This window comes from Mesorhizobium sp. WSM4906 (assembly GCF_029674625.1).
GTDB lineage: Bacteria > Pseudomonadota > Alphaproteobacteria > Rhizobiales > Rhizobiaceae > Mesorhizobium.
On the sequence record NZ_CP121355.1, the window covers coordinates 1,976,050 to 2,031,588 of the forward strand.

Sequence of the window (55,539 nt, forward strand, 5' to 3'; positions counted from 1 at the left end):
CCGCGATCGGGAACATCATCTCTCCGACGCGCTTCGGCGCGAGCGAATCGGCGGCGATGCCCTCGGCCGGCGCGTCGACCGGCTTGCCGGCCTCGAAGGCGCGATAGAGCGTCGGCGCGCCCTCGGGCTCGATGGCGATGATGCGGATGCGGCCTGCGAACCAGGCGGCGATGCCGCCGATCAGGCCGCCGCCGCCGACGGCGACCAGAAGCGTGTCGAGCCCGGGCAGGTCGGCCTCGATCTCGAGGCCGAGCGTGCCCTGGCCGATAAGCGTCTCTTCCTGGTTGAAAGCATGAATCTGCAAGGCGCCTGTCCTGGCGGCGAAATCCTCGCTGGCGGCGAGCGCCTCGGCGTAGCGCGCACCGCCGACGACCAGCTCGGCGCCGTAGCCGCGGATGCGCTCGAGCTTCGCCGGTGGGCTGACTTCCGGCACGAAGATGGTGGCCCTATGGCCGAGCTTCATGGCGGCGTAGGCGACGGCGGCGCCATGATTGCCGCCTGAGGCGGCAACGACGCCGGCTTCCGGCACCTGCCGCTCGAGCAGGTTGGTGAAAGCGCCGCGCGCCTTGAACGAGCCGGAATGCTGCAGGCATTCGAGCTTGAGATCGACCGGAAAGGCAGGTCGGCCGAAATCGGCCATGTCGACGCGCATCACCGGCGTGTGGCGCACATATGGGCGGATGCGCGGCTCCACGGCGGCAATGCGTTCGCGCGTGATCGTCGCCTTGGGGAACGTGCCGGTGTCCGCTGCGCTAGTGTTCAACATGGTTTGCTCCTCGGGATTGACTTCAATTAGTAACTTAGCAAAATGGCTAAATGCAAGAGGTCGACATCCTAAAGGCAATCGCCAACGAACGCAGGCTGCAGATCCTCGATTGGCTGAAGGATCCGCGCCTGCATTTCCCGCCCCAGGCCGATGGCGATCTGGTCGAGGATGGCGTCTGCGCGCTGCTGATCGCCGAAAAGCTCGGCATCACCCAGGCGACGCTCAGCGAACATATGCGCGTCTTGACCCAGGCCGGCCTGCTCAGCGCCAAGCGCACCAAGCAATGGATATTCTATCGCCGCGACGAGGAGAGGATCGCTGAAGCCAAGACGCTGATCCAGCAGAGGATCTAGCGCCTCGCTACGCTAGCCAATCGGGCAACGAATCCAGCCCAATCAGTTCCTCATAGGTCTGGCGCGGCCGCACGACATGGAAACGATCGCCGTCGACCAACACTTCCGGAACCAGCAGCCTTGTGTTGTAGGTGCCGGCCTGCACCGCGCCATAGGCGCCGGCGGTAGCGACGGCGATAAGGTCGCCCGACTTCAGCCTGGGCAGATCGCGGTCGAGGCCGAGGAAGTCGCCGGTCTCGCAGACCGGCCCGACAATATCGACCTTCATGCGCGGCGTGGCGGCCGGCGGCTGCACCACCGGCTTGATGTCGTGGAAGGCGTCGTAGAGCGTCGGCCGGATCAGATCGTTCATGGCGGCGTCGACGACCAGGAAGTTCCTGGCGTCGCCTTCCTTCACATAGATCACTTCGCAGACGAGGATGCCGGCATTGCCGACGATCAGCCGGCCGGGCTCGAACATCATCTTCAGGCCGAGCCGGGTGACATGCTTCCTGACGATCTCGGCATAGGCGTCGGGCAGGGGCGGCGGGCTGTTGTCGAGGCGGTATGGGATGCCGAGGCCGCCGCCGAGATCGACGTGCTCGATTGAATGGCCATCGGCGCGCAGCACGCCGACCAGCTCCACCAGCAGCGCGAAGGCGTCGTCGAAAGGCTGCAGCTCGGTGATCTGACTGCCGATATGGGTGTCGATGCCGGTCACCCGGATGCCGGGCAGCTCCGCCGCGCGGGCATAGACCTGGCGCGCCCGCTGCCACGGGATGCCGAACTTGTTCTCGGCCTTGCCGGTCGAGATCTTCTTGTGGGTCTTGGCATCGACGTCCGGATTGATGCGCAGCGAAATCGGCGCCACCTTGCCGAGCGCCACCGCGCGCGCCGAGAGCAGTTCGAGCTCCGGCTCGGATTCGACGTTGAAGCAGAGGATGCCGGCGGAAAGCGCGAAATCCATTTCCCGCGCGGTCTTGCCGACGCCGGAAAACAGGATCTTGTCGGCCGGGATGCCGGCGGCCAAGGCGCGGCGCAATTCGCCTTCCGACACCACGTCGGCGCCGGCGCCTTGCCTGGCCAGCGTCTTCAGCACGGCCTGGTTGGAATTGGCCTTCATGGCGTAGCAGACCAGCGCGTCGAGCCCGGCAAAGGCTTCCTTGAAGACGCGCAAATGCCTGGTCAGCGTCGCCGTCGAATAGCAATAGAAGGGCGTGCCGACGCTGGCGGCGATATCGGGGATTGCCACATCTTCGGCGTAGAGCACGCCGTCGCGGTAGTCGAAGTGGTTCACGGGAAAAGGTCCGAAAATTGGAGCATAATGAGATCGGACGATCTCATCGGCTCTAGAGCAAGGGGTCGAGGATGAACTTCTTGTCCTTGACCGGTTTCTCCGGCTCGGGCGGCAGCGGCTGCTTGGCTCGCTCCGCATCCTTGCGCGCCTGCACTGCCGCTTCGTAGGGGGTATCGAGGCCGCCCCTCCTGCCGCAGGCCGTCACGGTGACAACCGCCGCCAGCAGCGCGAGCGTCACCAAAATCCTGCCTCGGGTCATCGATCCATCCGTTCGAAACTGTTTTGTCCAGCCGCCGCTTTTAGCCGAGTTTGCAGCGCATTGCATCCCGGCATTACGCCTTGGCCAGGCGCTTTTTCCAGTAGCGGATTTGTTTCTTCACTTCCGACGGCGCGGTGCCGCCGAAGCTCACACGGCTCTTCACCGAATTCTGCACGGCAAGCACCGAGAAGATGCCGTCGGTGATGCCGGGATGGATCGAACGCAGGTCCTCCAGCGAGAGCTTTTCCAGGCCGACCTTCTTCTCCTCGGCAAGGGCGACGGCGCGGCCGGTGACGTGATGGGCCTCACGGAAGGGGAGGCCGAGATTGCGCACCAGCCAGTCGGCGAGGTCGGTCGCGGTGGCGTGACCGGCGCCGGCGGCCTTCTTCATGGCGGTGGCGTTCACGGTCATGTCGCGCACCATGCCGGTGGTCGCCGCCAGCATCAGGTCGAGCGTCTCGGCGGCGTCGAAGACCGATTCCTTGTCCTCCTGCATGTCCTTGCCATAGGTCAGCGGCATGCCCTTCATCACCGTCAGCAGCCCGACGAGGTGGCCATTGACGCGGCCGGTCTTGCCGCGCACCAGCTCGGCGGCGTCGGGGTTCTTCTTCTGCGGCATGATCGAGGAGCCGGTGGAGAAGGAGTCCGAGAGCCGGACGAAGCCGAACTGCGGCGTCGACCAGATGATGATCTCCTCGGCGAGCCGCGACAGATGCGTGCCGCAGATGGCGGCGATTGACAGGAACTCAAGGGCGAAGTCGCGATCCGACACGCTGTCGAGGGAGTTGCGCATCGGCTCGCGGAAGCCCAGTGCCTTCGCCGTCATATGGCGGTCGATGGAAAAGCTGGTGCCGGCGAGCGCGGCGGCGCCCAGCGGGCTTTCGTCCATGCGCACGATGGCGTCGTTGACGCGCGACAGATCGCGGCCGAACATCTCGACATAGGCCATGCAATGGTGGCCGAAGGTCACCGGCTGCGCCGCCTGCATATGGGTGAAGCCGGGCATCACCGTTGCCGCGTACTCCTCGGCGCGTTCGAGGAAGGCGGCGATGAGGTCCTTCAGCGCCCGGGCGACACGCTGACATTCCTCCTTGACCCAGAGCCTCAGGTCGAGCGCCACCTGGTCGTTGCGCGAGCGGGCGGTGTGCAGTCGGCCGGCGGCCGGACCGATCAGCTCGGCAAGGCGCGCCTCGACATTCATGTGGATGTCTTCGAGCTTGGTCGAGAATTCGAACCTGCCAGCCTCGATCTCTTTCAGGATCGTGTTCAGGCCGTGAGCGATTTTTTCTTGATCGGCCGCCGAAATAATGCCCGTCTGCGCCAGCATCTCGCTGTGGGCGATCGATCCGCGGATATCCTGCGCATAGAGTTTGCGGTCGAAGGAGATCGACGCGTTGATCGCTTCCATGATCGCGGCCGGACCCGAGGCAAAACGTCCGCCCCACATCTGGTTGCTGGCCTTCTTGTCGCTCATCGCTATAACCCGTGCTCCGGAGCAGTTCTAAGAAAAATGGCAGACGGCAATAAATTCTTCCCGGCCCCGCGCCTCATCCTCGCCGCTTTGGTGGCGGGCGTGCTGGCCGGCGCGGTCGCGGTATATGTCAGCGGGAGCGGTTCTGGCAACAACGCCCAGCCGCCGCAGGCTGCGGCAGACAACAGCAAGGATGATGTCGCCTGCAAGGCCAAGGCCGGGCGGGCCAAGCAAGTCGCCGCAAAGGCCGTCGGCCAGGTCGCGGCGTTGCAGCCGGCGGACCCGCCGCAGTCGCTGAGGAGCCTTGCCTTCAACGGACCGGACGGCAAGCCGATGACGATCGCCGACCATGCCGGCAAGACGGTGCTGCTCAATCTATGGGCGACATGGTGCGCGCCCTGCCGCGCCGAAATGCCGGCGCTCGACGCGCTGCAGAAGGAGAAGGGCGGCAATGCCTTCGAGGTCGTCGCGGTGAATGTCGACACTGGCGACGACGTCAAACCGAAGAAATTCCTCAAGGAGATCGGCGTCGAGACGCTCGGCTATTATCGGGATCCGACGATAGCTTTGTTCAACGAGGTCAAGACCCGCGGGCTGGCGCTGGGCTTGCCGGTCACCATGCTGATCGATGGCGAGGGTTGCCTGATCGCGCATATGAACGGCCCGGCGGAATGGTCGAGCCCCGACGCCAAGCGGCTGGTGGAAGCCGCACTTGCACCGTGATCCTCAAGCTCGGATGCGATTCGTTGCGCCTCACTCCACGCGGACGGTGACGATAAGCGCGTCGTGATCGGCGCTCGGGCCGCCATCCGGCAACAGTGCCGGCAAAGTGGCCGCCGCGCCTGCCGCAAGGCCGCGAGTGAAGAACCAGTCGATGCGGCCGATCGGCGTCGGATCGCCGGCGGCGCGCCGCTGCGTCGGCCGGTCGAGCGTGTTGGCGTCGCGCCAGCGGTAGCCGTGGTCGGCAAGCACCTGAAACAGCGGTTCGTGGCGCTCGACGTCGATCAGCCGGCCGGGTTCGGCGGCAATCCGCGCGCGCCAGGCGGCAGGGTCGTCGTGACGCTCTTCATGGCCGGCGGTCAGCGTGTTGAAGTCGCCACCGATCAGCACTGGCGCGTGCGCGTCATATTTGTCGATCGCCTCGAGGAGATGGCGTGTCTGGTCCGCGCGGCCGGCGGGATCGGTACGGTTTTCGAGATGCACCGAAACAACAGTCACGCGGCGGCCGCCGAGCAGCACCTGGCCGCCGATCGCCATGCGCCCGCCGATGCGCGGCTGGCCGCGCTCCGGGCGGAACCAGCCGCCGGCGGCATCCAGGCGAATGAGGAATGGGCGCTCGAGCGGCACGGCGCTGGTCACGGCGTTGCCGTGGAAGCCTTCCTTATTCTCGGCCCCGCCCGTCGCCGTCTGTTCCGAATCGTTGCCAATGCCCAGTTCGACGAACTCGACGCCATAGGCGAAAGCGTGGCCGAGCCGGTCGGCAAGCCGGCTCAGCGGATGACCGTTGCCCGAACGAGCCATGCCCTTGTCGACCTCCGTCAGCAGAACCACGTCCGGCGCCTGGCCGGCGATCGTCGCGGCGATCGCATCGACATGGCGAAGCCGCTCGACGTTCCATGCCATCACCGTCAGGCTTGCGCCTGCGCCGTCGCGGGGCGTCCTGCCGCCGATCTCGATCTCGCCCAATGCCGGAATGGCGGCAGCGTGGCGCATATGGGTTGCGCTGTCGCGTGGGCCTTCCCGCATTGCCTGGCGGTCAGCCATCGGCACATGGGTCAATTGCGCGACAAGCATGTCATTCGTCCAATTTGGCCGGCGCTCAATTTAGCCGGTTAAGCATGAGTGGTCTTTACGCCGCTTCGCCGCGCCCTAGCTTCCTAGACCGCCGATATGACGGTTTCATGCCGGCGCGACCGCCGAGGGGGAGGAGAGACGGTTGTGTGCGTCAAGTTCTGCAAAAAGGGGCGGCCATGAGGCTGGTCATGCGGCTTGGCGCAGAGCGAGCTTCTTGTGCTCGCGCAGGTCGTCCATGTTGATGTAGCGGTTGGCCTCCATCCAGTTTTCGTTGGTTTCGACGGCCAGCGCCCTGACCAGGCGCAGGCAGCTTTCGGCGTTGGGAAAGATGCGCACGACATAGGTGCGGCGCCTGATCTCTTCGTTGAGGCGTTCCAGCATGTTGGTCGACTTCAGGTGCTTGTGGTGCTGGCGCGGCAGGCGGAAGAAGGTCAGCGTGCGCTCGATGCTCTCCTCCACCCACGTCGTCAGCCGCGGATAGCGGCCCGACCATTTGGCCAGCCACGCGGCGAGATCGGCCTTGGCCTCGGCGAGATCGCGCCGGTCGTAGAGCCATCTGAGCTCCTGCAGGCAGTCGTCGCCGTGCTTGCGCGGCAGGTGATCGAGCGCGTTCCTGAGGAAGTGCACGTAGCAGCGTTGCCAGGCCGCTTCCGGAATCACCTCGCCGATCGCCGCGACCAGGCCGGCATGGTCGTCGGACACGACCAGTTCGACGCCCCTAAGACCGCGCGCCTTGAGCGCCACGAGGAAGTCCTTCCAGGCCGAGCGGCTCTCGCGATTGGCCATCTCCACGGCCAGGATCTGGCGCCGCCCGTCCCAGTCGATGCCGACCGCGATCAGCACCGCCTGGCTCATGACGATGCCGGCCTCGCGCACCTTCTCGTAGCGGGCATCGAGCACGAGGTAAGCAAAGGGCTCTTGAAGCGGGCGCTCGGCAAAGGCCTTCAGGCTTTCGTCCAGCCGTTTGTTGATGGCCGAGATCGACGAGGCCGAGAAGGCATGCCCGCACAGCTCCTCGGTGATCGCCTTGACCTTGCGGGTCGACACGCCTTGCACGTACATCTCGGCAAGCGTCGCCACCAAGGCCCGCTCGGAGCGCTGGTAGCGCTCGAACAGCTCGGTGGAGAAGCGCCCCTGCCGGTCCTGCGGAACCCGCAGCTCCAGCTTGCCGACACGGGTGACAAGCGTGCGGCCGTAATACCCAGAGCGATAGCCGAGCCGCTCCGGTGTCCGTTCGCTCTTCGAAGCGCCCAGCGCCTCGTCCATCTCGGCCTCGAGGACCTCCTGCATCACTGCGCGGATCACTTCGTGCAGCCCATCCGGGTTCGAAAGCAGAATGTCTTTGACGGCAGCTATGGCGGATTTATCTTCGATCTTGGTCATGGTGGCGTTCCTTCGCGGGAATCAGGTGACGTGAACAATCACCAGCCTGCCATGACCGCCCTCTCTCAGCGAATTTGCAGAACTCTCAGCACACTACCGGAGAGACTGGCTGTCCACAGGGCCTTACCTGCCGGTCCAGGGGCCACAACAGAACTGTCACATACCTTCTCTAAGAGAGCGGGCAAGGACTGCGCAAAACCTTGTCGAACTGCCACTCAAGAGGGAAAAACCATGACCATCATCAAGCGGGGCCTCGCTGCCCTTGCCGCCGGCGCGCTCAGCACCGCGCTCGCGGTTCCTGCCTTTGCAGAGCCGGTGAAATTCGATTTCTGGTTCGGCCTGTCGGGCGATCTCGCCCGCGTGGTCGACACGCTGTGCAAGAACTTCAACGCTTCGCAGTCCGATTATGAAGTGGTCTGCACCAGCCAGGGCAACTATGACGCCACGCTGCAGAACACCATCGCCGCCTTCCGCGCCGGCAAACAGCCCACCGTCGTCCAGGTCTATGACGTCGGCACCGCCACCATGATGCTGTCGGGCGCCTACAAGCCCGCCGACAAGCTGATGGAAGAGAACGGCTACAAGATCGACTACAGCGACTATTTCCCGGGCATCGCCCGCTACTACGCGACCTCGAAGGGCGAGATGCTGTCCTTCCCGTTCAACTCGTCGACGGCGCTGATGTACTGGAACAAGGACGCCTTCGCCAAGATCGGCAAGACCGAGGCGCCAAAGACCTGGGAAGACGTCGGCGCCGACCTCAAGGCGCTGAAGGACGCCGGCTATGATTGCCCGATGGCGATCAACATCTCCGGCAACGAAAGCTGGCAGCTGATGGAGCAGTTCTCGGCCATCCACAACCAGCCGATCGCAACCAAGAACAACGGCTATGACGGCCTCGACGCCCGCCTGGAGATGAACAAGACAAAGTTCGTCCAATACGTCACCGATCTGAAGAAGTGGTATGACGACGGTCTGATCAAGATCAAGTCGAAGGACCTCGGCCAGGACATGGTGCAGGCCTTCGCCACCGGCACCTGCCAGGTCATCATGACCTCGGTCGGCGACCACGGCACGGTCGGCAAGACCCAGAAGGAAGGCATGAGCTGGGATGTCGCCGAGCTGCCGGTCTATGCCGGCACCGAGCGCAAGAACTCGCTGGTCGGCGGCGCTTCGCTGTGGGTGCTGTCCGGCAAGTCGGACGCCGAATACAAGGGCGCGGCCGCCTTCCTCAACTTCATCCACGACCCCAAGACGGCTTTGTTCTGGTCGACCAACACCGGCTACATTCCGGTGACCAAGTCGGGCTTCGAATACATGAAATCCAGCGGCTTCTACGACAAGGCCCCCTACAAGGGCCGTGAAGTGGCGATCGCCAGCCTGACCGCCTCGGAGCCGACCGAGATCACGCGCGGCATCCGCCTCGGCAACTTCACCCAGATCCGCGCCGAGTTCGGCACGCAGATGCAGGCGATCTTCGCCAACAAGGAGAGCGTGCAGGACGGCATCGACGCGCTGGTCAAGAACGGCGACGCCATCCTCGACCGCTTCCAGCAGACCTATCCGAACAAGACGCTGCCCTAAGCAGTAGACATTTTGAGGCCGCCCGTCGAAACTCGACGGGCGGCCGTTTCATATCCGAACCAGGCATCGTCGGCGGATCGATGGAAAAACGCGTCACTTTCGGCAGATGGACGATCGGCATCCTGTTCGCGGTGCCGCAGCTCCTCCTGATCTTCACCTTCTTCTATTGGCCTGCCGGCCAGGCGGTCTACTGGTCGCTGACGTTGCAGCAGCCCTGGGGCGGCGGCAACATCTGGGTCGGCCTCGACAATTTCCGCTCGATCCTCGCCAATGCCGACTATTGGAATTCGATCACCGCCAGCATGATCTTCGCCGGCATCAGCACGGGCCTTGCGATGGTCATCGCGCTGGTCCTCGCCGCCTTGACCGACCGGCAACTCGCTGGCTCATGGCTGTATCGCGTCGTGCTGATCTGGCCCTACGGCATCGCGGCGCCGGCTCTGGCGCTGGCGTTTCGTTTCATCCTGGCGCCGGAAGCCGGTTTCATGGCCGCCGTCAACAAGTTCTGGCCCGGCTTCTGGGATCCCGGCCTCAACGGCGCCGACGCCATGGCCTCCGTCATCATCGCCTTCTCGTGGAAATATGTCGGCTACAATTTCATCTTCTTCCTGGCCGCCCTGCAGGCCATCCCGCGCTCGCTGATCGAGGCGGCGGCCATGGACGGGTCAGGCGTCGTCCGCCGCTTCTGGGACATCCAGTTCCCGCTGATCACGCCGACCATCTTCTTCCTGCTTGTCATCAACATCACCGAAAGCTTCCAGGATTCCTTCGGCATCGTCGACATCATGACCGCCGGCGGCCCGGCCAACGCCACCAATTTGATGGTCTACAAGATCTATTCCGACGGCTTCAAAGGGCTCGATTACTCGGGCGCGGCTGCGCAGAGCATCATCCTGATGCTGCTCATCGTCCTGCTGACCATCGTCCAGTTCCGCTTCATCGAGCGGCGCGTGCACTATCGTTGAGGCGGCCATGGTCGAGCGCACCCCGATCCTCAACTTCTTCACGCATCTCATCCTGTTCGCCGGCTTCGTATTCTGCGTGGCGCCGTTCGTCATCGTGGCGATCGCGGCCTCGCACAATCTGAAGGACGTCAACGACGTGCCGATGTCGCTGCTGCCGGGCAGCGATTTCTGGGTCAACATCAAGACGGCGTGGACGACGGCCGATCTCGGCCCGAAGCTCTTCAACTCCTTCGTCATGGCGTTCGGCGTCGCCGCCGGCAAAGTGATCGTGTCTGCGCTGACGGCCTTCTCGATCGTCTACTTCCGCTATCCCGGCCGCATGCTGATCTTCTGGCTGATCTTCATCACGCTGATGCTGCCGCTCGAAGTGCGCATCGTTCCGACCTACGCGGTGGTCGCCAACGTGCTCGATCCCTATCAGGCGATCATGGATCTGACGGGGCTTTCCTGGCTGATCCAGAAGATATCGGGGGTTCAGGTCCAGCTCAGCCTGGGACTGCTCAATTCCTATTCCGGCCTGATCCTGCCGCTGGTCGCCACCGCCACCGGCACATTCCTTTATCGCCAGTTCTTCCTTACCGTGCCGGACGAATTGACCGAGGCCGCGCGCATGGACGGCGCCGGCGCGTTGCGCTTCTTCGTCGATATCCTTCTGCCGCTGTCGCGTAACAACATGGCGGCGCTCGGCACCATCATGTTCCTGTGGGCCTGGAACCAGTATCTGTGGCCGTTGCTCATCACCACCGACCAGTCGCATGCGATGGCGGTGACAGAGCTGAAGCAGCTCATCCCCAACGTCGGCGGCGCGCCGGAATGGCATATCGCCATGGCCGGCACGCTGATCATCATGGTGCCGCCGATGATCGTGGTGGTGCTGATGCAGCGCTGGTTCGTGCGCGGCCTGATCGCCACCGAAAAATAGGGAGACGATAAAAATGGCCTCCATTGTCATCCGCGACGTCCGGAAGAGCTATGCCAAGATGCAGGTCGTGCACGGCGTCAACCTCGATATCAGATCCGGCGAGTTCGTCGTCATCCTCGGCCCGTCGGGCTGCGGCAAGTCCACGCTGCTTCGCATGATCGCGGGGCTCGAGGAGATCTCCGACGGCGCGATCGCCATCGACGGCACCGTGGTCAACAAGCTCGAGCCGCGCGAGCGCGGCTGCGCCATGGTGTTCCAAAACTACGCGCTCTATCCGCATATGAGCGTTGCCCAGAACATCGGCTATTCGCTGAAGGTGGCCGGCGTTCCTGCCGCCGAACGCAACCAGCGCATCCAGGCCGTCGCCCGCATCCTGGAGCTCGAGCATCTGCTCGACCGCAAGCCGATGGCGCTCTCCGGCGGCCAGCGCCAGCGCGTCGCCATGGGCCGCGCCATGATTCGCGAGCCCAAGGTCTTCCTGTTCGACGAGCCGCTCTCCAACCTCGACGCCAAATTGCGTGTTCAGATGCGCTCGGAGATCCGCAAACTGCATCGACGGCTCAATGCCACCTCCGTCTTCGTCACGCACGACCAGGTCGAAGCGATGACGCTGGCCGACCGGCTGGTGGTGATGAATGGCGGCCGCGTCGAGCAGGTAGGCACTCCGGCGCAAGTCTACAGTAGGCCGGCGAGCCGGTTCGTGGCGACCTTCGTCGGCGCGCCGGCGATGAACATGCTCGAAGGCACGGTCACGCTCGACGGCGTGGCGCTGCTCGGCGACAGCCGCAAGCTCAACGTTTCACGCGCCGGCCTCCCGGTCGGCTCGAAGGTCGCGGTCGGCATCCGGCCGGAGGCCGTGCGCATGGTGGCGCCGGGAACGCCCGGCGCGCTGGCCGCAACGGTGGACCTGGTGGAAGAGCTCGGCGCCGGCCGGGTCGTCTATGTCGATCTCGACGGCGCGCCGTTCTCGGTGGTGACCTCCGAGACCGTCCATCCCGAGCCCGGTAGTGCCGTCGGGCTGCAGTTCGCGGAGAGCGACCTGCATTTCTTCTCTTCGGAGACCGGAAGCCGGCTCGACGTGTTCAAGGCTTCGGTGCCGGAGCCGGCTCTGTAATCGCCGAGGCAGTCTGCCCAAATTCGCAAGAGGGTCCGGAATGAAGATCATCCAGGTTGCCGACGTCCATCTCGGCGGTCGGGGCGAGGTCCGCTACGGCGTGAACCTGCATGAGCGGCTCGACCGCTGCATCGATCACATCAATGCCCGCCATGGCGACGCGGCGCTCTGCATCTTCACCGGCGACCTGACCGAGTCGGGCGAGACCGAAAGCTATGCCGACCTGAAATCGGCGCTCGGCCGGCTCTCCGTGCCGTACCGGCTGCTGCCCGGAAACCACGACCGCCGCATCAACCTCGTCGCCGCCTTCCCGGAAAACGGAACCGACGGCAACGGTTTCGTGCAATCGGTCTTCGATACGCCCGAGGGCCGGCTGGTGTTCCTCGACAGCCTGGCCGAGGGCCGCGTGACCGGGGAATTGTGCGACGATCGGCTCAGCTGGCTGGACGCCAGGCTTGCCGAGGCCGGGGGCAGGCCGGTCTATCTGTTCCTGCATCATCCGCCGGTCGAGCTCGGCTTGACCATTCTCGATCCGCTCGGCCTCGAACAGCCGCAGAGGCTGCTCGATGTGCTCGTCCGCCACGGCAATGTCCGCTACATCTTCTTCGGCCATGTCCATCGCGACATTGCCGGCACGGTCGCAGGCATTCCGTATTCGGCGCAACGTGGCCTGCATGCCCGTTTCATGCTCGACTTTGTCGGCGACGAGGTGGTCGAGCAGGCGCCGCCCGCCTATTCGATCATACTGATCGATGGCGCACGCGTCGTCATTCACAGCCACGATTTCCTGGAGAACTGGCCGCTCTGGTCGCCGGGGACAGGCGAGCGCGTACGGTAGATCACCCGAGCAACAGTGTGGGCATTCCCCGTCCTTCGACCAGCTTTACCGCTCTCCTATCGAAGGAGACGAAGGTTCCGCCACCGAGCCACTGACCGTCGAATGCGATCACGCCATCCGCGAAATCGCCCCCGGCGTCGAGTATAGCCAGGCCCGCTTCGATCGTCGGTCGGTTGATCACGACGTTGCGCATGTCAAGGATGCGGTGGATCGAGGCGGATATGTCAGCCCGCGCAACCCGGTAACTTCTATCCAGCACCCAAACAAACTCGCAGAGCGCTTGAACGCTGATCGCGACCAACTCGGCCCCTTCCAAGGTCTCGGCTGCTGTCCGTTGTTGCGCTACGTCATCGCCGACGACAAGGCGCAATAGCACGTTCGTGTCGAGGCTGATCTTCACTCGCGCTCGACCCCGCGCATCCCGCCCGAAGCGCCGGCGTCGGCGATAGCATCGTTGATCTCCTCGATCGAAAGCCGTGCGCCGTTCGTCTTGCCCTTGAGCATCCCGCTCAGCTCTTGCCAAGAGCCCTTGCCCTGGTCGGCTTTCAACTCCGCCCGCCCGCCAGGCAGAAGATCAAGCCTGATCTTGTCTCCGGGCTGGATGCCGAGGTGCTTGAGCACGTCCTTCCGGAACGTGACCTGGCCCCGTGCCGTAACCGTCAATGTCGTCATGATGAGGCCTCCAAAAGCTAAAAATAATGCAGAAACGCATTATTTCAAGGTGGAGTTCAAGCAAACACGTGCGCCTTGCCGATGACGGTGAGGCGCACGATCTCGCCGATCGCCGGCGCGTCCATGCCCGTCTTGCGCAGGATGAGCGGCGTGTTGCCGATGGCCGCCGCATCCGGCGGGTCGGGGCTGTTGAGCAGCCGCACCGCGATTGTGCAGACAGAGCCGGCGAATTCGGACCCCGTCACTTCGCCGAACAGCATGTCCGGCGTTCCCGACATGCCCTCGCGCGAAGTTCGTTTGAGCAGCACCTGCTCGGGCCTGAGCATGATGCGGGCGACGTCGCGCCGCTCGGCCGTGTCGACCGCGATGCGGCCGAGCGGCGAGATGGCAAAGCCGTCTGCGATCTTGGCCGGCACGATTATGGCATCGCCGAGGAACTCGGCAACCATCCTGTCCTTGGGCTGGAAATAGAGCTCGCGCGGCGTGCCGACCTGCGAGAACAGGCCGTCGCGCATGACGGCCACCTGGCTGGCGAATGACAGTGCCTCGGCCTGGTCATGGGTGACCAGGATGGTGGTGATGCCTGCCTCTTCCAGAAGCTCGGCAACTGCCTTGCGCATGGATGCGCGCAAGCCGGTGTCCAGCGCCGAGAACGGCTCGTCGAGCAGCATCAGCCGCGGCTTCATGGCCATGGCGCGGGCAAGTGCGACGCGCTGCTGCTGGCCGCCGGAGAGCTCGTGCGGCCGGCGCTTGACGACCGCCTTGTCGAGGCCAACGATATAGGCGAGCTCGACGATGCGCTCCATGCGCTTGTCCTCGCCGCGCGCCATGCCGAAACCGATATTGTCGGCGATGGTGAGATGCGGGAACAGCGCGCCGTCCTGTGCCACCACGCCGATGCCGCGGCGATGCGCCGGCACGGCTGCGCCGCCATTGGCGAGCACCTTGCCGTCGAGCGCGATGCGGCCGCGATCCGGCGCTTCGAAGCCGGCGATCAGCCTGAGCAAGGTGGTCTTGCCGCAGCCGGACGGCCCGACGATCGCGGTGCGGCTGCCGCTCTCGACGGTAAGGTCGACGCCGGCGAGCGCGGCCACCTTGCCGTAATATTTCGCCACGTCGTTGAGTTCGAGGAAGCTCATCGTCCGGCCATCCGCTTCGACTGGACGTAGAGCATCAAGGTCATCGGCAGCGACATCGCGACCATGATCAAGGCGTAAGGCGCGGCGGAGGCGTAGTCGATCTCGCCGCTGTAGGACCAGAAAGCCATCGCCAGCGTGCGGGTGCCGTTCGGCGCCAGCATCTGGGTGGCGGTCAATTCGTTGGTGATGCCGAGCGCCACCATCGCCATGCCGGCCGCCGCGCCCGGCGCAGACAGCCGGATCGTCGTCGCCCACAGCGCCCTGAGCGGCGGCCGGCCGAGACTGGAGGCGGCGCGCTCGAGCTCCACCGGCGCCTGCGCGATCGAGGCGCGCAGGCTGACCAGCGCGCGCGGCAGGAACATCAGGGCATAGCCGAAAAGGATGGTGAAGAGCGTCTGGTAAAGCGGCAGCGCGATGCGCACGGTGATGGTCACCAGCGCCAGCGCTATGACGACGCCGGGCAACGATCCGACGATGTAGTTGCAGCTCTCGAGCAGGCGCTGCAACGGGCCAGGCGCGCGGATCGAGATCCAGGCCATAGGCATCGCGGCAATGGTGGCAAGCAGCGCGCCGGCGACGGCGAGGAACAGCGTCTGGCCGAGCGCCAGGCCGATTTCGTCCCAGCGCCAGATGTCGGCGCCGCCGGCGAGCAGCCAGCGGCCGACGGTGACGAAGGGCACGCCGAGCGTGAGCAGCGCGGTGATGGCGGGCAGCAGCAGGCAAGGCAGTGTGGCGTGGCCGAGCCGGACACGCTGCTGCTGGCGCGCCGCGCCGGAGCCGACGCGCGCATAGCGCTCCTCGCCGCGCACGATCACCTCCACGGCCAGCAGCACGAAACAGCAGGCGACCAGCACGGCGGCCAGCATGTTGGCCGCCGGGCCGTTGAAGGTCGACTGGAACTGGTCGACGATCGCCGTGGTGAAGGTGTCGAAGCGGATGAAGACATAGAGGCCGTATTCGGCAAGCAGATGCAGGCCGACCAGCAGCGAGCCGCCGCAGATGGCCAGCCTCAATTGCGGCAGCACGACACGCGCGAAAACGCGCCACGGGCCGAGGCCAAGGGCGGCCGCCGCATCCTCCAGCGCCGGGTCGAGGCGGCGCAGCGCCGCGGCTATCGGCAGGTAGAGGAATGGAAAATAGGCGATGACGGAGACCAGCACGCCGGCCCAGAGCCCGTGCAGGCCGGGCACGAGACTGATCCAGGCGTAGCTATGGACGAAAGCAGGTATGGCGAGCGGCGCCACCGACAGCCACGACCACAGCCGGTTGCCGGGCAGGTCGCTGCGCTCGGTCAGCCAGGCGAGCGCCACCGACAGCACGATGGCGACCGGCACCGACACGACGACGAGCAGGATGGTATTGACCAGGAGCTCGCCGACACGCGGCCGGAAGATCAGTGCCAGCACCGTTCCCCAGCCGGTCTGGATCGCTGTCCAGACGATGAAGGCGAGCGGCAGCAGCGCGATCAGCGAAACGAGGGCGGCGGCAAGCGTGATCCATGACGCGGACCGCCGGCTCTGCCTTGCGGCAGCCGGCAGGCCTGGACGCGTGAGGTGGATCGCGGACGCCATCAGAAGGAATGTGCCGCCTTGAAGCTATGTGATGGACCGCCGATGCGGCCGGGAACGCAGATGATCGTCATCGACGAGGCCATCTCCAAAACAAAAGCGCCCCCGCGGAATGCGAATTCCCGCAGGAGCACGGTCGGTTGTCCTTTTAGGACGAACGCGAACTAAAGCAAGCCGGCTTGCGTCATCAGATCGACGACCTTCTTGGAGTTCAACTTCACCGGGTCGACTTTCGGCGCCTGCAGGTCGGTGAGCGGTACCAGCTTCGGGTTGGACTCCTCGCCCTTGCCGACCGCGTATTCATAGGATGTGCCGGTCTTCAAGACCTCCTGGCCGCCCTTGCCGGTGACCCATTTCAAGAAGGCCTGTGCTTCCTTCGGATGCTTGCTCGAGGCCAGAACGCCGCCGCCGGAGATCGAGACGAACGCGCCCGGATCCTGGTTCTTGAAATAGTGCAGGCCGACGCTCTTGCTGTTCTCGCCGGTCTTTGCCTGGTCACCGAAATAGTAATAGTGGTAGATCACGCCGCCATCGATCTCGCCGGCATTGACCGCCTTCATCACCGTGCTGTTGCCCTTGTAGGCGGTGGAGTTCTCCTTCATCGCCTTCAGCCAGTCGGCGGTCGCGGCCTCGCCCTTGAGCTCAAGCAGGGCGCTGACGATGGCCTGGAAGTCGGCACCGGACGGCGAAGCGGCCCAACGGCCCTTCCAGCTCGGATCGGCGAGGTCGAGCAGGGACTTGGGCAACTGGTCTTCCTTGAGCTTGTCCTTGTTGTAGGCAAAGACGGTGCTGCGGGCGGCGACGCCCACCCACTTGCCGCTCGAGGGCTGGTATTCCTGCGGAACCTGGGCCAGCGTGTCGGCGTCGACCGGCGCGAACAGGCCGGCCGCCTCGACCAGCGCCATGGCGGGCGAATTCTCGGTCAGGAACACATCGGCCGGCGATGCAGCACCCTCGGCGACGATCTGGTTGGAAAAATCGCTGTCGCCGCCATTGCGCAGCGTAACCTTGATGCCGGTTTCCTTGGTGAAGCCCTTCGCCCATTCCTTGGCGAGGCTCTCATGCTGGGCGTTGTAGACGATGATGCCTGCATTCTCGGCCAGGGCCGGCGCGACGACCAGGCTGGCTGTCAATGCAACAGCACCGGCAAGGGTGGAAAGAGCATATTTCATGGCATGGTCCTTGATCTTCGTGATCCGCCCCGGGAGGCGACTGCACCTATCAATACCTGATAGCGGTAGTCAACATTGTGAAGGTGGCTCATTCCGTCGCGGGGGCGTGAAAGCCGGCGCCACTGGACAATGCCATGTGATTGGGGTGTCACGGAACCTGCGGAGCGCTGGCGGTCCCCGATGGCCATTCGTTGTTTCAAGCCGAACAACCTCCGGCCGCACGGGGCCCGCAATATCGGGTCCCGCGCGACGCGGTCGCCGGGCGAATGTGTCAGAGCCGTTCGGCTCGTACCTTCAGGATCTGGTACAGCAGCTCTCGAATGCGCCGCCAGATCGTCAATGGCCTGGGCATGGCTCCGCCTCTCGTTCGTGCGATCCTTGAGCCGCCGGTTCAGGTGAGCTGCGCGGCCAGCGCCACTCCGACCAGCGAGGTGCCGATCCCTGCCGCGCGGATGGCCGCCGGCCGGCTCCGCAACGTCAGAGCGGCCAGCACTCCGGTCGCGTGCAAAGCCGAGGTGCTGGCGAGGAAGCCGATCGCATAGGCCATGCCACCGACCGTCTCCGGAATCTCAAGACCATGGGCGTTGCCGTGGAAGAGGCCGAAGAGCGCCATCAGCGTTGCGGCGAAGGCAAGCGGAAACGGCCGGGCGAGCGCGACCATGGCGCCGAAAAACATCAGCGACAGCGCGATCCCAGTCTCCAGCGACGGCAAGCCGATACCGGCGATCCCAAGCGTGGCCCCCGCGACCATCGCCGCCACGAAACACGCCGGCACGAGGATGGCGGCCCTGCCGCCGGTTCGCGCCGCAATGATGCCGACCGACAGCATCGCAAGCAGATGGTCGATGCCGGCCAGCGGGTGTTGAAGGCCGCTCAGAAGGCCGTGGACATGAAAGCCCCCGCTGTGAGCGAAGGCCAGTGACGGTGTGAGAGCGGCCGCGGCCGCCGGAGCAAGCCTGGTGAGAATCGAAAGCATTCTGTTCATCGGTCTGAACCTGTCTGAGAGGGGAGGATCCGGGTCAAAACCGGTGTTCACTGTCCGGGCATAGCGATTTCGGCCGCCGCGGACCTGTCGATCAGAAGTCGTGCCTCGCTGAAATCGAGAGGCCGCTGGCCATTGCCGTCATGGTAGACGAATGCCAGGCGGCGCCGGTGTGACGTCAGCTTCGCGGGCAGCGGGTTGTAGGTCACGCCGGCGCCACCGATCAGCGGCATCACGGCGCCGACATCGACGATATCCTGCGTCTCGACCCGCAGCAGGTGCAGCCGCCGGCCGTCGGTGGTTTCGCCGAGGAACGGAATGCCAGCGAGCCGCAGAAAACTGGATGGATCGGGTGCCCGCGCGAACCCGTCGAGAAAGGCTGTCTCAACGAGATCGAGATCGGTCGCGCGCGGGTCGGCCGGCTCGGGCGCATGCTCGCGCGGCAAATGCGGCGTCTGCCACTGCAACGGCTTGCCGGCCGGCCCGTTGTGGCCGACGGCGTGCGGATGGTGATGGTGGCCGGTCGGGCCGTGATGGTGGTGGCCTTCGCCATGATCGTGGCCGTGGTGATGTTGATCATCGTGCATCGTCAAAAGCTCGCCGGCTTGTCGATGATGGATTTGTGCTTGCCCAGCGTGCCATGGGCGACCATCGAGCCGAGCGCCTCGACGACGACCCGCACACCGAACAGCGCGGTGATGTCCGAGGTGTCGTATGGCGGCGAAACCTCGACCACTTCCAGCCCGCAAATGCCGGGCGCCGAGACCAGCCCGAGCAGCTTCAGCGCCTCGCGCGGCAGGAAGCCGCCGGGCTCGGGCCAGCCCGTGCCTGGCACGAAACCACAGTCGACGCTGTCGACGTCGAAGGAAATATAGACGGCGTCTGCGTCCTTCCACGCCAGTTCGAGCGCGATCTCCGCCGTCTTCTCCAGGCCCATCTGCTCGATGTCCGAAATCGTCAGCACGTTGGTGCCGCGCTTCCTGGCCTCTGCCACGCCATAGCGGGGCACCTGCCAGCCGCCGATGCCAAGCTGCACCAGATTGGTGGCCGAGACGTTCGGCAGGTTGGTCGCCCAATACCAGGGCGTGGTGTGCATGCGCTCGTCGAGATCCTTTTCTTGGATATCGATATGGCGGTCAAAATGGATGATGCCGATACGTTTCGAGGTGACGTCGGCGATGCCGCGCACGCAAGGAAACCCGATCGAATGATCGCCGCCCAGCATGATCGGCAGCGCGCCCGAGGAAGCGACATGGCTGACGCCCTTGGTGATCTGGTCGAAGCTCTTTTCGAGATTGGCCGGAATGGTGAAGACGTCGCCAGCGTCGCACAGCGTCATCTGCTCGCGCAGGTCGACGCCCAGCTCGTAGTTGTAAGGCGTGTAGAGTGCCGAGATGCGACGGATGCCCTGCGGCCCGAAACGGGTTCCCGGACGGTAGGTGGTGCCGCTGTCGAAGGGAATGCCCATGACGGCAGCGTCGTATCGGCCGACATCGCGGACATTCTCGACATAGGGCGCCTTGAGGAAGGTGTTGATGCCGGCGAAATGCGGCAGCTCGCCGCGCGCGAAGGTCGGGATTGACTTGTCGGTGATCGAATCCGATCCGGGCAGGCCCATGTCCAGCGCCCATTGCTGTTCCTTGCGCCAGCCGTCCTCGGGCAGCTTTCCTTCCGCCTCGATCGACTTCCAGCCCTGTGTGTCGCGGATCTCGAAGTTGGGATGATGCAGGCGCTGGCGCGGCTGGCGATCAAACAGTCCGGCCCGGCGGTGCGGGCGCGCTGGAATGTCTCTGTGCATGAAAAACCTCCGTTACGACGCCGTCGTCGCGATTGCGCTGTCCAGTCGGGTCGTCCCGACCATCGCGGCCACTTCGGCCACGTCTCGTGCGGAAGCCCGGCTCTTGCGGTCGAGCTTCAGATCGTAGGTGATCGTCGCGCCGTAGGCGGACGGAAACTGGGGATCGTGGCGCACCTTGTCGAAGACAAGCACGCGGGTACCAAGCTTGAAGGCCTCGCCGATGTCATGGGTGACCATGACCACGGTCATGCCGTGCTCGTTCCACAGCTCGGTAAGCAATTCGTGCATCTCGACGCGGATGCCCGGATCGAGCGCCCCGAACGGCTCATCGAGAAGCAGGATCTGCGGCCGGCCGAGCAGGGTCTGGGCAATCGCCAGCCGCTGCTGCATGCCGCCGGAGAGCGATGCCGGATAGAGGTCGCGCGCATGAGCGAGGCCGACGCGCTCCAGCATGGTTTCGGCCTCCTGCCGCGCGCTTCTGCGCCTGGCGCCAAAGACGCGGCCGAAAGGTCCGCCGGAGCGGAAGTCCTCGACCAGCAGCAGATTCTGCAGCGCGGTCAGATGCGGAAACACCGAGTAGCGCTGGAAGACGATGCCGCGCTGCGGCGTCGGTTCCGGCACGATCGGCCGGTCTCCGATGACGACCACGCCGCCGCTCTGCTGCTCCTGGCCGAGCAGGATGCGCAGGAAGGTCGATTTTCCGCAGCCGCTGGCGCCGACCAGCGACAGGAATTCGCCGGGCTCGGCGGTGACGCTCACGCGCTCCAGCACGCGGGCATCGCCGTAGCTCTTTTCCAGGCCGTGGACGACGATGCGGCTCATTTGCCCGACCCCGGATGAGCCCAGGGGGAAACCATGTGCGAGAGCCGCGCGAGCAGCCAGTCGGTGGCGACGGCGAGCAGCGTTATCCAGACGACGTAGGGCAGGATGACGTCCATCGACAGGTAGCGCCGAACGAGGAAGATGCGGTAGCCCAGCCCCTCGGTCGAGGCGATGGCCTCCGCCGCGATCAGAAACAGCCAGGCCGGTCCGAGCGCCAGCCGCACGCAGGTGATGAGGCGCGGCATGGTTTGCGGCAGCACCAGCCTCAGAACCATGGTCCAGCTGTTGCCGCCGAGCGTCTGTGCCTTGGCGATGAGCTCGGGTGGCAGTTCTATGACCCGGTTGGCGATGTCGCGCACCATGACCGGCGCCACGCCAATGGCGATCAAGGTGATCTTGGCCGTTTCGCCGAGGCCGAGCGCGATGAACAGGATCGGCAACAGCGCCAAGGGCGGGATGACGCAGACAACGGTGACGAAGGGCAGGAGAAACGCCCTGACGCGCGGGATGAAGCCGATGGCGACGCCAAGCAAGAGCGCCACCAGCGTCGCCAAGCCGACGCCCGCGAACAGCCTGACCAGGCTGGCATAAGTGTCGGCCCACAGGATCAGGTCGCCGGAGCGCTTGTCCGGCACGGTCGCCAAATCGAAGAACGCCGACCACATCTGTGCCGGGGAGGGCAGCAGCTTGTCATTGGCGTTGACGGCCAGCCGTTGCGCCGAAGCGGACAGATAGGCCACGGCAACGGCCGCGAAGGGCAGCGCGCCAAGCAACACCGCTCCGCCACGCGAGACCGTGGCGTTGATCAGGCGAAGCCGCGTCTTCGGCACGCTGGGGGGCGGGCTGGCTGTGTTCGCGCCCGCCCCGGCTTGCATGGCACCGGTTCCTCTGGCCAGCATGACGATGGGTCCTAGAGCGTTCCGGCCGCCGCCTCCGCCATGAAGGCCGGGTCGAACCGCAGCTTGACGTTTCCGGCATCGCCCAGCGTCGAGCCGTCGGGGAAGCTCATGCCGATCACGTCGACAGTGGGTGCATTGGTGCCCAGAATGCCGTGGCTGAACAGGAAGTTGCGGACGAGATCCATCGTCTTGGGCAGTTCGGCGCCCTTGGTGAACTCGACCGCCTTGGCCGGCTCGAAGAACATCGCCGTCGACGCGAGCTGAGCATCGAAGCCGGCAAGATCGGTGCCGGACGCCTTGGCCATCTCTTGCTTGGCCGCTTTGCCTTCGGGCGTGCCGGAGGTCATCAGGGCCATCGCTTCGTACCATGCGCCGACGAGCGCCTTGCCGAGAGCCGGATTGTCCTTCAGCGTCGCGGTGTTGACGACCATCAGGTCGATGATCTCGCCGGGGATCTGCGTCGAATCGAACACCTTGTGAGCGCCCGGCATGGCGACGATCTCTGAGACCAGCGGATTCCAGGTGACGACCGAGGTGACGTCGCCGGTGCCATAGGCGGCGACCATGTCGGCATCGGAGGTGTTGACCACGGTGATGTCCTTCTCGGCGAGCCCGACCGTATCCAACGCGCGCGCCAGCAAGTAGTGCGAGACCGAGAGCTCGACGAGGTTGACCTTCTGGCCGGCAATGTCCTTGAGCGCGGTCTTGTCCTTGAGGATGACGGCATCGTTGCCGTTGGAGAAGTCGCCGACGATCAGCGCGGTGGTGTCGACGCCGCCTCCGGCGGGGATCGACAACGCGTCCATATTGGTCATCGAGCAACCGTCGAAGCCGCCGGCAGTGTACTGGTTGATGCTTTCGACATAATCGTTGATGCGGGTGATCTCGACGTTGATGCCATATTTGTCAGCCCATTTCTTCATGATGCCGCTGTCGGCGAGATAGCCCCATGGCATCCAGCCGACATAGATCGACCAGCAGATCTTGAAGTCTTTCTTGGGCGCCGCTTGCGCGGCCGGGATCAAGGGAAGGCTGAGTGACGCGGCCAGGATGATTGCAGCCAGCTTGCGAAGCATTGCGTACCCCTTTTTGCGGTCCGGATTGCGTCCGGACTTTTGTTGGGGGTTCACGGAGCGCGCATCCGGGAGAGGTTCGCGCCAGCAAACCCGTGCAGGGTTCTCCCGGGATTTTGGCCCGCCGTGTTCCGCCGGATGCCTCAATGCATCCCTGGCGGTTGCGTCTCTCGGACCAGCACCGTGATAGACACGGCCGGAACCCTAGACGCTCTGCACGCCAGTTACGAAGCAAGGGCCATGCCAATTTGAAGAGCACCGGCCCGAGGCTGTTTTCCCGGGTTCCGAAGCCGACCGCGGCATGCCTATGGCGCAAAAATCATCGCAGCGCCGCCGAAATAAGCAGTATCGTGTCGTGCGACCGTCTCGGATGCTGCATGGGCCGCGCCTTTTCGCGAAACTTAAAAGGCGCGGCGGTCGTCGCAAACTTTCGTGATTTTCCGGCACTTTGGCTTGGACATTATTTCGCCGGCCACGTAACAAACCGGGGCCGAGACGCGAACATCGGGGGTAAACTTCTTGTGACCGGCAAGGACGAAGCCGAACTTTCCCGGCTGCTCAGGGCCGCGATCGCGGGAGACGAAAGGGCTTATGCCGACTTTCTGCACCGGATAGCCGCTCTCGTTCGCGGCTTCGTCCGGCGCAAGATCGTTCAGGGCGGGGTCGACCCCGAGGATGTCGTGCAGGAAACCTTGCTGGCCATTCATGTGAAACGGCATACCTGGCGCGAGGACGCTCCGGTCCTGCCGTGGGTCTACGCAATCGCCCGCTTCAAGCTGATCGATGCCTTCCGCAGGCGGGGCCGTCGCATCGAGGTCGAGATCGACGAGATCGCCGAGACCTTCGCCGAGCCGGAGGCGGAGACGGTCAGCGAGCGCGACATAAACCGGGCGCTCGACGGCCTGCCGCCTTCGCAGCGCTCGGTGGTTTCCTCGATCTCGGTCGACGGCCACTCGATCGGCGAAACGGCGGCCAAGCTCGGCATCAGCGAGACGGCGGTGCGCGTTTCGCTGCATCGCGGCCTTGCCGCGATCGCCAAAAGGTTCGGACGACAATGACATGAGAACCGAGGATCTCATCAAGGCGCTGGACGCCGATGCCCGCAACAAGGCGATGCCGCTTGGCAGGGCCTGGTGGCTGGCCGTCGGCGTGGCGGTGGCGGTCGCGGCGGCGGTCTTTTTCATGACCATCGGCCCACGCCCGGACATCATGCCGGCCATGCATACGATGCGCTTCATGTCGAAGTTCGTCTTCACCCTGGCGCTCACCGCCAGTGCGTTCGCCTTGATCCGGGCGCTGTCGACGCCCGGTGCGGCGAGCAGGCGGGCAAAGCTCTGGATGGCCGCCGCCCCCGTGCTCGTCGTGATCGCGGTGATCCTGGAGCTTTTCGTCGTGCCCGAGGCCGAATGGGGCAGGCGGCTCGTGGGCTCCAACTGGATGATCTGCATGAGCTTCATCCCGCTGATCGGCATCGGCCCCCTGGCGATCTTCCTCGGCATGCTGCGCTACGGCGCGCCGACCCGGCCGGTGCTGGCCGGCGCGGTCGCGGGCCTTTTGGCGGGCGGATTGGCGGCGACCTTCTATGCCGCGCATTGCTTCGACGATTCGCCGCTGTTCGTCGCCACCTGGTATACGATCGCGATTGCCTTCCTCACCGCGCTCGGCGCGCTTGGCGGGCGGTTTTTCGTCCGCTGGTAGGGTTGCACACCGATCCTTAATCATACCGGCAATTGTTTGCCGGTTAGCGGAGTAGCCGCCGCCGCTCATGCAACCATTCCTTAAAATCGATCCGCCAGGGTTGCGGCAACGCGCAGCGGCGCATTGGGTGGGATCGCATTTGTGGCGTGGTTGAGTTGGAAAGGTCCGCGGGCCGGCAAGCGCGCCGTGCCCGTCTTGATGGCAGCAGGGCTCGTTGCCCTTACTGCATCGATCCTGTTGCCGGCGCTGGAACTCGGCTCGGACGCGCTGAAGGTCTGCCTGCAGATATCCGTCGCCGTCACGGCGGTCACGCTGTTTGTCTCGGCGCTGTTCATCCGCAAGATCATCGACGACCGCCGGCAGATTGCCGAGAGCGAGCAACGCTTCCGCCGGGCCATGGAGGATTCGGCGATCGGCGTCGCCATTGTCGGCCTCGATGGCCGCATCGTTCAGGCCAATCCCGCCTTCGCCGACATGCTCGGATACACCCGCGCGGAAATCGAGGCGCTGACCTTCTTCCAGATCACGCATCCCGACGATCTGCAGATCGGCCGTGAGACGATGACGAGCCTGAAGGAAGGCAAGATCCATTCCTTCCATTTCGAGAAGCGGTATCTGCGCAAGGACGGCACCCCGGTGTGGGCGCAGCTTGCCGGCTCGGTCATCCGCGAAGAGGTGACGGGCCGCCCTCTCTATCTCGTGTCGCAGATCGAGGACATCGATGCGCGCAAGCAGGCCGAAGCGCGCATCGCAGAGGCGGAGACGCGTTGGAACTTCGCGCTGACCAGCGCCGGACAGGGCGTCTGGAGCCTGGATATGCGCAAGGGCGGCACGACCTATTCCGAAACCTGGGTGAGGATGCTGGGTTATGCCGATGGCGAGCTCGACGGCGACCCCGACCGCTGGCTGACGATGATCCACCCGGACGACCGCGAGCTTGTCGCCGAGGCGGATCGGGCGCACCTTGCCGGCGAGACGCCTTTCTTCGAGGCCGAGTTCAGGATGCGCCACAAGGACGGCCGCTGGGTCTGGATCCTCGATCGCGGCAAGGCGATCGAACGCGACGGCGAGGGCCGGCTGATACGCGCCATCGGCAGCCTGACCGACATCACCCAGCGCAAGGAAGCCGAGGAACGCCTCAAGGTTTCCGCGGCGATGCTGGCCGACGAAAAGGAACGGCTCAGGGTGACGCTGCAGTCGATCGGCGACGCGGTCATCTGCACCGATGCCGCCAATCGCGTCACCTTCATGAACCCGGTCGCCGAAAAACTGACCGGCGTCGCCGCCGGCGAGGCACTGGGCAGGGTGCTTGGCCATGTCTATTGGCCGGTCGACGAGGAAACAGGGCAGAGGATCGGCTTGACGCGACCTTCGGCAGCCGATCGCCATGACAGCGACCAGAATACCCGCGCCGTTCTCATCCGGCGCGATGAAACTCGCTGCAGCATCCGCCAGGTCGTGTCGCCGATCATGAACGACCGCAACGATTTCTGCGGGCTGGTCATCGTCTTCCAGGATTTCACCGATGCGCGCGCCCTGCAGCGCCAGCTGGCTTACGCCGCAGCCCACGACGCGCTGACCGGGCTCGCCAACCGTTCGAGCTTCATACGCACGATGGAGGAGCTGGTCGATCAGTGCCGCCTCGGCGGCGGCGAGCACCAGTTCATGTTCGTCGACCTCGATCATTTCAAGGCGGTCAACGACACCGGCGGTCACGCGGCGGGCGACGCGCTGCTGAAGCGCGTGGCCGATGCGATCCGCAACGTGCTTGGGCCCGAGGACATCGTCGCCCGTCTCGGCGGCGATGAGTTCGCGGTCGTTCTGGGGTCAGGCGCGCCGGCGCGGGCGGCGATCGCGGCGCGCTCCATCATCGATGCTATCCGCAACCTGAACTTCAGCTGGGACGGCCGTGCCCATTCGATCGGCGCCAGCATCGGGCTCGCACCGATCCGCGCCGGCTGCGGCGAGGTGGACGAGATCATCGCCCGTGCCGACGCCGCCTGTTATGCCGCCAAGGCGGCCGGCCGCGGCTGCGTTTCGGCAGCACCGGACGAAGTCTCGAAGGCCGGGGCGACGCCTCTGCCGCTTGCCGCAGCATCCTGAAAGCCGCGGGAGGGCGTTCAATCGCCGGGTTCAGCGCGTCGGCACCGGATGGTCTCCGCGATAGTCGTAGAAGCCGCGTCCGGTCTTGCGACCCAGCCAGCCGGCCTCGACATATTTCACCAGCAGCGGGCAGGGACGGTATTTCGAGTCCGACAGGCCCTCATGCAGCACCTGCATGATCGACAGGCAGGTATCGAGGCCGATGAAGTCGGCAAGCTGCAACGGACCCATCGGATGGTTGGCGCCGAGCCGCATGGCGGTGTCGATGGCGTCGACAGTGCCGACGCCCTCATAGAGCGTGTAGATCGCCTCGTTGATCATCGGCAGCAGGATGCGGTTGACGATGAAGGCCGGGAAATCCTCGGAGACGGTGATCGTCTTGTCGAGGTGGTTGACGAAGGCCTTGGCCGCTTCGAAGGTCTTGTCCTCGGTGGCGATGCCGCGCACCAGCTCGACCAGCTTCATCACCGGCACCGGGTTCATGAAATGTATCCCGATGAAACGCTCCGGCCGGTCGGTTTGCGCGGCGAGCCGGGTGATCGAGATCGACGAGGTGTTGGTCGCCAGGATGGCTTCCGGATTGAGCTGCGGGCATAGCTGGGCGTAGATCTTGCGCTTGACCGTCTCGTCCTCGGTCGCAGCCTCGATCACGAGGTCGGCAGCGGCGAGATCGGCCATGGCGGAAGCCGCCGAGATGCGCGCCATCGCCTCGTTGCGCGCCTTTTCCTCGAGCTTCCCGGAACCGACCTGGCGGGCCATGTTGCCGCTGATGGTGGCGATGCCCTTCTCGATCCGGTCTAGCGACAGGTCGTGGATCAGGACCTTGTAGCCGGCCAGCGCCGAGACATGGGCGATGCCGCCACCCATTTGACCCGCGCCGACAATGCCGATCGTCTCGATCTTGCTCATACCTACCCCATCCCGTCTCGAGCACTTCCGCTTCTTCGAAGCACGGAAACGCTCCTCTCTCTTTGTTTGTCGCAACTCCGAAAAGCCGCTACGCACTTTTCCTGGAATTGCCTGAGCCTTAAGCGGCCTGCTTTTTGTGCAGTGCAAACTAAAAGGGCGGGGCGACTTCGTCTACCCCACCCTTCGGATTTTAATATGCCTAAGCAGAAGGCGTCAAAGCGCCTTTTGCAGCTCCGGCAAGATGACGAAGAGATCGCCGACGAGGCCGTAGTCGGCAACCTGGAAGATCGGTGCCTCCTCGTCCTTGTTGATGGCGACGATGACCTTCGAATCCTTCATGCCGGCAAGGTGCTGGATGGCGCCGGAAATGCCGACGGCGATGTAGAGGTCGGGAGCGACCACCTTGCCGGTCTGGCCGACCTGCCAGTCGTTCGGGGCATAGCCGGCGTCGACCGCCGCGCGGGACGCGCCAACGGCGGCGCCGAGCTTGTCGGCGACGGGCAGTATGACTTCCTGGAACTTCTCCGACGAGCCCAGCGCACGGCCGCCAGAGATGATGATCTTGGCCGAGGTCAGCTCCGGACGGTCGTTCTCGGAGAGCTTGTTCTCGACGAAGGAGGAGAGGCCGGGATTGGCCGCGGCGCCGACCGTCTCGACCGAGGCCGAACCACCCTCGGGCGCGGCCGAGAAGGAGGCGGTGCGGACGGTGATCACCTTCTTGGCGTCGGTCGACTGTACCGTCTGGATGGCGTTGCCGGCATAGATCGGCCGCTTGAAGGTGTCGGGCGAGACCACCTCGATGATCTCGGACACCTGCGCGACGTCGAGCAGGGCCGCGACGCGCGGCGCGACGTTCTTGCCGGCCGAGGTGGCCGGCGCGACGATCGCGTCGTAAGAGCCGGCGAGCGACACAACGAGCGCGGCCAGCGGTTCGGCGAGACGCTCGGAAAGCTCGTCGGCTTCGGCCAGCAGCACCTTGCGAACACCTTTCAGCTTGGCGGCGGCGTCGGCGGCGGCCTTGGCGCCCTTGCCGGCAACCAGCACGTCGACGTCCGAGCCGATCTGGAGGGCCGCCGACAGCGCCTTGGCGGTCTGGTCGGAAAGGGTTGCGTTGTCGTGTTCGGCGATGAGGAGAATTGCCATTTTCCTGTTCCTTTCCTGACCGCTTCAGAGCACGCCGGCTTCGTTCTTGAGCTTCTCGACCAGCTCGGCGACGCTCTTGACCTTGACGCCCGCCTTGCGGCCGCCCGGCTCCTCGGTCTTGACGACCTTAAGACGCGGCTTGACGTCGGCGCCGTAGTCGGCCGGGCTCTTCTCGTCGAGCGGTTTCTTCTTGGCCTTCATGATGTTGGGCAGCGAGGCATAGCGCGGCTGGTTGAGGCGAAGGTCGGCGGTGACGATCGCCGGCATCTTCAGCTCCACCGTCTGCAGGCCGCCGTCGACTTCGCGCGTCACCTTGGCCTTGTCGCCGGCAAGCTCCACCTTGGAGGCGAAGGTGCCCTGCGACCAGCCGAGGAGTGCGGCCAGCATCTGGCCGGTCTGGTTCGAATCGTCGTCGATCGCCTGCTTGCCGAGGATGACGAGGCCCGGCTTCTCGGCCTCGACCACGCCCTTCAGCACCTTGGCGACGCCGAGCGGCTCGGTCTGCTCGTCGGTCTTGACCAGGATGGCGCGGTCGGCGCCCATGGCGAGCGCGGTGCGGAGCGTCTCCTGCGCCTGCTGCGGACCGATCGAAACGACGATGATCTCTTCCGCCTTGCCGGCTTCCTTGATGCGGATCGCTTCCTCGACCGCGATCTCGTCGAACGGGTTCATCGCCATCTTGACGTTGGCGAGCTCGACGCCCAGTCCGTCGGCCTTGACCCGGACCTTGACGTTCGCATCCACAACCCGCTTCACGGGCACAAGGATCTTCATTTTCCTGTCACCTCTCCTGAGATAGTCGGGCGCGCTATAGCAGTGTGCGCCTTGTCAGAGTTGTCGAAAGCCGACATTCCGGGCGGAATTCTGGCCTTCGACCGCCAAGAACCTGTTCCACCCCGATCTTTCAATTGTGCATAATCTTTCCCGAAAACCGGTTCCCGCGTTTCGGGATCATGCCCGGGGTGGCGTTTCCGTAGTGGCGGCAATCCGGCGCGTCAATATGCACGACGCACTCAAATCGGTTCAATCCCGAGGCGACGCAGCGCCGCGGCCCCATTGCGGCGCCGGCTGCGCCGGGGTTTCGGGTGTTGCCCCTGACTCTGTCGGAACAGGCACCTGCTGGACATTCGGCGTGGGGTCCGGCTCGCCGTCGGCGCCGGCAAGCAGCGGCACGCCGCGGCTGCGCAGCACCAGAACAAGAACGGAGCCGGCGACGATGCCGCCGATATGGCAGGCCCAGGAAATCTGGTCCTCGCCGCCGGCGGCAAACATCACGATCTGGAACAGTATCCAGAGGATGAGCGGGATGAAGGCGGGAATGCGCAGAGGAATGCGCGCAAAGGCCAATACCCAGACCTTAACCCGCGGATAGAGGATCAGATAGGCGGCGACCACGCCGGCGATGGCGCCGGAGGCACCGATCAGCGGCACCTGCGAATCCCAGCCAACCAACCCTTGAACGAAAGCACCCGCCGCCGCGCAAGCGAGGTAGAAGATCAGGTAGCGGATATGGCCGAGCGCGTCCTCGACATTGTCGCCGAACACCCACAGGAACAGCATGTTGCCGCCGAGGTGGAAGATGTCGGCATGCAGGAAGGAATAGGTGAGATAGCTGAGGCTTTCGGGAATGACGACGAATTCGGGCGACAGCTCGACCTTGTCGTGGACCACCGAAGGGATGAAGCCGAGGCCAAGCACCGCGGCGTTGGTGAAGTTTTCGCCTCCGAGCGTGGTCGCGAAATAAACCAGCGCGTTCACGACGATCAGGCCGATCGTCACATATTGCAGCCGGATATGGCGCAGCCTGTTGGTGTCATAGAGCGGGATGAACATCGGACCCTCCCGCCATACCTGATTGTCAGCGGTTCTTGCCGGGAACCCATAGCACGTCGGCATTTCCATTGTCATTGACCGCGCGGGCGGCGACGAACAGGAAGTCCGAGGCGCGGTTGATGTATTTCAGTGCTTCGCGGTTGACATGCTCGGCCGGGTCCTGCGCCAGCGCCACCATGATGCGCTCGGCGCGTCGCGCCACCGTGCGCGCCAAATGCAGGGCGGCTGCCGCCGGCGTGCCGCCATTCAGCACGAAGGACTTCAGTGGCTGCAGGTGCTTGTTGAGAAGATCGATGTCCTTTTCGACGCGCTCGGTCTGCGCGGCGACGATGCGCAGCGGCTCGTAGTCGAGCGGCTTGCCCTCGTCCGGCACCGCCAGATCGGCGCCGAGGTCGAAAAGGTCGTTCTGGATGCGCGAAAGCATGGCGTCGATCGCAGGATGATCCGCTCCGGTGTGCAGGCGCGCCATGCCGATGCAGGCATTGGCCTCGTCCACCGTGCCATAGGCCTCGACGCGCAGGTCGGATTTCAGCCGCCGCTCGCCGCTGCCGAGACCGGTGGTGCCGTCGTCGCCGGTGCGGGTATAGATCTTGTTGAGCTTGACCACGTCGTTCTCCTTCCGGCGAACGTCATTTGCGAGTGAGCCAGACGACCAGCAGGATCAGCGCCAGGGCCACGGCCTGCAGCAGAACGCGCGCCTGCATCAGCTTGTTGGAGGTCACGCCGGAGCCGCCGCGCATCATGTTGACGAGGCCGCGGATCAGCACGACGACTACGGCGGCCATGACGATCAGGGCGAGGATTTTGAAGACGGTTGCCATGAGCTGGCTCCAGTTCGGTTTCGGTCAGGCGCGCCTGGCGAGCACGCGGTAGAGTGCTGATGCCGGCAGGATGCGTTTGAGCACCACGCCGATCTTGGCCGGCACCGTTACCACATAGTGCGGGCGTGGGCGCTGTGACAGAAGCGCGTGGCGCAAGGCGGCGTGGACCACCTCCGGTCCCGGCTTCAGCCGCGAGACGCTGCCGCCGGCCTGCAGCCGTGCAAGCTGTGCCTTGTAGTCGGCGCGGTGGGCGGAGTGCTCGATGTCGATGTTCTTCAGGAACCACGCCAGGCCGTTGCTGGCGATCTTCGAGGTCACCGGCCCCGGCTCGATCAGCGAAAGGTGGATGCCGCTGCCTTCGAGTTCCTGGCGCATGCACAGCATCAGGCCTTCGAGGGCATGTTTCGACGCCGAGTAGGCGCCGCGAAAGCGGACCGGAGCGAGCCCCAGGATCGAGGAGCAGTGGACGAGGCGGCCGTGGCCCTGGCGGCGCATGACCGGCACGATGCGCCGCGTCAGATCATGCCAGCCGAAGAAATTGGCCTCGAACTGCTCGCGCAGCGCCTCCACCGGCAGGTCCTCGACGGCGCCGGGCTGCGCGTAGGCGCCGTTGTTGAACAGCGCGCCAAGCGTGCCGCCCGTGCGCTCCAGCGCGGCATCGGCCAGCGCGGCGATGGATTCCGGCTCACGATAGTCGAGATAGAAGGCCTCGATGCCATCGGCCTCGAGAGCGGCGATGTCGGCCGGCTTGCGCGCCGTGGCGAACACGCGCCAGCCTTCCGCCTGCAACGCCCGCGCGCAATAGGCGCCGATGCCTGAGGAGGCGCCGGTGACGATGATGCTGCGCAACTGTTGAGCAGTGGGCAACGTTGTCTGACCCCGGGGTTGCCATTTGCCGCAATCACTTCCCATATTCGCGGCGTCGACACAATCGAGCGGAGCGCCGGTCCTTGCTCAGGAATATCGTCGCCGTCAAGCGCGTGCTCTACGATGCGATCGGCCATTTCACGACGGACGACGGCTGGGCGATGGCCAGCCATCTGGCGATCACCTCGCTGATGGCGCTGTTTCCGTTCCTGATCTTCGCCACCACGCTGGCCAGCTTCCTCGGCGCGCGCGCGTTCGCCGACACGGCCGTGCATCTGGTGTTCGACACCTGGCCGGAGCAGATCGCCAAGCCGATCGCGCGCGAGGTGCAGAACGTGCTCACCGTGCGGCGCACCGACCTTCTGACCTACGGCGTGCTTTTGGCCGCCTACTTCGCCTCGAACGGCATCGAGGCGCTGCGCACCTCTCTCAACCGCGCCTACCGGGTCGCCGAGACGCGCGGCATCATCTACCGCCGGGTGCAGAGCATCATCTTCGTCTTGATCGCGACGGCCTGTTTTCTCGCCATCAGCGTGCTTCTGGTGTTCGCGCCGCTGCTGGCGCGGCTGGCCGAGGCGCAGTTTGAATGGATCAAGCCCTATATGGGCACGATCACGATATGGCGCTACGTCATCGCCTCGACGGTCATCGTCATCGGCCTTTTCGCCGTGCATATCTGGCTGCCGGCCGGCAAGCGCCGCTTCGTCTCGATCATTCCCGGCATCGTCTTCACGCTGATCGCCTGGCTGGCCGGTTCGACCATCTTCGCCATCTATCTCGACCACTTCTCGTCCTATGTGACGACCTATGCGGGGCTCGCCTCCATCATGATCGCGGTGGTCTTCCTCTACATGATCTCGGCCATCTTCATCCTCGGCGGCGAGCTCAACGCTTCGATCAGCCGGTATCTCGAAGCGCGCGCGAGAGTTGGCTGAGCTCGCGAACTGAGGAACTGAAGAGCTGAAGAACTGAACTGAAGAACTGAAGAACTGAAGAAAAAGGGCGACAATAGCCGGCGGTATGTTCCCCTCTCAATTCCTCAATTCCTCAATTCCTCAATTCCTCAATTCCTCAATTCCTCAATTCCTCAGTTCCTCAGTTCCTCAATTCCTCAGTTCCTCAGTTCCTCAATTCCTCAGTTCCTCAACTCCTCAGTTCCTCAACTCCTCAACTCCTCAATTCCTCAGTTCCCCTTCCCTTCGTCTGCCGCGCCGTCGCCAGGGCGACGCCCAGCGTGGCTATCGCCATGCCGGCGATCTGCAGCGCATTGAGCGCTTCGCCGAACAGGGCCCAGGCGATGACCGCGGTGACGGCCGGCACCAGGTAGAACAGCGAGGCGACCTTCGACATCTCGCCGTCCCTGATCATCACCATCAACAGGAAGATGGCGCCGACCGACAGCACCAGGACCAGCCAGGCCATGGCGAAGACGAGCTCGCCGTTGATGGTGATCGTGTGCGTCTCGAAGGCGAGCGACCCGAGGATCGTCACGATCGAGCCGCCGACATACTGCCACATCGTCGCCGAGACGAGGTCGCCGCCGGAGGCGAAGCGCTTCTGCCAGATCGTTCCGGCGGCCATGCCGAGCACCGAGATCAGCGAGGCCGTCAGCGTCGCCGCGTTGACGCCGCCGCCGATCATGCCGAGCTTCGGCCAGAGCACGATGACGACGCCCAAAAGCCCGACGGCGAGGCCCGCCCAATGGCGCGGCAGGATCGCCTCGCCGAGGAATTTGCCGGCAAGCACCGCCGTGATCAGCGGCTGCAGGCCGACGATCAGCGCCGAAAGTCCGGCTGGCATGCCTCTATGGATCGCCCAGAACACGCCGCCCAGATAGACGCCGTGCATGAGAACGCCGGTCATCGTCGCGTGAAGCGCCTCTTCGCGGCTCGCCCTGCGCGAGCCGAGCAGCACGGTCAAGCCCGCAAACAGGATCGCCGCCAGCACGAAGCGTATGGCGAGGAAGGTGAAAGGCTCCGCCCACGGCATGGCATAGCGCGCGCCGATGAAGCCGGTCGCCCACAGGACGACGAAAGAGGCGGGAATGAACCGCTTGATGCTGTGCATTTTCGGGAGGAGCTCTGGCTGCGGGTGAAGAGTCAATGACGGCAATTGCTCTAATGCCGTTCAATTCGGCAAGCAAAACGAAACGGTTGATCCATAAGCTCATTCGAATTCAACAAACGGTGCCAGAGGGGCATGGCGTTTAGGCACGCCATGGGCAGGCATGCTTTTGCATCTCGGTACGACCTGGCTGCTGTTCGCGGTGGCGACCGTCGCCGTCTTCGGTTTCTTCTTCGGCACCGCGCTCGATGCCATCATGAAGGACGACGGCTTCGGCTCGACCGGAAACACGCTGCTCTTCACGCTGGGCTTCTTCGTTGCCGTCATGGTCGCCAACGAGCACGGCATCACTTTCAGGGACCTCAAACTTGCAGTGGCTTGGGGCTTGAGCGGCGCTTTCGTGTTCATCAGCGTGATGGCGTTGATCAAGGCCGGGCTGGCTCGTCTGTAGCCAGTGCGTCGAAAACCCAGCTAGAGCCCGATTAGCTGCCTGACGCCCTGCGGCGACACGCCTGCCTGCCTCAGCGCGGCAAGGCCGGTGTCCTTGAGGCTCTTCGACAATTTCCTTCCGTCCGGTCCAAGGATCAGGCGGTGGTGGAAATAACGCGGCGCCGGGAGGCCGAGCAATTCCTGGAGCAGGCGCTGCACGCCGGTCGCCGCGTAAAGGTCCTGGCCGCGCACGACATGGCTGACGCCCTGCAGCGCGTCGTCGACCACCACGGCAAGATGATAGCTGGTCGGGATGTCGCGGCGCGCCACGATGACGTCGCCCCAGGCCTGCGGCCTTGCCTCGACCGTGTCCGTCGCAGCCATGGTCCCGTCGGTGAATTCGATCCACGACAGGGCGCCCGCCATGCGCGCCGTGGCGGCTTCGACGTCGAGCCGCCAGGCGAAAGACATGTTGTCGGCAATGCGCCGCTTGCGCTCCTTCATCGGCAAGGCCTTGTCCAGAGGCGGATAGAGCGGCACGCCGTCGGGGTCGCGCGGCCAGTCGCGGCCACGTTTCTCGGTCTCGGCAATGAAGGCGCGGATCTCGCCCCGGCTCATGAAGGCGGGATAAACCAGTTCCTCGGCGATCAGCCGGTCGAGCACGGCCTTGTATTCGGAAAAATGCTCGGACTGGCGCCGCACCGGCTCTTGCCAGGCGAGGCCCAGCCATTTCAGGTCGCGGTATATGCCGGCCTCGAATTCCGGCGTGCAGCGGGTGATGTCGATATCCTCGATGCGCAGCAAGAGCCGCCCGCCCGTCCGCGCCGCCATTTGCTGGTTGAGCAGTGCCGAATAGGCATGGCCGAGATGCAATTCGCCGTTGGGGCTCGGCGCAAAGCGAAATGTCAGGAGCGTCATGTCTCAGGCGGCGTTCGGGTTGAAAGGCGCTTCCGCCGGTTGATAGTTAGCCATCAATTGCCGATCTGGGAACAAGCAACGTGCAACGCATCGCCTCGCTCGACGACATTGCAGCAGGGCTGGACGCGCTCTGCCTCATCGATCCGCGGCTGGAGAAGGTGCGCGGCATGGCGGGCGAAGTGCCGCTCCGGCTGTCGGAGCCGGGATTCGGGAGCCTCGCCTCGATCATCGTCTCGCAGCAGGTGTCCCGCGCCAGCGCCGATGCCATCTTCGGCCGGCTGACCAGGCTGGTCGACCCGCTGACGCCGGAAGGGATACTTTGCGCCGGCGAGGACATTTTTCGCGAGGCCGGCCTGTCGCGGCCGAAGCAGCGCGGGTTGATCGCCGTCGCCGAAGCCGTGGCCGGCGGGCTCGATCTCGATCACCTCTGCTCGCTCGACGCCGGCGAGGCGATCGCCGCGATGACGGCCGTGCCCGGCATCGGCCCCTGGACGGCGGAGTGCTATCTGCTTTTCGCCGCCGGCCATCCCGATGTCTTCCCCGCCCGCGACGTCGCGCTGCAGACGGCGGTCGGCCATGCGCTGGGCATCGACCCCCGTCCGCCGGAGAAAACACTGATTCGGCTGGCCGAATCATGGAGCCCGTGGCGGGGTGTCGCGTCGCGGCTTTTCTGGGCCTATTACCGTGAATTGAAGAGCCGGGATGCGGCGCCCCCTGTCGAAATGGCCAAAAAAGCATGAAAATCATGCATTTTTGACCGTTTCGCGGAACGACAATCCGCTTCACATCCTTGTCATGTCGGGCTTACAGTATCCGCGCCGTTCGGTTACAGCGCCGGCCATCCGGTTGGATGAGCTAAAACGCTGTAGGACTTTTGAAGTGGCGCATGATCCTTTCCGAAAATCATACGATTTTCGGGGTCACGCGCTGAACCAAGGAGGCCAACAACGTGACGGTTGCCGTATCTCCGGATGGGCTTCCCGCGCTGGTGCTGAATGCGGACTACCGTCCGCTCAGCTATTACCCCTTGTCGCTCTGGTCGTGGCAGGACGCCATCAAGGCCGTCTTCCTCGACCGGGTCAACATCGTTGCCGAGTACGAGCACGCCGTCTCCTCGCCGACCTTTTCGATGAAGCTGCCGAGCGTGGTGAGCCTCAAGGCCTATGTGAAGCCGTCGCGGCACCCGGCCTTCACCCGCTTCAACGTGTTCCTGCGCGACCGCTTCCAGTGCCAGTATTGCGGCACGACCGACGACCTCACCTTCGACCATGTCATCCCGCGCCATCGCGGCGGGGCGACGACCTGGGAGAATGTCGTGGCCGCCTGCTCGCCCTGCAATCTCAGGAAAGGCGGCATGATGCCGGCGCAGGCCAAGATGTGGCCGCTGCAGAAGCCCTACCAGCCGACGGTGCACGACCTGCACAACAACGGCCGCCTGTTCCCGCCCAACCATCTGCATGAAAGCTGGATGGATTATCTGTACTGGGATGTCGAACTGGAACCTTGAGATCGTTCGATAATTCGGGAGGCTGGCCGCCTGAAGCAATTTTCTGCGCTTCCGGTGCTCACGGACTTAAATGTCCGCTCCGCTCCGGTTCTCGAAAATCACTTCATCCGGCTCAGCCTGCCGAATTCTTTGAACGATCCCGCGTCGGCGCCCTAAACTAGTCGCGGGAAAGCGCACTGCGGAAGGCGACGGTCGCCAGGATAAGGCTGGCGATGGCGTTCCAGCCGGCGAGCGACAGGCCGAGGATGCGAAGCGCTGCCTTGTCGCAGGAGGGCGGGACGAATTTGTCGAGCGCGTCGAGCACGCCCTTGCCGCCGGTATCGACCGGGCCGGCGCCGGCGGTGCAGTCTGCCGGACCTTTCCACCAGGCCCATTCGACGCCGGAATGGTAGACGCCGAGATAGAGGCCGTAGAGCATCAGCAGGCCGCCGATCGCCAGCAGCCCGCGCGTCACCCAGGCCGGCGCGCGCAGCATCGAGGCGATCGCCGCGACCAGCATCAGCGGCGCGCCGATATAATAGGGGGTGCGCTGCTCGAGGCAGAGATGGCAGGGGATGTAGCCGCCTATGTACTGGAAGGCGAGCGCGGAGCCGACGGTAGCCGCCATGGCAACCGCGAGAAACAGCGCGGCCCGAGTCCGCTGGCGTCCTGTGTCGGCATTCATGGTCGCTGTCATCGGTCCTGGTCCGTTCGCTTGGCTGTTACCCGTGGGCGTATCTGACGAGGATATAGAGCAAAATCAGGGCAGCGGCGCCGGCACCGACAATCGTTCCCAAACGCTTCTCGATGAACTCCTTGATCGACTCGCCGTAGCGGCGCAGCAGCCAGGCAAGCAGCAGGAAGCGGGCGCCGCGCGCGACGATCGCAAGCCCGATGAACAGCAAGAGGTTGACGCCGATGACGCCCGACAAGATGGTCACCACCTTGATCGGCGGCAAATGCGCCGCGCCCGAGGTGATCAGCATCAGGATGATGAAGCCGACGCCGGATGAGGTACGCAGCGCCTCGAACTCATCATACTTGCCGTAGAATTCGAGGATCGGCTTGGCGACCGCCTCGTAAGCGTAATGGCCGATGAACCATCCGGCGATGCCGCCCAGCACCGAAGCGACCGTTGCGATCAGTGCATAGCGATAGGCGCGGTCGGGCCTGGACAGCGCCATCGGCAGATAGAGCACGTCGGCCGGCACCAGGAAGACGGAGCTTTCGACGAAGGCGATGAAGGCCAGCCACCATTCGGCCGATTTCCTGGCCGCCAGCGACAGGGTCCAGTCGTAAAGTCCGCGAAGCATCGGCTCTCCTAATGCGGTTGACGCAATCCAGACCTGGAATTGCTCTAGTGCATGCTACCCGAAGCGCTTAGCGGTTTTGGGCAACGACAGGCAGGAAGACAAGAACCCAAAGCGCCGCAGCAGACGCTTCCGGCTGAGGCGTTTCGGCGCGCCGTCTGTCTAGAAAGTTTTTGTGCGCCGCACAATGGCAGCGTCTTCACGAAACCGTAAGGCGCGGCTGGCGCTGGCAAATCGGCAACAGGCCAGTTGACGAAAGGCCCTCGGCCCGTATAGTCCGCGCCCATCCAGGCCGCCCGGCCTGAGCCCCTATGGCGGAATTGGTAGACGCGCTCGACTCAAAATCGAGTTCCGCAAGGAGTGCTGGTTCGATCCCGGCTAGGGGCACCATTGACCGCCTTGGTCGCCAGGCTAACGCCGCCAGAAGTCACGGTGGGCAGCGAGAAGCTGGTCCTCGATTTCGGGGAAGGGGCCGTGAACCTCGACCTTCTTCTGCCCGGAACCGAGCACAACGCGCGAGGACAGGCTCATCGTCGGGTTTTCGGGATGGTCCCCGGTCAGCGTGAGAAGCTTGCTCTCCTCGAAACCGTAGACCAGCCGGCCGATATTCGCCCAGTAGAGCGTTCCGGTGCACATCGCGCACGGCTCGCCTGTCGAGACCAGCGTGCAGGTCCAGAGAAACTCCGGCGAATAGGCTGCCGCCGCGCGCCGCGCAAGTTCGGTTTCGGCGTGATGCACGGTGTCGATATTGCCCTGGCGCATGAGGATCGCGTCCTCGGGGCCGACCAGCACCGCGCCGAACGGATGATGGCCGTGCGCGGCTGCGTCGCGGGCAACGGCATCTGCCGCGAGTAGGTGGGCGATCATCCGGTCGCGCGTCATATCGCGCAGATTAAGGCACGGGAGGCGGCGCGGGAAGGGCGGGAAGTTGTCTCGACATGAAATTCCTCGCGGCCATGGGCCAGGATCACGCGATGCCTGGTCATCTTCAACCAGCCGCACCATCGACGCCGACAGCGCTGCTGCAGTTCCCAGGCGGTAGTAGGTTGGAGCTACTGCGAATTCGGTATCCCGTGCCTCTGGGTCGGACCTGCAAAGCGGGATAGAATGCCTGGCGATATGCGTCTCCGAACTGCGGAAATGCGTCGAAGCAATGGAATTCTGAGCCCTTCTTGTCCGGACGGTTGAGACGCAACCATGGCAAAAAGAAAATCGCGTGCCAGGCCCAACGGCGATCTCGTAAAGCTGATGGCGACCAGGCCGCGAGCGGTTGCCCTTGCAGCGCTGCATGTGAGTGAGTCGGTGCTGCTCGAGCTCGAAGCATCCGAACTCTTGTCAGCCGCGGAGATTAGAGGGTTGCTCAGGGACGCGTCGACGACGTTGCGCAACGCCGCCGATGAAGTGGACAACCGAAGCTGCCTCGTTGCCAGCAAAATAGTCGAGTCGATGCGGGAAAACTTCAAGAGGAACAAAAGCTGACCGGTTCGCCCCAAAACGAAATTCAAATCCTGGTGCCGGCCATTCTACGGAACAGGTGCATGTTCAACGGAAATGAGGCGTTGTACTGATCGCATCTGTTTGATGTACACTCAATCCGAGGAGGAAGTTGGGGGAGGAAAATATTGGGCGGGGCAATAGATGACATACTCTTCGCATCCTTTTTTGCGGGCAAATGAGAATCGTCCAGTACACGCCGGATTTGACGACGACACCACCGCACTGATCAAGGCGCTTGGGTTCACGCCAAGACGCTATGCGGCGGAGACGGTGATCGTCAGGCAGGGCGAGAACAAAGATCGGATGTTCGTCGTCGAGTCGGGCTGGGGCTGCATTGCTCATGAACTCGCCGGCGGTCAACGACAGATCCTGGACTTCGCCCTGAAGGGCGATATCGTGCTGCCTCAGTTCAACGGAGGCGGCGCTCTCGAGACATTCGTGGCGCTAACCGACCTTACGGTGCTGGTCGCTTCGACCAAGACATTCGCCCTTGCCGCCATGAAATCGCCTCCGCTCTTTTCCGTTATTCTCGAGGCACTCGTGCAAAACGGAGCGGTGATCGCCCAACATCTCACCAATGTTGGACGGCGCAGCGCGCTGGGACGGTCGGCGCATCTGTTCCTCGAACTGATCGCGCGTCTGGAGCGGGTCGGCGCGGTCAACCATGACAGCTTCGAATGTCCTCTCACCCAGTACGATCTCGCGGATGTCCTCGGCCTCACTCCGATCCATGTCAATCGGATGCTGCGGGAGTTGCGAGAGCGCAAGTTCCTCGAATTCCGGCATGGCCATGTTCGCATGATCGATCGGGCGGGGCTGATAAAGTTTGCCGGGTTCGCGGGCGAATATGTAGAAAGTTGAGGCGCTTAAAGGGTTTCCAAGTCCACCGCGAGCATACACTTCATCGCATATTGCCCGTATGCCCTTGCGAATACCGCCCTGGCTGCGGCCAGACCGTCAGGCCATGCGGCTCGACACCGACGCGGATCTTGGTCACCGCGCCTGACATCGTGTCGATCATATAGACCTCGCTGTCGAAGCGGCCGGACAGCCAGAGCTGCTTGCCGTCGGCGCTGACATTGCCCATGTCGGGGCTGCCGCCGTCCGGGATCGGCCATTGCGCAACGACCTGGCGCCTGGCGAAGTCGATCACCGTCACGCTGCCCGGCCCGTCGGCGCGGCCCTGCTCCATCTTGTGCGAGCCGCGGTTCGAGACGTAGAGCCGCTTGCCGTCGCGGCTGACGACAAAGCCGTGCGCGCCTATGCCCGTCGCGATGAAGCCGATTTCCTTGAAACTGTCGCCATCGATGAGGAACACGCCGTCATTCATCATGTCGGCGACGTAGAAGATCTTGCCGTCGGGCGACAGCCTGATGTCCTGCGGCATGCCCATCTTCGACAGATCGAGATGGCCGAGCACCTTCCGGTTCTTCAGGTCGATCTTGGCCAGCCCGCCATCGCCATATTCGCAGGTGAAGATCGCGTAGGAATTGTCGGCCGAGAAATCGGCGTGGTTGATGCCGGGGCAGGTCGGCGTCGGGATGATCGATTTCAACGCCATGGTCTGCGGGTCGCGCAGATCGAGCTGCTTCAGCGCCTCGTCGACGATGATGGCGGCGCTGCCGTCCGGCATGAAGTACATGTTGTAGGGGTCGTCGACCGGTACCTGCTTGCCGGGCTTGGCGGTCGTCGGATCGATCGGCGTCAGGCTGCCGTTCCTGCCGGTGCCGTTGTTGGCCACCCAGAGCGTCTTCAGGTCCCAGGACGGAACGACGTGCTGCGGCTTGCTTCCGACCGGAAACCTGTCGACCTCCTTCAGCGTCACCGGGTCGATGACGGAAACGCTGTTCGAGGAGCGGTTGGGCACGTAGACGCGCGACAACGCACCCGCCGTGGCCGGGCTCATATGGCCGGCGGTGGTGTGGACATAGATGTCGACGAGCGAAGGCGGAGGCTCGCTGCAATCCTCGGGGCAAGTATCGGCCAAGGCCCGGGCCGGAAGCATGGCGAGCAGGACGAGCGGCGTACAGAGGCGGGCGAAGCGCAGGAAGGTTTCGATCATCGGGAAATGCATTGTGGTAAAGGTTGGCCGGACCCGGCCGCCGGATGCCATAGCCGGTGTGCAGCCTTTCATCTAGCGCCTTTTCAACAGGCTCCGCATGCGGTTGCGCAGGATGCGCGCCATGTTGCGGGTCTCGCGGTAAAGGTGAAGCTGCGAGGCCGCCTGGCGGGCCAGCCGGTCGGCGTCGGGCGTCAGGCCGACCACCAGCGTGCCCATCGGCTTGCGTTCCGTCCACAGCCGACTCATCACCGGATGGTCGGGCACCGCGCAGGAATCGGTCATGACGATGTTGGGGTCGTCGAGGTGCTGTTTCGTCACCTCGATCATCAGAAGCGTGCCCGGCGAATAGGCGGAGAGCGCCTCGTCATAGGCCGTCTTCCAGGTATAGGCGACACCGGCCTCGACGAACACCACGAGGCAGGCGATGGTGCGGCCGTCGAGCGTCAGCGAATGGATGCGGCACATGTCGTGCTCGGCGAGCCGGTGCACGGCCTCGCGGGCGAAGGCGGCGCGGTAGCGGTCGATCGCCATGGCCGTGCGCTCGCGGCCCTTCCAGCCGGCGGCCTCCAGCGTCAGGAAGCCCTCGATGGCGTGGCGGATTTCGTCCTGTCCGCGCGCCACGACATGCTCGATCTTGCCGAGGTCGGCCAGGCGCCGCTTCAGGCGGCGGAATTCGCGATGGTGATGCGAGCGCAGCGAGGCCTTGAGATAGCCGTCGCCGTCGGCGTCGCTTTCCAGCACCGGGCGCTCGACCCTGCCGGTGGTGACCAGCGTCAGGCCGCGGCTGTCGGCAAAGGACGTGAGCAGGCTCGCCACGGGACCGTCCAGCCGCATGTCGGGCAGCACGAACACCTTCGGCAGCTTGAGATGCGGCCTCCCCAGCATCGAGAAGAAATCCTCGATGACGCCGACCGGATCGTCGCGGTCGACCAGCGGCGTGCCGAGCGGACCGAACGGGCTCGACCATGTGCGCATGACCGATACGCCGAGCGGGATCGCCGGCCGCTCGACCGAGAACGGCACCAGAAGCCGCAGCCGGTTGCGGAACTGGTCGCCGTCGCGGATCACGGCCAGCCGCACCTCGCGGTCCTCGAGCCTCGGCATGGCGGGGGCCAGGAAGCGCGGGTTGAAGAACACGTTGGGCTCGATCGTGCGGGCGCTGAGATAATCGAGCTCCTCGACGAGGTCGAAGCCCGCGGATGCCGGATAGATCGCGAGCTTGCGCTCCGGCCGGTTGTTGGCGAAGAGCTCGATATGGGCGGGATCGGCCTCCCTGGCGAGGCCGGCAAGGCCCGACACCATGGCGCCGGCCGGGCCGCCGCTGGTCTCCTCAAGCAACGGAACGGCGGCCATCAGGCGATTTCCTTATTTGCAGGCACGAAAATCGCCATGACGATGCCGAGCTTGCGCCAGACGGTGAAGGACAGCGCGCCTGCCTCGAAGATCATGGCGAGGCTGGTGGCGATCGCGGCGCCCCAGAGGCCGAAGAGCGGGATCAGGATCACGTTGAGACCGATGTTCAAGGCAAGCGTCATGGCGTAGACGGCGGCGCAGATGTTCTGGTTGCCGCTCATGGTGAGCAGGCTTTCGCAAGGGCCGACGGCGCCGCGCGCGACGACGCCGAAGACGAGCAGGAAGAGCAGCGGATAGCCGGCGGTGAATTCCGGGCCGAACAGCACCAGCATCGGTTCGCCGAGCGCGAGCACCAGCAGCGCCATCGCCAGCGACGGCCAGAAGGTCCAGGAGACGGTCTCGCGGGCGAAGGCGGCGAGCCTTTCCGGCTCGCCATGGGTGAACTGCGCATAACGCTGGGCAACGCCCGCCTTGACCGCGAAATAGACGAAATGCACCAGCGCCAGCGTCTTCACCGTGGCGAAGTAGACGGCGACGTCGTTGGGGTCGAGATAGGCGCCGACCATCAGCACGTCGGCATTGGTGAGCAGGAAGAAGAAACTCTCGACCAGGAAGATCGGCAGCGAGACGAGGAACCACCGGCCGAAATGCACGGTCATCGGACCGGCCGGGATCTTCTTGTCCATGCGGGAGGTGACGCCCATCAGCTGGCCGAGCGTCGTGATATAGGTAGCGGCAATCGAGGCGAAGATGGCGGTCTTGGCGTCGGGGGCGTAGTTGAGGGCGAGCATTGCCGCCATGAACGCCAGGATCAGCACCGGCCGCACCAGATAGGTCGGCGACAGCGCGAACAGCGCCCATGAATTCGCCCGCGCCAGCCCCTGCAGAAGATCGCCCATCGCGATCATCGGCAGGCAGATGACGCCGAGGATGAAGGGGATGACGTAGTAGCTCTCGATCCAGGGCGAGGCGAGCCAGACGCCAAGCGCCCCGAGGCCGGCGATCACCGTCGAGGCGATAAGCACGAACAGCCGGCTCGCCAGCACGATGCCGCGCAGCTCGGCGAGCATGCCGCGCTCGCGATACTCGGGAATGAAGCGGATGACCGAGGTGTGGAAGCCGAGGCAGGCAAGGTTGCCGACGATGACCATCGTCACCCAGACCAGCACGAAGATGCCGTATTCGAACGAGCCCATCCAGCGCGCCATCAGCACCTGGCTGACGAAGGCGATGACGGCGCTGACGATGCGGATGGAAAAGGCGATCAGCGACATGCGGCCGGCTTCGCCGCGCTCGTCGGCGGTGAACAGCGCGGCGTCGATGCGACCAAGCAGCGGGCGCATGCGCAGCGCCCAGCGCTGCGGCAGGAACCGCCCGGCAGTCGTAGCCGCGGAAAAGCGCACCCCGAATACTCTCCCTTTTCCGCCTCTTTCCAGCGGTCGGGTCTATCCGAAACACCTTAAGAAACGGTTGGGTGAGGAGGGGACAACGGGCAGCGAAAGGCGAGCGAGCGCCGGGGATTGCCCGTAGGCAAGGGGAGCCAGCCGGCACCACGCTCGCCCTTCCCCTGGCAGGGGAAGGGAGGACACCGGACGCGGCGCCGGTGTCCGAAGCTCCACAGCGACGCTCTTACATCCCCTTCATCGCGTCGCAGGACACGTTCGGGTTCATGTCTGCGAAGGTGCCGGTCGGATTTGGCCTCCAGGCCCAGACGTGAAGCTCGTAAAACGGGCCGAGGCCGTAGCGGTTGGGCGCCGTATTGAAGTTGAACAGATGGCCTTCGAGCGAGGCCGGACCCTTCGAGGTGATGTACTCGACGGCGATCAGCTTCAGCGTGCCGTCGGCCATCGGTTCGTACATCACCGCCTCGGGCTTGGCGACGTCGACGGTGTCATCCTTCAGATAGGCAGCATTGACGTAATGTATGCCCATGGCGCCGCCGGTAAGGCCGCTGGCGCAGGGGATCGGTGCATAGCCCTCGGCCTTCGCCGCCGCCACGTCCTCGAAGCGGCTATCGGCCGCCCGCACCTTTTCGGCGAGCGGATTCATGGCCTCGGCGCTGACGGCGCCGGCCGCCATGATCGTCAGGGCCGAAGCCGCGACGAGGCATCGGAACCAGTTGTGGATGCACATTTTCCTCTCCAATTCGGTTGAGGCGCGCAAAGTCATAGCAGCCCGGTCAAAGGCCACGTTCAAACGCCTGTCGCGCCTGTCGTTGCGGTCGGACCCGCCTGTCAGATCACCAGTGATGCCACCAATATTCCCAGTATTCGCGCGGCATCTCGCGCTCATCGAGGCCGATATCGCGTCTCAGATAATCGTCCCGCGGCGGCAACCGGCGGCGCCGGTTTCGCACAGGCGAAAGCAGCGCCGCCACGGCCCGCCGGATGAGGCCGCGCCGTGGTGCGAAGATATCCGCCGGGGCGGATATTCTCTCGCAGTCCGGCATGACATCAGGTCCGCCTTCGGCAGGGACGATCTGAAGCGCATCTTTGCGTCGTTGATCAGCGATAAAAGTAGGGGTCGAGGACCCGCACCTCCGTGATCTTGTCGACGGGAAGCGAATTCTTCTGCGCCGTGCTGCGGATCGCTTCGGGCGAGGGAGCGTCATAGATGCAGAAGCTCTTCGACTTGTCGGGGGAGACGAAGGACTGCACCCAAGTCACGCCCTTTTCGGCGTTGCGGGCGATGACACCGCCCATGGCTGCCGCGCCGGCATCGTTCATCGGGACGTTGAGGCCTTCGGGAAATGTGCGTTCAACCAGATAACGAGGCATGATTGGTTTTCCTTTGGTGATTGAATCGCGCTCGGTTCAAGCGCGGCTTTAGGTCTTGTTTTGATGCATGTCGTTCTCCCAAAACCGCTGCGCACTTTTGGGCGACATGCATTGAAACCACGCTCGCAAAATCCGCGCATCGGAACCTTTCCCCATATTTGGCGGGACGATTCCCCATGTTAGAAACGTTATTTGTGGAGAGAGGCACCTCAATGTGTGGAAGGTCACATTATTGAGCGCCCGTCCGGACTATCGAGGCGGCGTCCCGCCGCAGTTAAAATCCTGACTTCGCGAGAGAGACGAGAATGCTTCTGGAAAGGCAGACGCAGTTGCAGCAACTGGAGGCCCTGCTGACGCATGCGATGCAAGGCTGCGGCCGCGTCGCGGCGCTGTCGGGCGAGGCCGGCGCGGGCAAGACGGCGCTGGTCGAGGCTTTCGTGGACCGCGTGGGCGTGGATCATGTGGGCGTGGATCGCGCGGGGCAGGGGGTGACCTTGCTCCGCAGCGCCTGCGAGGACCTGTCGATACCCGATCCGCTGGGGCCGCTTTACGACCTCGCCCGCGAGGCGCAATGGGAACTGCCGCGGGCGATCGACGATCGGCAGAGGCAGCGGCTGCCGCTGTTTTCCGACGCGCTCGATGTCTTCGAGGCGAAGGGTCCGAGCCTGCTCGTCATCGAGGACTTGCATTGGGCGGATGACGCGACGCTCGATCTCGTCCGCTTTCTCGGCCGGCGCATTGCAAACTCCCACATTCTGCTCTTGGTCACGGCGCGCACCGATCGCAGCGAAGGACAGATGCGCGTTCGCCGGGCGCTTGGCGAGATCCCGGCCGCCAATCTCCAGCGCATCGAGGTGCCGCTGCTCAGCGAGGCTGCCGTGCTGTCGCTCGCGGAGCAGGCCGGCCGCGACGGCGACGCGATCTACCGGGCCACCGCCGGCAACGCCTTCTTCGTCACCGAACTGCTCGCCGCCGAAAGCGACAGCGCGTTGCCGGCGAGCGTTCGCGACGCGGTGCTGGCGCGGGCCGAACGCCTGTCGCCCGGCGCCCGTTCGATGCTCGACGCGGTGTCCGTGTTTCCGCGCCGCGCCGATGCCTGGGCGCTCAGCGGCCTGTGCGGGATCGCGGCAGCCGGCCAACTCGCCGAATGCGTCAGCCAGGGCCTGCTCGAGGATTTCGGCGACGGCTACGCCTTCCGGCACGAGATCGCTCGCCGGGCCATCGAGATGGCGCTGACGCCGAGCCGACGGCGCGAGTACAACCAGCGCGCACTGGCCGCACTGCAGGAGAACCCGGATGTGGCCACCGCAAGGCTGGTGCATCATGCGGTGGAGGCGCAGAACCTGGAGGCGGTGCGCACGCTTGCGCCGCTTGCGGCGCGCGAGGCTTCCCGCGTCGGCGCGCATCGCGATGCCGCCGGCCATTACGAGGTCGCCTTGCGCCATTCCGACGGCCTGCCGATGGAAAGCCAGGCGGCGCTCCATGAAGGCCATGCCTTCGAATGCCATCTCATCGGCCGCATCGACGCGGCCATGGAGGCACAGGGCGAAGCGCGCCGGCTGCAGCAAGCGCTGGGCGACAGGCTGAAGGAAGGCGACAGCCTCAGATGCCTGTCGCGCTTCGCCTATCTGCTGGGCGACCGCGAGGCAGCGGATCGGTTCGGGACACAGGCGGTCGAGCTGCTTGAAACGGCGCCCGACAGTCCCGAGCTTGCCATGGCGTACTCGAACCTTTCCCAACTGGCGATGCTGGCCGAAAGGCTCGACGAGACGCTTTCGGTCGGCGGCAAGGCCGTGGAGCTGGCGGAGCGGCTGAACCGGCCGGACATCCTTTGTCACGCGCTCAACAATGTCGGGGCAGCCGGACAATGGCTGGATTTCGCCAAAGGGCGGCGCGACCTCGCCCGCAGCCTTGGAATCGCCCTTGCGGGCAATTTCCAGGAGCATGCGGCGCGCGCCTTCACCAATTGCGCCTGCGTCGAGATGAACCGGATCAACCTCAACGAGGCGGAGGCCTTCCTCGACCGTGGCATCGCCTATTGCGTCGAGAACGATCTCGCGACCTGGCGCGACTACATGCGCGGCGTGCAGGCGCAGCTGTTGCTGCGGCGCGGCCTGTGGAACGACGCGGCCGCGGTGGCGCATGATGTCATCGACAACGAGGCAACGACCGCGCTCGTGCGTTACCCATCGCTGGTGGCGCTGGGGAGGCTGCGCATCCGGCGGGGCGATCCTTCGGCCGAGCCGGTGCTGGATGAGATGAGGCGGTTCCTGGACAAAGGCATGGAGTTGCAGCGGCTGGTGCCTTACGCGATGGTGATGGCCGAGCTTGCATGGCTCGGGCAAGGCGACAGAGAAGAGGCGCTACGCCTGATCGACCTGGCCGAAAGCCTGTCGCCGACGCGCGCGGTGTTCGGCGAGCTGGCGACCTGGCGGCAGCTGCTGGCGCCTGACGATGATCCGGGTGAGACCGGCGGCATGGCGGAGCCGCATCGCCTTCTGCTTGCCGGCGACTGGCGCGGCGCCGCGGCATTCTGGGCCGGGATCGACGCCCCCTTCGAGCGCGCGCTCGCCCTGCTGCAAGGCGACGAAGCGGCGTTGCGCGAGGCGCTCGACATCTTCGAAGGGCTTGGCGCAAGGCCGGTGGCGCAGCACGTGCGCGGCATGATGCGGCAAAGCGGCGTCAGCCATATCGCGCGCGGACCAAGGCAGGCAACGCGCGCCAACCTCGCCGGTCTCACCCAGCGCCAGATGGAAGTGCTGCAACTGATCGAGCGCGGCTTCTCCAACAAGAAGATCGCCGCGCACCTGACCATCTCGCCGAAGACGGTCGATCACCATGTCTCGGCAGTGCTGGAGAAGCTGGAAGCCGTCTCGCGCGGCGAGGCGACGGCCGCGGCGCGGGCGTCGGGATTGTTGTGAGGCTTGTTTCCTGCGCCTGCCCCTCATCCACCCTTCGGGCGCCTTGTCCCCGTTGAACGGGGAGAAGGAAGAGGGAGTCAGGCGAAGGCGCCGTGGCAGTGTTTGTATTTCTTGCCAGAGCCGCAGGGGCAGGCCTCGTTGCGGCCGACCTTGCCCCAGGTCGCCGGGTTCTTCGGGTCGCGATTTTCCGGCGCGACGATGGCGCTCTGATCCTGGCGGACCAGCAATGCAGTCTCGCCGCCCTGGAAATCGTCCTCGCCCGTGGTGCCGTCGATATGGCTGCCGAACATGTCGGGCGCAGCCGGTGGCGGCGCTTCAGCCGCTTGGCGGACGAGCTCGACGCGCATCAGCTGCGCGGTGACGGCCTGGCGCAGATTGCCGAGCATGCCCTGAAACAGCTCGAAGGCCTCACCCTTGTATTCCTGCAGCGGGTCGCGCTGGGCATAGCCGCGGAAGCCGACGACCGAGCGCAAGTGGTCGAGATTGACGATGTGCTCGCGCCACAGATGATCTAGCGTCTGCAGCACCACCGAACGCTCGACATAGCTCATCACGTCGGGGCCGAAGCGCTCGGCGCGCTCCTTGGCGGCTGCCTCGGCGGCGGCCGAGATGCGTTCGCGGATATCGTCCTCGGCGATGCCCTCTTCCTTGACCCACTCCTCTACCGGCAGGTCGAGGTTGAGATACTGCGCCACCTCTTCCTTCAGGCCGGCGACGTTCCACTGCTCGGCATAGGCGTTTTCCGGGATGTTCTTGGTGACGATTTCCTCGATGACGCCCTCGCGCATCTCGGTGACCGTCTCGGACAGGCCTTCGCCGTCCATCAGCTCGATGCGCTGCTCGAACACCACCTTGCGCTGGTCGTTGGAGACGTCATCGTATTTCAGCAGATTCTTGCGGATGTCGAAATTGCGCGCCTCGACCTTCTTCTGCGCCTTTTCCAGCGCCTTGTTGATCCACGGGTGGATGATGGCTTCGTCTTCCTTGAGGCCGAGCTTCTGCAGCATGCCGTCCATGCGCTCGGAGCCGAAGATGCGCATCAAATCGTCCTGCAGCGACAGGAAGAATTTCGAGCGGCCCGGGTCGCCCTGGCGGCCGGAACGACCGCGAAGCTGGTTGTCGATGCGGCGCGATTCATGGCGCTCGGTAGCCAATACATAGAGGCCGCCGGCGGCCAGCGCCTTTTCCTTCAGCTGCGCGATGTCGTCGCGGATCTGCCTTTCGCGCGCCTCGCGCTCCGGTCCGGCCGGAACCTCGGCAAGCTCCTCGGCGATGCGCATGTCGGCATTGCCGCCGAGCTGGATGTCGGTGCCGCGGCCGGCCATGTTGGTGGCAATGGTGATGGCGCCAGGCTTGCCGGCCTGGGCGACGATAGACGCCTCGCGCTCATGGTGGCGGGCGTTGAGGACTTCGAAGTTCTTGATGCCTTCCTTGCGCAGGCGCTCGGCCAGCTGCTCGGATTTCTCGATCGAGGTGGTGCCGACCAGGATCGGCTGGCCGCGCTCGCGGGCGTCGCGGATCTCCTTGACGATCGCCTTGTACTTCTCATCCACCGTCCGGTAGACCTCGTCGTCCTCGTCCTTGCGGGCAACCGGCAGGTTGGTCGGGATCTCGGTGACCTCGAGATTGTAGATGTTGGCAAATTCCTCGGCCTCGGTCAGCGCCGTGCCGGTCATGCCGGCGAGCTTCTTGTAGAGGCGGAAATAGTTCTGGAAGGTGACGGAGGCCAGCGTCTGGTTCTCCGGCTGGATCTGCACATGTTCCTTGGCCTCGAGCGCCTGGTGCAGGCCTTCCGAATAGCGGCGGCCGGGCATCATGCGGCCGGTGAACTCGTCGATGATGACGATCTCGCCGTTTCGCACGATGTAGTCCCTGTCCTTCTGGAACAGAAGGTGCGCCTTCAGCGCGTTGTTGACGTGATGGACGATGGCGACGTTCTCCACGTCGTAAAGCGACTCGCCCTTCAAAAGGCCGGCGTCGCGCAGCATGTTTTCCAGCTTTTCGGTGCCGTCCTCGGTGAAGATCGTGGTCTTCTGCTTTTCGTCGACCTCGTAGTCGGCCGGGCCGAGCTTCAGCATGAAGGCGTCGATGGTGTTGTACATTTCCGAGCGGTCCTCGAGCGGACCGGAAATGATCAGCGGGGTGCGCGCTTCATCGACCAGGATGGAGTCGACCTCGTCGACGATGGCATAGGCATGGCCGCGCTGCACCATCTGCGAACGCTCGTATTTCATGTTGTCGCGCAGATAGTCGAAGCCGAGCTCGTTGTTGGTGGCGTAGGTGACGTCGGCGGCGTAGGCGTCGCGGCGTTCGTCATCCGAAAGACCGTGGACGATGATGCCGACGCTGAGGCCGAGGAACTTGTAGATGCGGCCCATCCATTCGGCGTCGCGCTTGGCGAGATAGTCGTTGACGGTGACGACGTGCACGCCCTTGCCGGCGAGCGCATTGAGATAGACCGGCAAGGTGGCGACAAGCGTCTTGCCTTCGCCCGTGCGCATTTCGGCGATGCCGCCATTGTGCAGCACCATCCCGCCGATCAATTGCACGTCAAAAGGACGCATGCCCAGAACGCGGCGGGCCGCCTCGCGCACGGTAGCGAAAGCCGGTACGAGCAAGTCGTCGAGAGAAGCGCCGTTGGCGAGATCCTGGCGGAATTTTTGGGTGCGGCCGGCAAGCTCGGCATCAGAGAGCGCCCGCATCTCGTTTTCCAACCCATTGATGGCCTCGACCCGGGGCCGGGTCGACTTGACTCGGCGGTCGTTGGAAGAGCCGAAAACCTTACGCGCGAGAGCGCCGAGACTGACCATCCAATGGTCCTTTCGATAGCAATTTTAGCCGTTTGCGACAGGCGCCTGGCGGGCCCATCAAATCCGCGTGAATGCGGACAAACGCAAAAAGCGCCCGGAAAACGGTTCTGGACGCCAAGTCGTTGGACAGATAAGAGGGGGCTCAACTGATGTCAACGCCGCGTTAGCCCCATGGGCAGCGCCAAATTCCGCCACAATCGGACTGATCTGGAACCTTTCCGCTCAAGCGATCCTTATTGGCAATCCCCATTGGAGTTTATCTTGATGTCCCTGCTATTCCGCCGCGCGTCGCTCGCCAGCCTTGGCCTGGCCTTCGGGCTCTCGGCACTTTCACTGTCGCCGCTGATGGCGCAGGAAACCAAGCCAGCCCAGCCGGACGCCGCGGCTCCCGCCGCTGCGCCGGTCGACCCGAACGCCATCGTCGCCACCATCAACGGCGAGAAGCTGACCGAGGCTGATCTTGCGCTTGCCGAAGGCGAGCTGTCGCAGCAGTTCCAGCAGCTGCCGCCGGAACAGCGCCGCGCCGCCGCCCTTTCGGCGGCCATCGAAATCCGCGTCATGGCCAAAAAGGCGGTCGACAGCGGTCTCGACAAGGATGCCGATTTCCAGCGCCGCATGGCGTTCCTGCAGCAGCGCGCCCTGCATGGCGAGGTGGTCGAGAAGGAGGTCGTCAACAAGGTTACGGACGCCGAGGTTCGCGCCCGCTACGACCAGGAAATCGCCAACACGCCGCCGGTCAATGAAATCCACGCCCGTCACATCCTCGTGAAGACGAAGGAAGAGGCCGAGGCGATCATCAAGCAGCTCGACGGCGGCGCCGATTTCCAGAAGCTCGCCAACGAGCATACCAGCGACCCGAGCGGCAAGTCGAACGGCGGCGATCTCGGCTGGTTCGGTCCCGGGCAGATGGTGCCGGAGTTCGACAAGGCGGCGTTCGCGCTCGATGTCGGCAAATACTCCAAGGAGCCGGTGCAGTCGCAGTTCGGCTGGCACGTCATCAAGGTCGAGGACAAGCGCGCCAAGCAGCCGCCGGCCTTCGACGACGTCAAGGACCAGGCCAAGCAGGCAGTCATCCGCGACAAGTATTTCGCCATGGTCAAGGAATTGCGCGGCGCCGCCAAGGTCGAGATCCCGGACGGAAAGCTGAAGGCTGCGGTCGACACGCTGGAGAGCGGCAAGTAATCCGCTCTCGCCTGGGAACTTTGCAAAGGGCGCCTTCGGGCGCCCTTTTCGCGTTTAAAGCGCGTCGCGCTTTGCGCGTGTCTTTGCCCCAGACGCTGGGCCCCAGACGCTGGGCGCCGTTTTTTATTGCCTTGTGTGCACGGCCAGATGGACTCCGGTGGCCTTCTGCAAGTGGCTGATGACGGAAAACAGGTTGCCTGCCGTGGGGTTGCCTGCAGCGCTGAACATCCGCATGAGGCTTTTTGGTGGCCTGCCAACGTCTTCGGCGAGTTCCTCGAAGCCAATGGTCGCGTTGATATAGTCGCGCAATACGAGCTTGCCCGTATCGACATCTCCATTGAGCAGCAGCTCAACGGCTTCGCCGAGAAGGGCAGCGCGAAATGCCATATCGGTGTCGGCACGTGCCTTGACAGTTTCCTTGAAATCGCGGGTCAGAGGCATCGTTATCGCCCTTTCTTTCGTTGCAGGTACTCTTGCCATCGATCTTGCGCGGCTGTGATATCCGCCTGTTGCCTACGCTTTGTGCCGCCGGCGAGAAGAATGACCAACTCTTCGCCATCGCGCCCGAGATAGATCCGGTAGCCCGGCCCCCAATCGATGCGGTGTTCCAAAACGCCGGCCCCGACCGATTTGAGGCTTGCAAGATGATGCGGGCAAGAGCGACCGTGATCTTCGCCGCCGCCCGTGAATCCAAGGACCCGAACCAAAGCAAGTTTGTTCTTTCCGGCCTACCGTTCAAGACGTTCCGCAGGGTTCATCCGAAATACCTTTTCGCTCCGATGCCTTAAGGATGCCGCACGTCAGGTAGCGGACCGCGGTCCGGATCGTCGCCTCGTCTTCATCGAGGCGGTTGGTCAGAAGATGCCGCCACGCATAGGAGGCGATCAGGTCAGCCACGATGCCGGCGTCAACGTCCGCCGCCAGCTCGCCGCGCGCCTTGGCGCGCTCGATCATTGCGCCGGTATGGGCGCGGCGCCCTTTCGCATAGTCGGCGAGCGCCGCCGCCGCGGCCTCGTCGGACTGCGCTTCGGCGATCAGCGACCGGAAGACGTTGCCGGACGAACTGTCGCGCCAGTGCGCGAACAGATTCGCCAGGAAGCCGGCGAGATCCTCCTCGAGCTTGCCGGTATCGGGCACCTCGACGCGTTTTTGCCGCTGGTAGACTTCGATCAGCAGCGCCGCCTTGCTCGGCCACCAGCGATAGATGGTCGGCTTCCCCGCCCGCGCCCGCCGCGCGACGGCCTCGATCGAAAAGCCAGAATAGCCGGCCTCCGCCAGCACCGCTTCGGCGGCCTCGATGATGGCGTCGGCGCTTTCCGGGTTTCGCTTGGCGCCGATCGACTTGCGCCCCGGGGCGGCAACTTCGCCCATATCGTCGTCCTTAGATTGTCTTGACGCAATTCCGGACGGAAAAACCGCTTCACGCTTTTCCAGGAATTGCCTTAGCCGATGAATCTTCCGCTGATCATATTGGGTCCTGAGGCGAAACGAAACGGATCGTTTTAGATCGCGGCGTGACCGGTGAAGCCCATGAAACGCGGCCAGAACGCCTCTTGCGCCGGCGCGCGCTATCGGGCAAACCGGCCTTCCTTTCGCGTTCTGCCGCTTCGGGGTCCCAATGTCCGCAACGATTTCGCCGCTCGCACCGAAGAAATATCCGAAAATGCCGGTCATCGAGGGCGTGCGCATCGCCACCGCAGAGGCCGGGATCAAGTACCGGAATCGCACCGACCTGCTTGCCATGGTCTTCGATCCGGGCACGGCCGTCGCCGGCGTCTTCACCCGCTCGAAATGTCCCTCGGCACCGGTCGACTACTGCCGCCAGAACCTGCCCGCCGGCAAGGCGCGCGTTCTGGTGGTGAACTCCGGCAATGCCAACGCCTTCACCGGCAAGAAGGGCAAGGCCTCGACGGTGCTGACGGGCGAGGCGGCGGCGAAGGCCGCCGGCTGCTCCGAGAGCGAAGTGTTCCTGGCCTCGACCGGCGTCATCGGCGAGCCGCTCGACACCAACAAATTCAGCCACCTGCTCGCCGGCCTGGTGAGGGACGGCAAGCCGGACCTGTGGACCGAGGCGGCGAAGGCCATCATGACCACGGACACCTATCCGAAGGTGGCAACCCAGACGGTGAAGCTCGGCGATGCCGACGTCACCATCAACGGCATCGCCAAGGGCGCCGGCATGATCGCGCCCGACATGGCGACGATGCTCTCCTTCATCGCCACCGACGCGCCGATCGCGGCCCCCGTGCTGCAGGATCTCTTGTCGCGCGGCACCGCCAAGACCTTCAATGCCGTCACCGTCGACAGCGACACCTCGACCAGCGACACGCTGCTCATCTTTGCCACCGGCAAGGCAGCCGCGCGTGGCGCGCCCGCGATCAGCGACCCAAAGGACGCGCGGCTCGGCGCCTTCCGCCGCGCGCTCGGCAAGGTGCTGAAATCGCTGGCGCTGCAAGTGGTGCGCGACGGCGAGGGCGCGCGCAAGCAGGTCGAGGTCACCGTCACC

General features: G+C 64.5%; 55 protein-coding genes, 1 tRNA gene, 1 pseudogene and 1 riboswitch (2 of these 58 cut by a window edge). Of the genes and pseudogenes, 19 read left to right on the top strand and 38 right to left on the bottom strand.

Translation table 11 applies throughout. From position 1 onward, the window contains the following. Positions 1 to 766 carry the 5' portion of a threonine/serine dehydratase gene (locus QAZ22_RS09360; protein WP_278206443.1) on the bottom strand. The gene continues 206 nt to the left of window position 1, outside the view, so 766 of the gene's 972 nt are visible here — the first part of the coding sequence; the start codon lies at positions 764 to 766; the stop codon falls past the left edge of the window. A 50-nt stretch (positions 767 to 816) separates the two neighbouring features. On the opposite strand from QAZ22_RS09360, the gene QAZ22_RS09365 reads away from it, so the two are divergent. Further along, positions 817 to 1,119, top strand: coding sequence for a metalloregulator ArsR/SmtB family transcription factor (locus tag QAZ22_RS09365; protein ID WP_278206445.1), 303 nt, complete (start codon positions 817 to 819; stop codon positions 1,117 to 1,119). Positions 1,120 to 1,126: 7 nt separating this feature from the next. Here QAZ22_RS09365 and lysA read toward each other — a convergent pair whose 3' ends face one another. From lysA to argH, 3 genes are all read right to left on the bottom strand, one after another. Next, positions 1,127 to 2,395, bottom strand: a complete 1,269-nt coding sequence (gene lysA / locus QAZ22_RS09370; protein ID WP_278206446.1) for a diaminopimelate decarboxylase — start codon at positions 2,393 to 2,395, stop codon at positions 1,127 to 1,129. A 52-nt stretch (positions 2,396 to 2,447) separates the two neighbouring features. Further along, entirely contained in the window at positions 2,448 to 2,654 is a 207-nt protein-coding gene (locus QAZ22_RS09375) for a lipoprotein (protein WP_066990222.1), read from the bottom strand. 73 nt (positions 2,655 to 2,727) lie between these two features. Then, positions 2,728 to 4,128, bottom strand: a complete 1,401-nt coding sequence (gene argH, locus QAZ22_RS09380) for an argininosuccinate lyase (RefSeq protein WP_278206448.1) — start codon at positions 4,126 to 4,128, stop codon at positions 2,728 to 2,730. 36 nt (positions 4,129 to 4,164) lie between these two features. Between argH and QAZ22_RS09385 the strand changes: the two genes are divergently transcribed. Continuing rightward, entirely contained in the window at positions 4,165 to 4,848 is a 684-nt protein-coding gene (locus QAZ22_RS09385; protein WP_278206450.1) for a TlpA disulfide reductase family protein, read from the top strand. 30 nt (positions 4,849 to 4,878) lie between these two features. Here QAZ22_RS09385 and QAZ22_RS09390 read toward each other — a convergent pair whose 3' ends face one another. Both QAZ22_RS09390 and QAZ22_RS09395 read right to left on the bottom strand, forming a co-directional pair. Continuing rightward, positions 4,879 to 5,919, bottom strand: a complete 1,041-nt coding sequence (locus tag QAZ22_RS09390; RefSeq protein WP_278206451.1) for an endonuclease/exonuclease/phosphatase family protein — start codon at positions 5,917 to 5,919, stop codon at positions 4,879 to 4,881. Between the two features lie 186 nt (positions 5,920 to 6,105). Beyond that, entirely contained in the window at positions 6,106 to 7,302 is a 1,197-nt protein-coding gene (locus QAZ22_RS09395) for an IS256 family transposase (RefSeq protein WP_278203704.1), read from the bottom strand. Positions 7,303 to 7,533: 231 nt separating this feature from the next. On the opposite strand from QAZ22_RS09395, the gene QAZ22_RS09400 reads away from it, so the two are divergent. From QAZ22_RS09400 to QAZ22_RS09420, 5 genes are all read left to right on the top strand, one after another. Beyond that, entirely contained in the window at positions 7,534 to 8,886 is a 1,353-nt protein-coding gene (locus QAZ22_RS09400) for an extracellular solute-binding protein (protein ID WP_278206452.1), read from the top strand. An 80-nt stretch (positions 8,887 to 8,966) separates the two neighbouring features. Further along, positions 8,967 to 9,851 carry an ABC transporter permease subunit gene (locus tag QAZ22_RS09405; RefSeq protein ID WP_278073670.1) on the top strand — a complete coding sequence of 295 codons (885 nt, stop codon included), beginning with the start codon at positions 8,967 to 8,969 and terminating at the stop codon, positions 9,849 to 9,851. A gap of 7 nt (positions 9,852 to 9,858) precedes the next feature. Next, positions 9,859 to 10,773, top strand: coding sequence for an ABC transporter permease subunit (locus tag QAZ22_RS09410; protein WP_278206454.1), 915 nt, complete (start codon positions 9,859 to 9,861; stop codon positions 10,771 to 10,773). 13 nt (positions 10,774 to 10,786) lie between these two features. After that, the gene (gene ugpC / locus QAZ22_RS09415) at positions 10,787 to 11,887 is read left to right on the top strand and encodes a sn-glycerol-3-phosphate ABC transporter ATP-binding protein UgpC (RefSeq protein ID WP_278206455.1); all 1,101 of its coding nucleotides are present in this window, start codon (positions 10,787 to 10,789) and stop codon (positions 11,885 to 11,887) included. 40 nt (positions 11,888 to 11,927) lie between these two features. Further along, positions 11,928 to 12,725, top strand: coding sequence for a phosphodiesterase (locus tag QAZ22_RS09420; RefSeq protein ID WP_278206456.1), 798 nt, complete (start codon positions 11,928 to 11,930; stop codon positions 12,723 to 12,725). A gap of 1 nt (position 12,726) precedes the next feature. Here QAZ22_RS09420 and QAZ22_RS09425 read toward each other — a convergent pair whose 3' ends face one another. The 11 genes from QAZ22_RS09425 to QAZ22_RS09475 form a co-directional block, all read right to left on the bottom strand. Further along, positions 12,727 to 13,125 carry a type II toxin-antitoxin system VapC family toxin gene (locus QAZ22_RS09425; protein ID WP_278206457.1) on the bottom strand — a complete coding sequence of 133 codons (399 nt, stop codon included), beginning with the start codon at positions 13,123 to 13,125 and terminating at the stop codon, positions 12,727 to 12,729. Continuing rightward, positions 13,122 to 13,397 (bottom strand): AbrB/MazE/SpoVT family DNA-binding domain-containing protein, encoded by a 276-nt coding sequence (locus QAZ22_RS09430; RefSeq protein WP_278206458.1) that lies wholly within the window; start codon positions 13,395 to 13,397, stop codon positions 13,122 to 13,124. Before QAZ22_RS09430 ends, QAZ22_RS09425 begins: the two co-directional genes overlap by 4 nt. Positions 13,398 to 13,453: 56 nt before the next feature. Further along, the gene (locus QAZ22_RS09435) at positions 13,454 to 14,536 is read right to left on the bottom strand and encodes an ABC transporter ATP-binding protein (protein WP_278206459.1); all 1,083 of its coding nucleotides are present in this window, start codon (positions 14,534 to 14,536) and stop codon (positions 13,454 to 13,456) included. Continuing rightward, positions 14,533 to 16,107, bottom strand: a complete 1,575-nt coding sequence (locus QAZ22_RS09440) for an iron ABC transporter permease (protein WP_278206460.1) — start codon at positions 16,105 to 16,107, stop codon at positions 14,533 to 14,535. The genes QAZ22_RS09435 and QAZ22_RS09440 overlap by 4 nt, the downstream gene beginning before the upstream one ends. Positions 16,108 to 16,268: 161 nt before the next feature. After that, on the bottom strand, positions 16,269 to 17,276 hold the full coding sequence (locus QAZ22_RS09445; protein ID WP_278206461.1) for an iron ABC transporter substrate-binding protein: 1,008 nt from the start codon (positions 17,274 to 17,276) through the stop codon (positions 16,269 to 16,271). Between the two features lie 391 nt (positions 17,277 to 17,667). After that, a complete protein-coding gene (locus tag QAZ22_RS09450) occupies positions 17,668 to 18,252 on the bottom strand; it encodes a HupE/UreJ family protein (RefSeq protein WP_278206462.1) in 585 nt (194 codons plus the stop codon). A 56-nt stretch (positions 18,253 to 18,308) separates the two neighbouring features. Continuing rightward, positions 18,309 to 18,845 carry a hypothetical protein gene (locus QAZ22_RS09455; protein ID WP_278206463.1) on the bottom strand — a complete coding sequence of 179 codons (537 nt, stop codon included), beginning with the start codon at positions 18,843 to 18,845 and terminating at the stop codon, positions 18,309 to 18,311. 2 nt (positions 18,846 to 18,847) lie between these two features. After that, positions 18,848 to 20,056, bottom strand: coding sequence for an agmatinase family protein (locus tag QAZ22_RS09460; protein ID WP_278206464.1), 1,209 nt, complete (start codon positions 20,054 to 20,056; stop codon positions 18,848 to 18,850). Between the two features lie 12 nt (positions 20,057 to 20,068). Further along, a complete protein-coding gene (locus QAZ22_RS09465; RefSeq protein ID WP_278206465.1) occupies positions 20,069 to 20,878 on the bottom strand; it encodes an ATP-binding cassette domain-containing protein in 810 nt (269 codons plus the stop codon). Further along, a complete protein-coding gene (locus tag QAZ22_RS09470; RefSeq protein WP_278206466.1) occupies positions 20,875 to 21,753 on the bottom strand; it encodes an ABC transporter permease in 879 nt (292 codons plus the stop codon). The genes QAZ22_RS09465 and QAZ22_RS09470 overlap by 4 nt, the downstream gene beginning before the upstream one ends. 35 nt (positions 21,754 to 21,788) lie before the next feature. Next, positions 21,789 to 22,853 (bottom strand): putative urea ABC transporter substrate-binding protein, encoded by a 1,065-nt coding sequence (locus tag QAZ22_RS09475; RefSeq protein WP_278206467.1) that lies wholly within the window; start codon positions 22,851 to 22,853, stop codon positions 21,789 to 21,791. A 100-nt stretch (positions 22,854 to 22,953) separates the two neighbouring features. Further along, positions 22,954 to 23,069: riboswitch (guanidine-I (ykkC/yxkD leader) on the bottom strand. 302 nt (positions 23,070 to 23,371) lie between these two features. On the opposite strand from QAZ22_RS09475, the gene QAZ22_RS09480 reads away from it, so the two are divergent. The 3 genes from QAZ22_RS09480 (at position 23,372) to QAZ22_RS09490 (ending at position 26,651) form a co-directional block, all read left to right on the top strand. Next, positions 23,372 to 23,908, top strand: coding sequence for a sigma-70 family RNA polymerase sigma factor (locus QAZ22_RS09480; protein WP_278206468.1), 537 nt, complete (start codon positions 23,372 to 23,374; stop codon positions 23,906 to 23,908). A gap of 1 nt (position 23,909) precedes the next feature. Further along, a complete protein-coding gene (locus tag QAZ22_RS09485) occupies positions 23,910 to 24,548 on the top strand; it encodes an NrsF family protein (protein ID WP_278206469.1) in 639 nt (212 codons plus the stop codon). A gap of 141 nt (positions 24,549 to 24,689) precedes the next feature. Beyond that, a complete protein-coding gene (locus QAZ22_RS09490; RefSeq protein WP_278206471.1) occupies positions 24,690 to 26,651 on the top strand; it encodes a PAS domain S-box protein in 1,962 nt (653 codons plus the stop codon). Positions 26,652 to 26,681: 30 nt separating this feature from the next. Here QAZ22_RS09490 and QAZ22_RS09495 read toward each other — a convergent pair whose 3' ends face one another. The 7 genes from QAZ22_RS09495 to QAZ22_RS09525 all read right to left on the bottom strand — a co-directional run bounded on the left by QAZ22_RS09495 (position 26,682) and on the right by QAZ22_RS09525 (position 32,269). Beyond that, on the bottom strand, positions 26,682 to 27,560 hold the full coding sequence (locus QAZ22_RS09495; protein WP_278206472.1) for a 3-hydroxybutyryl-CoA dehydrogenase: 879 nt from the start codon (positions 27,558 to 27,560) through the stop codon (positions 26,682 to 26,684). A 213-nt stretch (positions 27,561 to 27,773) separates the two neighbouring features. Then, complete coding sequence (locus QAZ22_RS09500; RefSeq protein WP_278206474.1) at positions 27,774 to 28,703, bottom strand: electron transfer flavoprotein subunit alpha/FixB family protein; 930 nt, start codon at positions 28,701 to 28,703, stop codon at positions 27,774 to 27,776. 24 nt (positions 28,704 to 28,727) lie between these two features. Continuing rightward, positions 28,728 to 29,477 (bottom strand): electron transfer flavoprotein subunit beta/FixA family protein, encoded by a 750-nt coding sequence (locus tag QAZ22_RS09505; protein WP_278206475.1) that lies wholly within the window; start codon positions 29,475 to 29,477, stop codon positions 28,728 to 28,730. A 249-nt stretch (positions 29,478 to 29,726) separates the two neighbouring features. Further along, positions 29,727 to 30,536 (bottom strand): rhomboid family intramembrane serine protease, encoded by an 810-nt coding sequence (locus QAZ22_RS09510; protein ID WP_278206476.1) that lies wholly within the window; start codon positions 30,534 to 30,536, stop codon positions 29,727 to 29,729. Positions 30,537 to 30,561: 25 nt separating this feature from the next. After that, positions 30,562 to 31,143 carry a cob(I)yrinic acid a,c-diamide adenosyltransferase gene (locus QAZ22_RS09515; RefSeq protein ID WP_278206478.1) on the bottom strand — a complete coding sequence of 194 codons (582 nt, stop codon included), beginning with the start codon at positions 31,141 to 31,143 and terminating at the stop codon, positions 30,562 to 30,564. 22 nt (positions 31,144 to 31,165) lie between these two features. After that, positions 31,166 to 31,357 carry a twin transmembrane helix small protein gene (locus QAZ22_RS09520; protein WP_278206479.1) on the bottom strand — a complete coding sequence of 64 codons (192 nt, stop codon included), beginning with the start codon at positions 31,355 to 31,357 and terminating at the stop codon, positions 31,166 to 31,168. Between the two features lie 24 nt (positions 31,358 to 31,381). Continuing rightward, positions 31,382 to 32,269 carry an SDR family oxidoreductase gene (locus QAZ22_RS09525; RefSeq protein WP_278206480.1) on the bottom strand — a complete coding sequence of 296 codons (888 nt, stop codon included), beginning with the start codon at positions 32,267 to 32,269 and terminating at the stop codon, positions 31,382 to 31,384. A 38-nt stretch (positions 32,270 to 32,307) separates the two neighbouring features. On the opposite strand from QAZ22_RS09525, the gene QAZ22_RS09530 reads away from it, so the two are divergent. Next, entirely contained in the window at positions 32,308 to 33,159 is an 852-nt protein-coding gene (locus QAZ22_RS09530; RefSeq protein WP_278206481.1) for a YihY/virulence factor BrkB family protein, read from the top strand. Positions 33,160 to 33,391: 232 nt separating this feature from the next. Here the strand turns inward: QAZ22_RS09530 and QAZ22_RS09535 are convergent, their stop codons facing one another. Further along, complete coding sequence (locus tag QAZ22_RS09535; protein WP_278206482.1) at positions 33,392 to 34,291, bottom strand: DMT family transporter; 900 nt, start codon at positions 34,289 to 34,291, stop codon at positions 33,392 to 33,394. Positions 34,292 to 34,451: 160 nt separating this feature from the next. Here QAZ22_RS09535 and QAZ22_RS09540 point away from each other — a divergent pair, with 160 nt between their 5' ends. Further along, positions 34,452 to 34,739 (top strand): hypothetical protein, encoded by a 288-nt coding sequence (locus tag QAZ22_RS09540; RefSeq protein ID WP_278206484.1) that lies wholly within the window; start codon positions 34,452 to 34,454, stop codon positions 34,737 to 34,739. 20 nt (positions 34,740 to 34,759) lie between these two features. Here QAZ22_RS09540 and gluQRS read toward each other — a convergent pair whose 3' ends face one another. Then, a complete protein-coding gene (gene gluQRS, locus QAZ22_RS09545) occupies positions 34,760 to 35,635 on the bottom strand; it encodes a tRNA glutamyl-Q(34) synthetase GluQRS (RefSeq protein ID WP_278206485.1) in 876 nt (291 codons plus the stop codon). A gap of 80 nt (positions 35,636 to 35,715) precedes the next feature. Between gluQRS and QAZ22_RS09550 the strand changes: the two genes are divergently transcribed. Together QAZ22_RS09550 and QAZ22_RS09555 are read left to right on the top strand one after the other, a co-directional pair. Continuing rightward, entirely contained in the window at positions 35,716 to 36,375 is a 660-nt protein-coding gene (locus QAZ22_RS09550) for a DNA-3-methyladenine glycosylase (RefSeq protein WP_278206486.1), read from the top strand. Positions 36,376 to 36,584: 209 nt separating this feature from the next. Then, on the top strand, positions 36,585 to 37,142 hold the full coding sequence (locus QAZ22_RS09555; RefSeq protein WP_040970486.1) for an HNH endonuclease: 558 nt from the start codon (positions 36,585 to 36,587) through the stop codon (positions 37,140 to 37,142). A gap of 157 nt (positions 37,143 to 37,299) precedes the next feature. On the opposite strand, the gene QAZ22_RS09560 is transcribed toward QAZ22_RS09555, so the two are convergent. Both QAZ22_RS09560 and QAZ22_RS09565 read right to left on the bottom strand, forming a co-directional pair. After that, positions 37,300 to 37,818, bottom strand: coding sequence for a disulfide bond formation protein B (locus tag QAZ22_RS09560; protein ID WP_278206488.1), 519 nt, complete (start codon positions 37,816 to 37,818; stop codon positions 37,300 to 37,302). Positions 37,819 to 37,843: 25 nt separating this feature from the next. Beyond that, positions 37,844 to 38,434, bottom strand: a complete 591-nt coding sequence (locus tag QAZ22_RS09565; RefSeq protein WP_278206489.1) for a YqaA family protein — start codon at positions 38,432 to 38,434, stop codon at positions 37,844 to 37,846. A 302-nt stretch (positions 38,435 to 38,736) separates the two neighbouring features. Here QAZ22_RS09565 and QAZ22_RS09570 point away from each other — a divergent pair. Then, positions 38,737 to 38,821 (top strand) — tRNA-Leu (locus QAZ22_RS09570). A gap of 21 nt (positions 38,822 to 38,842) precedes the next feature. Here QAZ22_RS09570 and QAZ22_RS09575 read toward each other — a convergent pair. After that, the gene (locus QAZ22_RS09575; protein WP_278206490.1) at positions 38,843 to 39,313 is read right to left on the bottom strand and encodes a nucleoside deaminase; all 471 of its coding nucleotides are present in this window, start codon (positions 39,311 to 39,313) and stop codon (positions 38,843 to 38,845) included. Between the two features lie 756 nt (positions 39,314 to 40,069). Between QAZ22_RS09575 and QAZ22_RS09580 the strand changes: the two genes are divergently transcribed. Continuing rightward, a complete protein-coding gene (locus QAZ22_RS09580; protein ID WP_278206491.1) occupies positions 40,070 to 40,789 on the top strand; it encodes a Crp/Fnr family transcriptional regulator in 720 nt (239 codons plus the stop codon). A 40-nt stretch (positions 40,790 to 40,829) separates the two neighbouring features. Here QAZ22_RS09580 and QAZ22_RS09585 read toward each other — a convergent pair whose 3' ends face one another. From QAZ22_RS09585 to QAZ22_RS09605, 5 genes are all read right to left on the bottom strand, one after another. After that, on the bottom strand, positions 40,830 to 41,990 hold the full coding sequence (locus QAZ22_RS09585) for a YncE family protein (RefSeq protein WP_278206492.1): 1,161 nt from the start codon (positions 41,988 to 41,990) through the stop codon (positions 40,830 to 40,832). Between the two features lie 72 nt (positions 41,991 to 42,062). Further along, positions 42,063 to 43,343, bottom strand: a complete 1,281-nt coding sequence (locus QAZ22_RS09590) for a GNAT family N-acetyltransferase (RefSeq protein WP_278206493.1) — start codon at positions 43,341 to 43,343, stop codon at positions 42,063 to 42,065. Further along, positions 43,343 to 44,746 carry a lipopolysaccharide biosynthesis protein gene (locus QAZ22_RS09595; RefSeq protein ID WP_278206494.1) on the bottom strand — a complete coding sequence of 468 codons (1,404 nt, stop codon included), beginning with the start codon at positions 44,744 to 44,746 and terminating at the stop codon, positions 43,343 to 43,345. The genes QAZ22_RS09590 and QAZ22_RS09595 overlap by 1 nt, the downstream gene beginning before the upstream one ends. 226 nt (positions 44,747 to 44,972) lie before the next feature. Next, positions 44,973 to 45,476, bottom strand: a complete 504-nt coding sequence (locus QAZ22_RS09600) for a hypothetical protein (protein ID WP_278206495.1) — start codon at positions 45,474 to 45,476, stop codon at positions 44,973 to 44,975. A 371-nt stretch (positions 45,477 to 45,847) separates the two neighbouring features. Continuing rightward, positions 45,848 to 46,120: a DUF4242 domain-containing protein gene (locus QAZ22_RS09605; RefSeq protein ID WP_278206496.1), complete on the bottom strand. Its 273-nt coding sequence runs from the start codon at positions 46,118 to 46,120 to the stop codon at positions 45,848 to 45,850. Between the two features lie 305 nt (positions 46,121 to 46,425). On the opposite strand from QAZ22_RS09605, the gene QAZ22_RS09610 reads away from it, so the two are divergent. Beyond that, complete coding sequence (locus QAZ22_RS09610) at positions 46,426 to 49,041, top strand: LuxR family transcriptional regulator (protein WP_278206497.1); 2,616 nt, start codon at positions 46,426 to 46,428, stop codon at positions 49,039 to 49,041. A gap of 77 nt (positions 49,042 to 49,118) precedes the next feature. Here the strand turns inward: QAZ22_RS09610 and secA are convergent, their stop codons facing one another. Further along, a complete protein-coding gene (secA, locus tag QAZ22_RS09615) occupies positions 49,119 to 51,851 on the bottom strand; it encodes a preprotein translocase subunit SecA (protein ID WP_278206498.1) in 2,733 nt (910 codons plus the stop codon). A gap of 264 nt (positions 51,852 to 52,115) precedes the next feature. Here secA and QAZ22_RS09620 point away from each other — a divergent pair, with 264 nt between their 5' ends. After that, entirely contained in the window at positions 52,116 to 53,033 is a 918-nt protein-coding gene (locus QAZ22_RS09620; RefSeq protein ID WP_278206499.1) for a peptidylprolyl isomerase, read from the top strand. A gap of 123 nt (positions 53,034 to 53,156) precedes the next feature. On the opposite strand, the gene QAZ22_RS09625 is transcribed toward QAZ22_RS09620, so the two are convergent. The 3 genes and pseudogenes from QAZ22_RS09625 to QAZ22_RS09635 form a co-directional block, all read right to left on the bottom strand. Further along, the gene (locus tag QAZ22_RS09625) at positions 53,157 to 53,474 is read right to left on the bottom strand and encodes a transcriptional regulator (RefSeq protein ID WP_278206500.1); all 318 of its coding nucleotides are present in this window, start codon (positions 53,472 to 53,474) and stop codon (positions 53,157 to 53,159) included. Between the two features lie 2 nt (positions 53,475 to 53,476). After that, positions 53,477 to 53,772 (bottom strand): annotated as a pseudogene (locus tag QAZ22_RS32200) (type II toxin-antitoxin system RelE/ParE family toxin). Beyond that, positions 53,769 to 54,404, bottom strand: coding sequence for a TetR/AcrR family transcriptional regulator (locus tag QAZ22_RS09635; RefSeq protein ID WP_278206504.1), 636 nt, complete (start codon positions 54,402 to 54,404; stop codon positions 53,769 to 53,771). The pseudogene QAZ22_RS32200 and the gene QAZ22_RS09635 overlap by 4 nt, the downstream one beginning before the upstream one ends. A gap of 247 nt (positions 54,405 to 54,651) precedes the next feature. On the opposite strand from QAZ22_RS09635, the gene argJ reads away from it, so the two are divergent. After that, positions 54,652 to 55,539, top strand: the 5' portion of a protein-coding gene (argJ, locus tag QAZ22_RS09640) for a bifunctional glutamate N-acetyltransferase/amino-acid acetyltransferase ArgJ (protein ID WP_278206505.1). The gene runs 354 nt beyond the window's last position; 888 of the gene's 1,242 nt are visible here — the first part of the coding sequence; its start codon is at positions 54,652 to 54,654; its stop codon lies beyond the right edge, outside the window.

Coding starts and splice junctions, on each gene's coding strand:
- QAZ22_RS09365 (WP_278206445.1), top strand. CDS start 817: ATGCAAGAGGTCGACATCCTAAAGGCAATCGCCAACGAACGCAGGCTG.
- QAZ22_RS09375 (WP_066990222.1), bottom strand. CDS start 2,654: ATGACCCGAGGCAGGATTTTGGTGACGCTCGCGCTGCTGGCGGCGGTT.
- argH (WP_278206448.1), bottom strand. CDS start 4,128: ATGAGCGACAAGAAGGCCAGCAACCAGATGTGGGGCGGACGTTTTGCC.
- QAZ22_RS09385 (WP_278206450.1), top strand. CDS start 4,165: ATGGCAGACGGCAATAAATTCTTCCCGGCCCCGCGCCTCATCCTCGCC.
- QAZ22_RS09390 (WP_278206451.1), bottom strand. CDS start 5,919: ATGCTTGTCGCGCAATTGACCCATGTGCCGATGGCTGACCGCCAGGCA.
- QAZ22_RS09395 (WP_278203704.1), bottom strand. CDS start 7,302: ATGACCAAGATCGAAGATAAATCCGCCATAGCTGCCGTCAAAGACATT.
- QAZ22_RS09400 (WP_278206452.1), top strand. CDS start 7,534: ATGACCATCATCAAGCGGGGCCTCGCTGCCCTTGCCGCCGGCGCGCTC.
- QAZ22_RS09405 (WP_278073670.1), top strand. CDS start 8,967: ATGGAAAAACGCGTCACTTTCGGCAGATGGACGATCGGCATCCTGTTC.
- QAZ22_RS09410 (WP_278206454.1), top strand. CDS start 9,859: ATGGTCGAGCGCACCCCGATCCTCAACTTCTTCACGCATCTCATCCTG.
- ugpC (WP_278206455.1), top strand. CDS start 10,787: ATGGCCTCCATTGTCATCCGCGACGTCCGGAAGAGCTATGCCAAGATG.
- QAZ22_RS09420 (WP_278206456.1), top strand. CDS start 11,928: ATGAAGATCATCCAGGTTGCCGACGTCCATCTCGGCGGTCGGGGCGAG.
- QAZ22_RS09430 (WP_278206458.1), bottom strand. CDS start 13,397: ATGACGACATTGACGGTTACGGCACGGGGCCAGGTCACGTTCCGGAAG.
- QAZ22_RS09435 (WP_278206459.1), bottom strand. CDS start 14,536: ATGAGCTTCCTCGAACTCAACGACGTGGCGAAATATTACGGCAAGGTG.
- QAZ22_RS09440 (WP_278206460.1), bottom strand. CDS start 16,107: ATGGCGTCCGCGATCCACCTCACGCGTCCAGGCCTGCCGGCTGCCGCA.
- QAZ22_RS09445 (WP_278206461.1), bottom strand. CDS start 17,276: ATGAAATATGCTCTTTCCACCCTTGCCGGTGCTGTTGCATTGACAGCC.
- QAZ22_RS09450 (WP_278206462.1), bottom strand. CDS start 18,252: ATGCTTTCGATTCTCACCAGGCTTGCTCCGGCGGCCGCGGCCGCTCTC.
- QAZ22_RS09455 (WP_278206463.1), bottom strand. CDS start 18,845: ATGCACGATGATCAACATCACCACGGCCACGATCATGGCGAAGGCCAC.
- QAZ22_RS09460 (WP_278206464.1), bottom strand. CDS start 20,056: ATGCACAGAGACATTCCAGCGCGCCCGCACCGCCGGGCCGGACTGTTT.
- QAZ22_RS09465 (WP_278206465.1), bottom strand. CDS start 20,878: ATGAGCCGCATCGTCGTCCACGGCCTGGAAAAGAGCTACGGCGATGCC.
- QAZ22_RS09470 (WP_278206466.1), bottom strand. CDS start 21,753: ATGCAAGCCGGGGCGGGCGCGAACACAGCCAGCCCGCCCCCCAGCGTG.
- QAZ22_RS09475 (WP_278206467.1), bottom strand. CDS start 22,853: ATGCTTCGCAAGCTGGCTGCAATCATCCTGGCCGCGTCACTCAGCCTT.
- QAZ22_RS09485 (WP_278206469.1), top strand. CDS start 23,910: ATGAGAACCGAGGATCTCATCAAGGCGCTGGACGCCGATGCCCGCAAC.
- QAZ22_RS09495 (WP_278206472.1), bottom strand. CDS start 27,560: ATGAGCAAGATCGAGACGATCGGCATTGTCGGCGCGGGTCAAATGGGT.
- QAZ22_RS09500 (WP_278206474.1), bottom strand. CDS start 28,703: ATGGCAATTCTCCTCATCGCCGAACACGACAACGCAACCCTTTCCGAC.
- QAZ22_RS09505 (WP_278206475.1), bottom strand. CDS start 29,477: ATGAAGATCCTTGTGCCCGTGAAGCGGGTTGTGGATGCGAACGTCAAG.
- QAZ22_RS09510 (WP_278206476.1), bottom strand. CDS start 30,536: ATGTTCATCCCGCTCTATGACACCAACAGGCTGCGCCATATCCGGCTG.
- QAZ22_RS09520 (WP_278206479.1), bottom strand. CDS start 31,357: ATGGCAACCGTCTTCAAAATCCTCGCCCTGATCGTCATGGCCGCCGTA.
- QAZ22_RS09525 (WP_278206480.1), bottom strand. CDS start 32,269: ATGGGAAGTGATTGCGGCAAATGGCAACCCCGGGGTCAGACAACGTTG.
- QAZ22_RS09535 (WP_278206482.1), bottom strand. CDS start 34,291: ATGCACAGCATCAAGCGGTTCATTCCCGCCTCTTTCGTCGTCCTGTGG.
- QAZ22_RS09540 (WP_278206484.1), top strand. CDS start 34,452: ATGCTTTTGCATCTCGGTACGACCTGGCTGCTGTTCGCGGTGGCGACC.
- gluQRS (WP_278206485.1), bottom strand. CDS start 35,635: ATGACGCTCCTGACATTTCGCTTTGCGCCGAGCCCCAACGGCGAATTG.
- QAZ22_RS09560 (WP_278206488.1), bottom strand. CDS start 37,818: ATGACAGCGACCATGAATGCCGACACAGGACGCCAGCGGACTCGGGCC.
- QAZ22_RS09565 (WP_278206489.1), bottom strand. CDS start 38,434: ATGCTTCGCGGACTTTACGACTGGACCCTGTCGCTGGCGGCCAGGAAA.
- QAZ22_RS09575 (WP_278206490.1), bottom strand. CDS start 39,313: ATGACGCGCGACCGGATGATCGCCCACCTACTCGCGGCAGATGCCGTT.
- QAZ22_RS09580 (WP_278206491.1), top strand. CDS start 40,070: ATGACATACTCTTCGCATCCTTTTTTGCGGGCAAATGAGAATCGTCCA.
- QAZ22_RS09585 (WP_278206492.1), bottom strand. CDS start 41,990: ATGATCGAAACCTTCCTGCGCTTCGCCCGCCTCTGTACGCCGCTCGTC.
- QAZ22_RS09590 (WP_278206493.1), bottom strand. CDS start 43,343: ATGGCCGCCGTTCCGTTGCTTGAGGAGACCAGCGGCGGCCCGGCCGGC.
- QAZ22_RS09600 (WP_278206495.1), bottom strand. CDS start 45,476: ATGTGCATCCACAACTGGTTCCGATGCCTCGTCGCGGCTTCGGCCCTG.
- QAZ22_RS09605 (WP_278206496.1), bottom strand. CDS start 46,120: ATGCCTCGTTATCTGGTTGAACGCACATTTCCCGAAGGCCTCAACGTC.
- QAZ22_RS09610 (WP_278206497.1), top strand. CDS start 46,426: ATGCTTCTGGAAAGGCAGACGCAGTTGCAGCAACTGGAGGCCCTGCTG.
- secA (WP_278206498.1), bottom strand. CDS start 51,851: ATGGTCAGTCTCGGCGCTCTCGCGCGTAAGGTTTTCGGCTCTTCCAAC.
- QAZ22_RS09620 (WP_278206499.1), top strand. CDS start 52,116: ATGTCCCTGCTATTCCGCCGCGCGTCGCTCGCCAGCCTTGGCCTGGCC.
- QAZ22_RS09625 (WP_278206500.1), bottom strand. CDS start 53,474: ATGCCTCTGACCCGCGATTTCAAGGAAACTGTCAAGGCACGTGCCGAC.
- QAZ22_RS09635 (WP_278206504.1), bottom strand. CDS start 54,404: ATGGGCGAAGTTGCCGCCCCGGGGCGCAAGTCGATCGGCGCCAAGCGA.